The organism is Streptomyces sp. NPDC052052 (genome assembly GCF_040680455.1).
Taxonomy (GTDB): domain Bacteria; phylum Actinomycetota; class Actinomycetes; order Streptomycetales; family Streptomycetaceae; genus Streptomyces.
Window position 1 is genome coordinate 115844 of record NZ_JBFAWU010000003.1, and the last position, 56491, is coordinate 172334.

Below are 56491 nucleotides of genomic sequence, written 5' to 3' on the forward strand. Positions count from 1 at the left end.
CGGTGCGTGTTCTCTGATTCACAAGCGCGCGTGAGCGTGTGCCGGAACATGTGAAGACGGCGAAGGGCCGTCGCTCCCCCGCTCGCCCGGGAGCGACGGCCCTTCGCCGTGCCCGGCGCCGCCCGGCTCCCGGCCCGGACCCGCTGAAACACGACATCGGCGCGGGGGACGTCGGTGCCGTGCGGGCCGGCCCGTTCCGCGAAGGGGTGCTGCGACGGCGCCCGATCACCACGGCGTGACCGCCGGCGCCCACGGGGCAACGGCTGCTCCTCCGTGGGTGCACGTACAGCAAAAGGGCCGGTCACGGCCGCGCTCATCGACTGAGCACGGCCGTGGCCGGGTCCGGGGGTCGGCTCAGGCCTTCGGGGCCACCTTCGACAGGCCGTTGATGATGCGGTCCATCGCGTCGCCGCCCGTCGGGTCGGTCAGGTTGGCGAGCATCTTCAGGGTGAACTTCATCAGCAGCGGGTGCGTCAGACCGCGCTGGGTGGCGATCTTCATGACCTTCGGGTTGCCGATCAGCTTCACGAAGGCGCGGCCCAGCGTGTAGTAGCCGCCGTAGGTCTCCTTGAGCACCTTCGGGTAGTTGTTCAGCGCCAGTTCGCGCTGGGCCGGGGTCGTACGGGCGTGGGCCTGCACGATGACGTCCGCGGCGATCTGGCCCGACTCCATGGCGTACGCGATGCCTTCGCCGTTGAACGGGTTGACCATGCCGCCCGCGTCACCGACGAGCAGCAGCCCCTTGGTGTAGTGCGGCTGACGGTTGAAGGCCATCGGGAGGGCGGCGCCGCGGATCGGCATCGTCATGTTCTCCGGCGTGTAGCCCCAGTCCTCCGGCATGGAGGCGCACCACGCCTTGAGGACCTCGCGCCAGTCCAGCTCCCGGAAGGCGGAGGAGGAGTCGAGGATGCCCAGGCCGACGTTGGACGTGCCGTCGCCCATGCCGAAGATCCAGCCGTAGCCGGGCAGGAGCCGGTCCTGCGGACCGCGGCGGTCCCACAGCTCCAGCCAGGACTCCAGGTAGTCGTCGTCGTGGCGCGGCGAGGTGAAGTACGTCCGCACGGCCACACCCATCGGGCGGTCCTCACGGCGGTGCAGGCCCATGGCGAGCGACAGCCGGGTGGAGTTGCCGTCGGCGGCAACGACGAGCGGGGCGTGGAAGGTGGCCGGGGTCTTCTCCTCGCCGAGCTTGGCGTGCACCCCGGTGATGCGGCCGGTGCGGTCGTCGACGATCGGGGCGCCGACGTTGCAGCGCTCGTACAGCCGGGCGCCCGCCTTCTGTGCCTGGCGGGCCAGCTGCTCGTCGAAGTCGTCGCGCTTGCGGACCAGTCCGTAGTCCGGGTACGAGGCGAGATCGGGCCAGTCCAGCTGGAGGCGGACGCCGCCGCCGATGATGCGCAGGCCCTTGTTGCGCAGCCAGCCGGCCTCTTCGGAGATGTCGATGCCCATGGAGACGAGCTGCTTGGTGGCGCGCGGGGTGAGTCCGTCGCCGCAGACCTTCTCCCGGGGGAAGGCCGTCTTCTCCAGGAGCAGCACGTCCAGCCCCGCCTTGGCCAGGTAGTACGCGGTCGTGGAGCCCGCCGGGCCTGCCCCGACGACGATCACATCAGCGCTGTGTTCGGTGAGGGGCTGGGGTTCGGTCACGGCGGGTACTCCCCAAGGTTCGGAAATGGTGTGCCGTCCGGCACGGACATGGGCAGTCTATTCAGCGGTACCGATCAGCCAGCCGAAGGGCCAGCCCATGAGCCGAGATCTGCCCGTCGTCGATCTGCGTGTTCCGACGCACGAGGACGCCTTCGCGTGGCACCGGGTGTTCGACCACCCGGACGTCATGGAGTTCCACGGGGGCAGGTCGGCCGAGCTGTCGGTGTACGAGGAGCTGACCGCCCGCCAGCGCCGGCACGACGCCGAGCGGGGCTTCTGCCTGTGGACGATGACGGACGGCGCGGGCGAGGTGGCCGGCTTCACCGGGGCCCAGCCCTGGGAGCAGCCGTGGGGTCCGACGGGCGCGATCGAGATCGGATGGCGGCTGGGCCGGGCGTACTGGGGCCGGGGCTATGCCACGACCGCCGCGATGCTGACCCTGGACCGGCTGCGGGAGACCGGGGTGCCCCGTGTGGTGGCGATGGTGGACGCCCGCAACGAGCGTTCGATCGCGGTGACCCACCGCCTCGGCATGACCCTGGCGGAGACGTTCGAGACGCCGACGGGGCGCACGGGCCACCGGTTCGAACTGGCACTCTGAGGGGCGGCCGGTCCCGGGCCCGGGTCCGGGTCCGGCGGACCGTGTCGGGCGGGACTGTGAAACGTCGGTGCAACTCCCGTTCAGGGCCGCATGACCCGCACAGGGCCGATGCGTCGCTGCACTAGTGTCGGGGCCGGTATGCAGGCCCATGGTGGCAGAGGTGCACGGGGAACGGGAGGGCAGGAAGAGTGTCGCTGCGCGGAGGTGATCCGGTCGAGATCGGCGGTTATCCGCTCGAGGCGCGGCTCGGCTCGGGTGGCATGGGCACGGTCTTTCTGGCCCGTACGAGTTCGGGACGACCTGTCGCGATCAAACTGATCCACCAGCAGTTCGCGGCGGACGACGAGTTCCGCATCCGCTTCCGTCAGGAGGTGGCGGCGGCGAGGCGGGTGAGCGGCGCGTTCACCGCCGCCGTGGTCGATGCCGACCCCGAGGCCGAGCAGCCGTGGATGGCGACGGCCTATATCGAGGGACACACGCTCTCCGAACGCATCGCCGCGAAGGGCCCGCTGAACGGAGCGGAGCTGAGGAAGCTTGCCATCGGGCTGGCGGAGGCGCTGCGCGACATCCACCGGGTGGGTGTCGTCCACCGTGACCTGAAACCCTCGAACGTCGTGCTCTCGTCCGACGGCCCGCGCGTCATCGACTTCGGCATCTCACGAGCCGCGGACCAGCAGACGCTGACGATGACGGGGCGGGTCATCGGTACGCCGCCCTTCATGTCGCCGGAGCAGTTGCAGGCACCGCGTGGCGTGGGTCCGCGGTCCGACGTCTTCTCGCTGGGGACGCTGTTGGCGTACTCGGCGACGGGACACGGCCCCTTCGACGCGGACAGCCCCTACATCGCCGCTTATCAGGTGGTGCACGAGGAGCCGTCGCTGGGTGCCGTGCCGGGGAAATTGCGTGCGGTCGTCGAACGGTGCCTGGACAAGGATCCCGAGGGGCGTCCCTCGGCGGACGAACTCCTCGTACTGCTGCGGGACCTGCCGGCCGACCTCGGGGAGGCCGGTGTGAACGGGGTCGGCGTGAACGGGGTCGGCGCGGACCGCACCCGCGACGTGATCACCCAGCATCACCTCGCGTCACCGGCCACAGCGGCGCCGACTGCCCCGACCAGCAACCCGGCCGGTCCCGATACGGGGAGCACCGGCACCCACATCAGCCACCGCCCACGTCGCCGATGGCGTCCGGTGCTGGCGGCCGCGGTCGCGGTGACAGCGATCGCCGGAGGAGCCGCCGCAGTGAAGACGGGCAGCTTCGGGGGGAACAGCGGCGACGGCAAGGGCACCAGCGTCGCGGCGCCGGGCGCCGCGCTTCCGGACGGCTTCGAGCCGTGGCACAGGACCGTGCAGGGAGGTCGTGAGGACATCCCCGACGAGCTTCGCTGCGTCGCGCACGGAGACGCGCTGTTCTGCGGGGGCGGCAGTGTCGTCGCGACACGTATCAAGGTCCAGGACGGCTCGTCGGTGTGGACGGTGAAGAGCCCGGGCGTCCCCGTCCAGGGCATGCACCTGGTGGGCGCCACCGACGACACGGTGCTCGGATACCGCTTCGCCGCCCAGGACGCCCCGCAGGACCCGCCCAGCGAGGTGGTGGCCATCGACGCGGACACCGGCCAGGAGTTGTGGTCCGTGCCGTCCGGCGCCCAGTCGACGGCCGTCACGGGACGGACCCAGGACGCCGTGGTGCTCGGCTCCACCGTCATCACGGTCGACGCCTCCAACTCCCGCTTCGAGGCCCGGGACGCGCACAGCGGTGAGGTCGCCTGGACGACGTCGTTCCCCGCGGGCAGCCAGTGCGCTCCCGTCCCGGCGGGCACACAGCTCTTCGCGATGTGCGCGACCAACGCGGAGGTGGACTCCTTCGAGGTGCGCCACCCCACCCTGTACACGGTCGACCGGTCCTCGGGGAAACTGGGCAGGCCCCTCGCGGTCGACGGCCCCGCCGTGCCGACGGGCGTCGCCGACGGCAGGCTCGTACTCCTTCAGGTGCGCATGGAGGGAACGGCGCTGGCCGGCTACGACGGGGTGGTGCGGGTCGACCCGGCCTCGCGGAAGGTCACGTACGCGCGGCTGGCCAAGGCATACGCGGGGACGCCCGGCCTGGTGGACGGCACCGTCTACGTGAGCGGGCAGACCGGTCTCGTCACCGCGCTCGACCCCGCGACCGGCCGGGAGAAGTGGTCGCGGCAGACCGGCGTGGAGGGTGCGTCGGGTCCCGCTGCGGGAGCCGACGCGCTGTACTTCAGCTCGGCCACCGGCCGGGTGGTCGCGCTGTCCCCGGACGAGGGCACACCCCTGTGGACAACGGATCCGCAGGCCGATGGTCTGACGGGCGAGCAGGGTGCGAGCCCGCGCGTCACCGTTGCGGGGGGTGCGGTGATCGTGGCCGCGGCCCAGAACACTCTCTTCGCCTTCGACGCGCAGAAGCCGCCGAAGGCGGGCTGACCCGGGCGGTACCGGCGGCGCCGGTCGTCGGTCGCACGGCGGACAGCGGTGGGCTCGAGTAAGTAGCTGCCGGGTCCGAGCCGCCCCGCTGTCTCCGGGGTGTCAGACAGCCTTGGTGCCCCGGTGCAGCGCGACGATGCCGCCGGTGAGGTTCCGCCACGCCACCTGCGACCAGCCGGCCTTCGACGCCGGGTGGGGCGGATGAGTCGCCGTCTGGTGATATCCCGCCTGTTCCCCTCGTGGACGGCGCTGGCACGATCATCGTCCGTGACAGTCAACAAGATCACCGCCTTGCGCGGCTCCCTGATCGCCGCCGTCCTCGCTCTGCTCTGCTCCGCGTTCCTGGTCCTGCCCGCGAGCGCCGAGAGCTTCGGCGACTGCCCGGCCGGGCAGCTCTGCCTGTACAGCGCGTCGGGCGGCGCCGGCGAGAAACGGACCTTCACGCTGCAGGACGACGGGCAGCGCTACGACGCCTCCTGGGACAACATGGCGCTCTCCGCGAAGAACAACACCGCCTACTGGGCCTGCGTGTACGTCGACACCGAGTACGGCGGGCTGCTCCAGACGATCAAGCCAGGCAACTCCGACGAGTACGCCAACGACCCGCGTTTCACCGGAACGATCAGTTCCCACAAGCTCGTTCCGTCCCGGGCGCACTGCTTCACCGGATACGAGCGCTGTCCCGACAACCGCATCTGCACCTTCACCAAGCCGGCCGGCCGCGGCGCCATGACCGTACACGTCCCTGCGACCGACCCGGCCACGAAGAACTACGGCAACGCGTACGGCGCCGAGGTCGCGCCCGCGTCCGTCTGGAACCGCACGAAACGGCACGTCTGCTTCTACCCGACCGAGACGTTCACCGGCACCTGGACCGACCCGGCCGCCCCCGCCACGAAGTACGGCGCCTATGTCGTGCTGCGCGGCGACAGCACCACCATCCCGGCCCCCTTCGCCGGAACCTTCCGCTCGCACGAACTCGTCAACGGAACCTCGGAGTGCCAGTAACCATGACCAGAGCTCTCACTCGCACTTGGGTGGCCGTGACCACGGCGCTGAGCATCCTCGCCCTCACCGCCCCCACCGCTCCCGCCGCAGACCAGGAGCCGAGCCCACTGGCCGCCAACTGGGCGCAGGAGGTCTCCAGGACGCTCGCTCCCGGTGTCACCCACATCCGCTATACCGAGCGTGTCCTCGACAACCGGAACGAGGGCCGGGTCCTCAACATCGTGGAAATCGACCCGGCCGCCGCTGCGATCACCCTGGAAAGCCTCGTCGGTCAGGGTGACGGGCTGACCGAGACGGTCGCCGACCAGCTTGCCGGTGTCTCCTCGGTCGCCGCCCGCCATCCGTACGCGGGCGTCAACGGCGGCCTGTTCAAGTTCAGGCAGAAGCACCCCGACCATGTCCTGCCCGACGGCGCCGAGGGCACGACCCTGATGCACATGGGCGTATCGGCCACCGACGGCGTCCTGCACAGCTCCAGCTGCTGGATGAACGGAAACGGCAGCAAGGGGGCGGTCCTGCAGTACGGCATCCCGTACATCACCACACTCCGTACGGACCTGGAACTGACCGCCGCCTCCGGCGTGAGCGTACGGATCGATGACATCAACCGGGATCCGGGCGTCGCCCGGGGCTGCGCACGCGACGCCGAGGACGTGGCCGTGACCGGCCAGTCGGGGCTGTACACCGACCCCGACGAGATCGTTCTGTTCACCGACGACTACACGTTCCCCGTCCCCAAGCCGGGCATCGAATCGGCCATCACCGCGGACGACGACCCGGGCTACGAGGTCGTCCTCGACGCAAACGGTGTCGTCACCGACGCCCGGGAGCGCCGGGGCGGCCAGACTGCGGCCGAGCAGGTCCACGTCCCGGCCGGGGGCCGCATCCTGCAGGGCATCGGCACCGGAGCGGAGTGGCTGCGCCGCAACCTCACCCGCGACGACCGCCCGGTGATCGACCAGAAGCTCCACGACGTGACGCTCGACCGGGACATACCGCTGGACGGTTCGGTCGACGTCGTGAGCTCCTTTCACCAGCTGCTGCGGGTCGGCACGATCCCCGACGAACTGCCCAACTCGTGCAACGGCCAGGAGACCGGGGCCGACGGCACGACCCTCATCTGCACGGACTCCCGCACCGCGCTCGGCACCAACACCAAGGGCCACTCGGTACTCATCACCCTCACCGGGAAGACGCAGACCGACCCCTCGGTCACCCACGAGGACGGCGACTACCTCCAGGCGTTCGCGCGGCTGCTCGACTCGTCGGAGCTGGCACTGGTCGATGTGCTCAACCTCGACGGCGGCGGCTCCACGACGCTCTTGACGGGTACGGAGGTGCAGACGCCGCCGACGGACGCCGGCAAAGCCGCCGACGGGTCGAAGTACGTCCACCGGCGGGTCGCCGACGCGGTGTACACGGGTGTCGGCGGTTACGGCATGTACGCGAAGTAGGATCCCTCGGCGTCAGACGGCCTTGGTGCCCCGGTGCAGCGCGACGATGCCGCCGGTGAGGTTCCGCCACGCCACCTGCGACCAGCCGGCCTTCTGCAGCAACTGCGCGAGGCCGGCCTGGTCGGGCCAGGCGCGGATGGACTCGGCGAGATAGACGTACGCGTCGGGGTTGGACGACACCGCGCGCGCGACCGGCGGCAGGGCCCGCATCAGGTACTCGGTGTAGACCGTGCGGAACGGCCCCCAGGTCGGCTGCGAGAACTCGCAGATCACCACTCGGCCGCCCGGCTTCGTCACCCGGTACAGCTCGGCGAGCGCCGCGTCCGTGTCCTGGACGTTGCGCAGCCCGAAGGAGATCGTCACCGCGTCGAAGGTCTCGTCGCGGAACGGCAGTCGGGTGGCGTCGCCCGCGGTGAAGGGGAGCCAGGAGTGGCGCTTCTTGCCCTCCCGCAGCATGCCGAGGGAGAAGTCGCAGGGGACGACGTACGCGCCCGTCGCGGCAAAGGGGAGCGAGGACGTCGCCGTGCCGGCGGCCAGGTCGAGGATCTTCTCCGCGGGGCGGGCATGCACCGCCTTCGCGACCTCCTTGCGCCACAGCCGGGCCTGGCCGAGCGACAGCACATCGTTGGTGAGGTCGTAGTTCGCCGCCACGCCGTCGAACATCGTGGCGACTTCGTGCGGCTGCTTGTCCAGAGATGCTCGGGTCACCCACCCATTCAAGCAGCCCGGTCCGCGGTGCTTCGCGCCGGTCGCGACGAGAGGCCCTCGCGTACCGGAGGGGATGAACCCATGTGGTCTTTCGGAGGTCATAGAGGAAGGGATCATTCATTCACCGGGAACCGGGAGGGGCCGGATGTCCGTACAGGGAGCGCGTCGGCGGTGGCCGGAGCGCGGACGCGCCCGGCTGCTCGTCGTCGCAGCCGTTCCGGCGGCGCTGATCTGTGCCCTCGTGGTGGCGGCACCCTGGCGGGACGCAGGAGCCTGGGGAGCCGGGTCGTCCGGCCCCCCGCCGAACAGCGGCTCCTTCACCGTCGCCCGCGCCGACGCCTCGGACTCCGGCACGAGCAAGGACAAGGGCGCCGGCAAGGGAAAGGCCTACCGGGTCGAGGTGGAGAACGGTTCCGGCGTGGACCCCGACCTGGCCGCCGCCGAGATCGCCCGGATCCTGGCCTCACCCCGGGGCTGGTCGCACCACGGCGAGCACACCTTCCGCCAGGTCTCCGACGGCCCGGCAGGGCTGGTCATCCGTATCGCCACCCCGGGGACGACCGACGCCATCTGCGGGCGGAGCGGCCTCGACACCCACGGCGAGGTCAACTGCCGGGTGGGCGCTTACGTGATCGTCAACCTCAAGCGTTGGCAACAGGGTTCACCCGAGTTCCACGGGCCGCTCGCCGACTACCGGGCTCTCATCATCAACCACGAGGTCGGGCACTGGCTGGGCCACGGCCACGAGACCTGTCCGGGCAAGGGACGCCCCGCCCCCGCGATGATGCAACAGATCTACGGGCTGAAGGGGTGCGTCTCCAATCCCTGGCCCTACGACGCCAAGGGCCACTACCTGGGCGGCCCGTCGGCCCCGTGAGGTCCGGCCACGGCCTGTGGGGAGCACCGAAGAGGCCCCGCGCCCGTCAGCTGCGGCGGAAGACCAGCCGGCCGCCGAGCACCGTCGCGGTGCAGCTCGCGGCGCCCGCGGTGCGCAGCTCCGCCAGGTCCCGTACACCGAACACCGCCAGATCCGCGGGCCCGCCGACGGTCAGCGCCGCCGCGAACGCGTCGGCCGGCTCCGCCACGGACGCCAGCGGGTCGAGGGAGACGGCATCCGGCACCGGGCCCGCGGCGTGCACCCGCAGCCCCGAGCGGGCGACCGCGGTGCGCACGGCGGGGCGGGTGAAGGGGCCGCGGACGGCGGTGGTGCCGTGCCGCAGCATCCGTTGCAGTCCGCGCCGGGCACTCGCGCCCCAGCGGGCGTCGTCCATGCCGAGTGCGGTGAGCGCGTCTCCGGTGAGCGGGTCACCCCCCAGCTCGTCCGCCTCGCGCGGATCGGGGTGGTAGGCGGCCTCCAGCAGCGCCGGTGCTCCCGCGTTCAGCAGGCCGGGGGTGATCAGACCGGACCACCGCCGGATCCGGGCCTGCGGACGTGCGGCGGTCAGCTCCCCGTACGGACCGATGGCGACGACCACACCGCCGTCCACGGCCACGCAGTCGGCCCCGTGCGGCACCCCGTGCACCGCGTCGGCGGCGTGCACCGTCAGCACGGCGGCCTCAGTTGGCGTCGAGGAGCTTCAGCTCCGGGTGCGCGGTGCCGCCCTCGATCGCCGTGGACGAGATGTGCGAGACCACGCGCTCGTCGACCGGGTCGTTCGCCGGGTCGTCGTGGACGACGAGGTGCTCGTACGTGGTGGAGCGCTGCGCCGGTACGCGGCCGGCCTTGCGGATCAGGTCGATGATCTCCAGCCGGTTGGAGCGGTGCTTGGCACCGGCCGAGGAGACGACGTTCTCCTCCAGCATGATCGAGCCCAGGTCGTCGGCGCCGTAGTGCAGCGACAGCTGTCCGACCTCCTTGCCGGTGGTCAGCCAGGAGCCCTGGATGTGCGCGACGTTGTCGAGGAAGATCCGGGCGATGGCGATCATCCGCAGGTACTCGAAGAGCGTCGCCTGCGTCTGCCCCTTCAGGTGGTTGTTCTCCGGCTGGTACGTGTACGGGATGAACGCGCGGAAGCCGCCCGTACGGTCCTGCACGTCGCGGATCATCCGCAGGTGCTCGATGCGCTCGGCGTTGGTCTCGCCGGTGCCCATGAGCATGGTCGTGGTCGACTCGACGCCCAGCCGGTGCGCGATCTCCATGATCTCCAGCCAGCGCTCGCCGGACTCCTTCAGCGGGGCGATCGCCTTGCGGGGACGCTCCGGCAGCAGTTCGGCGCCGGCCCCCGCGAAGGAGTCGAGCCCGGCCGCGTGGATGCGCTGGATCGCCTCCTCGACCGACACCTTGGAGATCCGCGCCATGTGCTCGACCTCGGAGGCCCCCAGGCTGTGGATGACCAGCTCCGGAAACTCCTTCTTGATCGCCGCGAAGTGCTTCTCGTAGTACTCGACGCCGTAGTCCGGGTGATGCCCGCCCTGGAACATGATCTGGGTGCCGCCCAGCTCGACGGTCTCCGCGCAGCGGCGCAGGATGTCGTCGAGGTCGCGGGTCCAGCCCTTGGCGGTGTCCTTGGGCGCGGCGTAGAAGGCGCAGAACCGGCAGGCCGTGACGCACACGTTCGTGTAGTTGATGTTGCGCTCGATGATGTACGTCGCGATGTGCTCCGTACCGGCGTAACGGCGTCGGCGTACGGCGTCGGCGGCTGCTCCGAGCGCGTGCAGCGGCGCCGACCGGTACAGGTCGAGGGCCTCTGCCGGAGTGATCCGACCGCCCGCGGCGGCTCGGTCGAGGACGGGCTGGAGGTCGGCCATCTCGGTCACCGGGCTGTCACCTTTCGGCGGATTCGTCAACGGGTCCATGAACCGGCTCAGCCTACGCCAGCCCTGGTGCTCGTCAGCTGCCGGTCCGGCTGAGCGTGCCGTAGGGGCGGCCCGCGCCGCTCTCCTCGGACCAGAAACGGAGGGTGTCGTCGTCGACGCGCGAGAAGTGGACGTCGGTGGTGGTGGAGGTGCAGAGGGTCCGGTCGCCGGGGCGGTCCGGATCGGCGCGCTCCCGCAGTGTCAGTTCCTTCTGGGTGCCGGACGAGAGGGCGGCGATGCTGTGGCAGCGCACGGTCAGTCCGAGAGCGTCGACCCGCGTGGTCATCCGGACCACGTCCGTGCCCTTCTTCCCGGCGGTGAACACGGCGGTGAGCGTGCCGTGCGACTGTCCGGTGGTCTTCTCGGTGAGCGGGCCCTGCCAGGTGCCGATGAACGCCTCCGGGAGTTCGCTGATCCGCCCCGCGTCCTCTGTCCCTCCCGCGTCGCCCGCGCCCGGGTCCGACGGCTCCGACGGTTTTGTGGAGGGTGCGGTGGATGACGGGGCCTGGCCGGCATCGCCGTGCCCGGCGGTGTCCCGGCCACCGCCGCCCGGCATGAGGTCGAAGAGGTACGCGCTGCCCACGGTCACGGCGGCGAGCGCGCCCGCGACGGCGACGGCGACGGTGCAGCTGAGCCTCCGGCCGCGCTGCGTACCGGGCCGGGTCGGGCCGGCGTCGGCGGTGGCGGTGACGGAGAAGCGGGGGCCGGGCGTGGCCGGTCCGGGCAGCCCGGACGAGCCGGTCAGCGGCGACGGACCGGCCGCCCCGTCCGTGGCGGCGGCCGCGGGCCAGCCGGGCGGACCGCCGGCCGTCCCCTGCGCGGGGGGCGGCTCGACCGGCGGGCCGAACCCCGGGCCGGCGCCGTGCGGGCCGTCCGCGGCGTTCGCGCCCCACGACGAACCGCTGAACGGCACCGGCCCCGACTGCACCGGCGCGTCCTGCGGCTCCAGGTCCAGCAGCGCGACCGCCGTCCGGCTGACTTCGCGCACCAGCGGACCCGGCAGCCAGCCCGTCGCCACCAGGGCCGCCGCCCCCTGCGGAGCCAGTCGGCGGGCCAGCTCCGTGGGTGTCGGCCGGTCCTCCGGATCCTTCGCCAGGCACCCGGCGACGATGTCCCGCAGGTCCCCTTCCAGCTCCCCCAGCTCGGGCTCCTCATGCACCACCTTGTAGAGCAGTACGGCGGAGGAGTCGCCGAGGAAGGGTGCGGTGCCGTTCGCCGCGTACGCGAGCACCGCGCCGAGCGAGAAGACGTCGGCCGCGCCGGAGATGTCCACGCCGCGGATCTGCTCCGGGGCCATGTAGCCGGGCGATCCGACGGAGACTCCGGTGGAGGTGAGCGAGGCGGTGGCACCGAGCGCGTGGGCGATCCCGAAGTCGATCAGCCGGGGGCCGTCGAGGGCGAGCAGCACGTTGGACGGCTTCACGTCACGGTGGACGAGGTCCTGCGCGTGCACCGCGGCCAGCGCCTCACCGAGTCCGGCGCCCAGGGTGCGCACCGCGTGCTCGGGCAGCGGGCCGTGCTCGGCGACCGCGGCGGACAACGGGGGGCCGGCCACGTAGCCGGTGGCGACCCACGGGATGGGGGCGTCCGGGTCGGCGTCCAGGACGGGTGCCGTCCACTGCGCACCGATCCGTCGGGCCGCGTCCACCTCCCGGCGGAAACGGGCCCGGAACTGCTCGTCGAGGGCGAAGTGGGGATGCACGACCTTGACCGCGACGGTGCGGCCGCCCGCGCTGCGTCCGAGATAGACCCGTCCCATGCCGCCCGCACCGAGCCTGCCGAGCAGCCGGTAGGCGCCGATGGTCAGCGGTTCCCCGGCTTCCAGCGGCTGCATATGGACTCCCCCTGTGGACCGGCCGGACCTCCGACGACCCGAAGCCTAAGGGCTGTCCCGTCAGGACGGCGCTGAGGGGCTTCAAGGTCATCCGGTCGCAGGGAAACCATCCGCCGATTTCCTCCGCAAGGGAATGAGGAAATCGTTTCGGCACAATAAAAGGCGTGAATGCGTCGTTCGTCTGAGCGATTCTTCTGCACGGCCGGGACTCTCCACGACATCATCCGCGGGCCGGCTATTCGAGGTGCATTGACCCGCACCGATGACCGGACCGGGGACGGGGAGAAGCCGCCGGAAGAGATTTCCGAGCCGGCCGGACCGGATTCCCCCGGTCCCGGCACATTCCCGCGCTCGGCGCACTCGCCGCCCGTCCCCGCCCTTTTATTCCGCTTGGCCCGCTTGATCCGCTTGATCCACTTGATCTGCTTGATCCAGTGGACCCGCGCACCGCTCCGCCGCCGGGTCAGCCGCCGAGCAGCTCGACCTTCACGTCGGCCGGGAAACCGGTCGTCGGACCGACCCGGCGGGCGAACTCCCGCACGCCCGCCAGCTGGTCCGGGCCGAAGCGGAAGTCCAGGGTGGTGAAGTAGCGCTCCAGCACCTCCGCGTCGAAGGCCTCCCAGCGCGCCGCCTGCTCGGCGACCTTGGTGACCTCCTCCAGGGAGAGGTCGCGCGAGGACAGGAAGGCCTCGTGCACCTTGCTCACGTGATGGGGTTCGGCCGCCAGGTAGTCCTTGCGGGCCGCCCAGACCGCGAAGACGAACGGCAGCCCGGTCCATTCCTTCCACATCTGGCCCAGGTCATGGACCTGGAGCCCGAGCCGGGGCGCGTCGTGCAGGTTGGCGCGCAGCGCGGCGTCGCCGATCAGCACGGCGGCCTCCGCCTCCTGCATCATCAGGCCGAGGTCCGGCGGGCAGGTGTAGTAGTCGGGGCTGACCCCGTAGCGCTCGGCGAGCAGCAGCTGGGCCAGGCGCACGGAGGTGCGCGAGGTCGAACCGAGCGCCACCCGGGCCCGGTCCAGCTGTTCGAGCGGCACCTGCGACACGATCACGCACGACATGACGGGCCCGTCGCAGCCCACCGCGATGTCGGGGAAGGCGACCAGATCGTCGGCGTTGCGGAGGAACTCCACCAGCGTGATGGGGCCCATGTCCAGATCGCCCTTGACCAGCTGCTCGCTGAGCTTCTCCGGGGTGTCCTTCGAGAGCTCCAGGTCGAGCAGGGTTCCGGTTCTCGCCAGTCCCCAGTACAGGGGGAGGCAGTTCAGGAACTGGATGTGGCCGACGCGCGGCCTGCTGCGACGGTCGTCGCCTGCGACGGTTGAGACGGTTGAATTGTCCACATCGCGAGGCTAGACCCGCGGTACCGATCGGACGGCACCGGGTGCGCGGGTGTTCCCGACGCCACTCGCAGGGCCGCGTCGGCACCGCTTCGGGAACCACTCCGGGGCGGCCACCGAAGCCCGCTCCGGCACCGTCGGAAGCACGGTCCGACGCACCCCGGGGAGACGCCCTTCGTCAGCCCACCGGCAAGGCAATCAAACGTCCGGGTGAAGTGATCTCTCCCTCTACCCTTCTGTACACCCTGCATGCTAGGCTCGACGCAAGTTGCAGTTTGGTTTCCCTTGCAGTACGAAGCCTGCGGAGCATGTAACCCGCAGGCTTTTGTAGTTTTCAGACTTCTTTGCAGGTTCTGGAGCAGGGCAACCCTTTGGCCCAAGGAGGGCTTATGGCTACCGGAACCGTCAAGTGGTTCAACGCTGAAAAGGGCTTCGGCTTCATCGCCCAGGACGGCGGCGGCCCGGATGTCTTCGTCCACTACTCCGCGATCAACGCGTCCGGGTTCCGCTCCCTCGAGGAGAACCAGGTCGTGAACTTCGACGTCACTCAGGGCCCCAAGGGTCCGCAGGCTGAGAACGTCACCCCGGCCTAGTTGCCCGGGTCGGCCGGTCGCGGTCGGCTAGCAGTACCCAAGGAGCCCCGCTCCTCCGCCTCGGCGGGGACGGGGCTCCTGCCTTTGTTCCCTGGCCTTTCCCTCCCCGCGGACCCACGGACCCGGGAACCCGGGAACCCGCGGACCCGCGGACCCGCGGACTATCGCCCTCCCGGACCCGCCCACAGCCCGTCGTCCGTGAGCCCCAGCAGGTCGATCGCGTTGCGGCGCACGATGCGGTCCACGACCTCGGCGTCCAGATGCCCCATCTGCGCCTCGCCGACCTCGCGCGACTTGGGCCAGGTGGAGTCGGAGTGCGGGTAGTCCGTCTCGTACAGGACGTTCCCGACGCCGATCGAGTCCAGGTTCCGCAGTCCGAAGGCGTCGTCGAAGAAGCAGCCGTACACATGCTCGGCGAACAGCTCCGACGGCGGGCGGCTGACCTTGTCGGCGACGCCGCCCCAGGCCCGGTTCTCCTCCCAGACCACGTCGGCGCGTTCCAGGATGTACGGGATCCAGCCGATCTGCCCCTCCGCGTACATGATCCGGAGGTTCGGGAACCGTTCGAACTTGCCGCTCATCAGCCAGTCGACCATGGAGAAGCAGCAGTTGGCGAAGGTGATGGTGGACCCGACGGCAGGCGGGGCGTCGGCCGAGGTGGACGGCATCTTCGAGGACGAGCCGATGTGCATCGCGATCACCGTCCCCGTCTCGTCACAGGCCCGCAGGAACGGATCCCACTCGTCCGTGTGGATGGACGGCAGCCCGAGATGCGGGGGTATCTCGGAGAAGGCGACCGCGGGCACACCGCGCGCCGCGTTCCGCCGGACCTCGTCCGCCGCCAGCTGCGCGTCCCAGAGCGGGATCAGGGTGAGCGGGATGAGCCGGCCGTGCGCCTCGGGGCCGCACCACTCGTCCACCATCCAGTCGTTGTACGCCCGCACCCCGAGCAGACCGAGCTCGCGGTCCTTCGCCTCGGTGAAGGTCTGGCCGCAGAAGCGGGGGAAGGTGGGGAAGCAGAGAGCGGACTGGACGTGGTTGACGTCCATGTCGGCGAGCCGGTCGGGCACCGAGTACGACCCCGGACGCATCTGTTCGTAGGTGATCACTTCGAGTCTGATCTCGTCGCGGTCGTAGCCGACCGCGGTGTCGAGCCGGGTGAGCGGGCGGTGCAGGTCCTCGTAGACCCACCAGTCGCCGATCGGACCGTCGTCACCCTTCGCACCCATCACGGGCGCGAACTTGCCGCCCATGAAGGTCATTTCCTTGAGCGGCGCCCGGACGATCCGCGGGCCGCGGTCGAGGTACCTGGACGGGAGCCGGTCCCGCCAGACATGAGCGGGCTCCACCGTGTGGTCGTCCACCGAGATGATCTTCGGGAAGGTCTCCATACCTCCACGGTAGCGCCGATCTGACGACCCGTCAGCTCCCTGCGTCGGCACCTTTTCGGTAATCGTTCTCGCATGCTTGCGCAGAGAGTCACCCCCTGCTGACGTGTCCACCCAAAACAAGGCAGACTGTTGAGCACAATTCCAGCGGTACTGAGCAGTCCGGATCCACCCGCGCCGGACCCGCGCTCGACAGGCATTCCGGGACGGACAGCACCAGCACGATCGGCGGGAACGGCGGGGCGACCAGGACAGGGGGCAGCAATGGACCGTGACGACGGGCCGCGCGCACATGTTCCGGAGCAACGCGCTCCGCAACGGCGGGCGGCCGAAGGCACCGATCTGCGCTTCGCCGTGCTCGGCCCGGTACGGGCATGGCGGGGCAGCGAGGCACTGCCGTCCGGTTCACCGCAGCAGCGCGCCCTGCTGACCGCGCTGCTGCTGCGCGGCGGTCGCACGGCCACGGCCTCCGAACTCATCGACGCCATCTGGGGCCAGGAACCGCCCTCGCAGGCGCTCGCCGCCATACGCACGTACGCGTCCCGGCTCCGCAAGGTCCTCGACCCGCAGACGCTGGTCAGCGACGCCGGGGGGTATGCGATCCGGACCCGGAACGACTCCCTCGACCTGACCAAGGCTCAGGAGCTGGCAGCCGAGGCGGACAAGGCGCGAGCCCGTGGCGACCGCGCGCAGGCCCGCGACCTCCTCGGCCGGGCGCTCGGCCTGTGGGACGGCGAGACCCTGGCCTCCGTGCCCGGACCGTACGCCGAGAATCAGCGCGCCCGCCTGGAGGAGTGGCGGCTCCAGCTCATCGAGACCCGCCTCGACCTCGACCTGGAGGTCGGCAGCCACGCGGAGGCGGTCTCCGAGCTGACCGCACTCACCGCCGCGCACCCCCTGCGCGAGCGGCTGCGGGAGCTCCTGATGGTCGCCCTGTACCGCAGCGGCCGCCAGGCGGAGGCGCTCGCCGTGTACGCCGACACGCGCCGGCTGCTCGCCGACGAACTGGGCGTCGACCCCCGGCCGGAACTCTCCCAGCTCCAGCAGCGCATCCTGCAGGCCGACGAGGACCTGGCCCGCCCGGTCGACGAACCCGCCCCGGCCCCCGCGCCCGTCCGCCCCGCCCAGCTCCCGGCCACCGTCCCCGACTTCACCGGCCGCGCCTCCTTCGTCCGCGAACTCGGCGACCGGCTGGCGACCGCCGAGGGCTCGGTCATGGCCGTGTCGGCCCTGGCCGGTATCGGCGGCGTCGGCAAGACGACCCTCGCCGTGCATGTCGCCCACCAGGCGCGGCAGCACTTCCCGGACGGTCAGCTGTACGTGGACCTCCAGGGCGCCGGCGCCCGCGCCGCCGAACCGGAGACGGTCCTCGGCGCCTTCCTGCGCGCCCTGGGCATGGCGGACTCGGCGATTCCCGAATCCCTGGACGAACGCGCGGCGCTCTATCGCTCCACACTCGACGGCCGCCGCGTCCTGGTGCTCCTCGACAACGCCCACGACGCGGCCCAGATCCGTCCCCTCCTCCCCGGCACGGCGGGCTGCGCGGCCCTGATCACCAGCCGCGTCCGGATGGTCGACCTGGCCGGCGCCCACCTGGTCGACCTGGACGTGATGTCACCGGAGGAGGCGCTCCAGCTCTTCACCCGCATCGTGGGCGAGGAGCGCATCGCCGCCGAACGCAAGGCCGCCCTCGACGTGGTCGCCGCCTGCGGCTTCCTCCCCCTGGCCATCCGTATCGCCGCCTCCCGCCTGGCCGCCCGCCGCACCTGGACGGTCTCCGTCCTGGCCGCCAAGCTCGCCGACGAGCGCCGCCGGCTGGACGAGCTCCAGGCCGGCGACCTCGCGGTGAAGGCCACCTTCGAACTCGGCTACGGCCAGCTGGAGCCCGCCCAGGCCCGCGCCTTCCGCCTCCTCGGCCTGGCCGACGGCCCGGACATCTCCCTGGCGGCAGCAGCGGCGCTGCTGGACCTGGAGGTGCACACGGCGGAGGACGTCCTGGAGTCCCTGGTCGACACCAGCCTCCTGGAGTCGGCGGCCCCGGGCCGCTACCGCTATCACGACCTGGTGCGCCTCTACGCGCGTTCTTGCGCGGAGCGGGACGAACAGCCGCCCGAGGAGCGCGAGCTGGCGCTGTCGCGGCTGCTGGACTTCTACCTGGCGACGGCGGCGGGGGTGTACGCGCTGGAGCGGCCGGGAGACCGGCTGGTGGACCACCTGGAGCCGACGCAGCACGAGGGCCTGTCGTTCGCGGACCGGCACGCCGCACTGGACTGGCTCTACGCGGAGGCCGGCACGCTTCTCGCCTGCGTGCGCCAGTCGTCCGGCCCCGGCACCCTGCGCAGGGCCGTGGACCTTCTCTGGGCCGCGCTGGATCTGGGCGAGTCCGGTGCCAACTCGAAACAGTACGAGACCACCGCTTTTGCCGTACGGGACGCTGCCCGCGCCTGCCACGACCGACGCACCGAGGTGCGGGCTCTGGTCACCCTGGCCGATGTGCACCACACGTCGGGGCGGTTCGACCAGGCCGAGCAGGAGGCGGAGGGGATCATGCGACTCGTCGAAGCCGATCTCGATCCCTTGCCCGGCTGCTGGGCTTCGAATGCGCGCGGCATCATGGCGCTTTACCAGAGTCGGCACGATGACGGCGAGACATATCTGAGCCAGGCCATCGACAGCTTCCGCCGGATTCAGGACAGGCCGGGCGAGGCGAGCGCTCTGTGCAACTTGTCGCGCATTCACCTGGCCACGGGTCGCACCGACAGTGCCGTGTCCCTGGCTCAGCAGGGCATAGACATTTACGACAGCATGGGGCACGCCCTCCGGGGTGCCAACGGCCGCTATGCGCTCGGGATGGCCCTCACTCAGAGCGGCCAGTTCACCGACGCGACGGGGAGCCTTCTGGAAGCACTGGACGTCTTCCGGGACAGCCGCCAGCGCCTGTGGGAGGGAATGACTCTCTTCAGGCTCGCCGAGGTCGACCTCGCTGCCGGATGCTCGGCCGATGCCGCGACCAAGGCCGAGCAGGCCCTGACTGCGCTGCGAGGCATCGGTGGCGAATGGCGGAGAGGCAATGTGCTCACCGTGCTCGGGCGCGCCCTCAGTGAGATCGGGCAGTTCGGGCGTGCTCAGGTCTGCTGGCACGAGGCCCTGGCCATCTACGAGGAACTGGGTTCACACGAAGCGGCCGATGTGCGCACCCTGTTGTCCGCCGCTGCCTCCGTGACGGCCTCGTAGGACGTCTGCCGGAGGCGTTCATCATTCGTTTATCAGGACCCGTCAGTCTTCTGCTAATCGATCCGCCGCGTCGGGGGGCAGGCGGGGCGAGAGGCGGCCGTGGCAGTAGTGTGAGCGGCCCTCGAAAGGCCCGTCCGGCAGTCCACGGGGGAACAGCCGGACGGGCCTTGCCCACCCATCACGAAGAAATGCCAAGGGGAGCAGACCACCATGGTTGATGCGACGAAGAAGGACCCTGAGCTCACGACGCAGGACATGCACGCCACCGGTGGTGACGTCGACGAGCTCACGACGCAGGACATGCACGCCACGGGCGGCACGGCGACGACCGACGACATGCACGCGACGTCGGAGCCCGCGAACTAGCTCTTCATTCCAGCGGGGGTACGGGGGAACGGCCGCGGCGGTGCGGAGGGGGAGCCGTCGCGGCCGCCGCGTGTCCGGGTACTGGTAGAGGTGATCGCGTCACCTCCCCTCGCTCAGCGGCCGAGCCGGCTCAGCGCGTGGTTGAGCTCGACGACATTGACGCGGGGCCGGCCCAGGAAGCCCAGGTCCCGTCCCTGGACGTGCCGGGTGACCAGGTCCCGGACCCGGGCGGGGGCGAGGTGGCGTGTCCGCGCGACGCGCTGGACCTGTTCGTACGCGTAGGCCGGGGAGATCGCCGGGTCGAGACCCGAGCCGCTCGCCGTGACGGCGTCCGCGGGGACGGATGCCGGGGAGACTCCGTCGAAGGCGGCGATGGCGGCCCGGCGGGCCCGGATCTCCGCGATCAGTTCCGGGTTGTTCGGACCGAGGTTGGAGGCGCCGGAGTTCGTCGGCCGGTAGCCGCCGGCGGAGGGGCGGGGCTGGAACCAGGCGGGATCGGGGCGCGGCGCCTCGTGGGGGTCGTGCGGGTTCTTCTTCGGCAGGGTGAAGTTCTGGCCGATCAGGCGGGAGGCCACCGCTCTGCCGTCGGTGGTCAGCAGGGAGCCGTCGGCCTCGTGGGAGAAGCCGGTCCGGGCGACCGCCGTGACCAGCAGCGGGTACACCACGCCCGTGACCACGGTGAACACCAGCAGCATCCGCAGGGCCGGGAGGTGGTGGCGCAGGACGGTCGGCACCATGGCGGGCTTCTCCTGTCGTTGGCCGGCTGTCAGCGCAGGCCGGGGACGAACTGGATGACGAGGTCGAGCAGTTTGATGCCGACGAAGGGCAGAACGAGCCCGCCGAGCCCGTACACCAGGATGTTCCGGCTGAGCAGTTCGGCCGCGGCGGACGGGCGGTAGCGCACACCACGCAGCGCGAGCGGGATCAGCCCGATGATGATCAGCGCGTTGAAGACGATCGCGGAGGCGATCGCCGACGTCGGGCTGTGCAGGCGCATGAGGTTGAGCCGGTCCAGGCCCGGATAGACGCCGGCGAACATCGCGGGGATGATCGCGAAGTACTTCGCGACGTCGTTGGCGATCGAGAACGTCGTGAGCGCCCCGCGGGTGATCAGCAGCTGCTTGCCGATCTTCACGATCTCGATGAGCTTGGTGGGGTTGGAGTCCAGGTCCACCATGTTCCCGGCCTCCTTGGCGGCGGAGGTACCGGTGTTCATGGCGACGCCCACGTCCGCCTGGGCGAGGGCCGGTGCGTCGTTGGTGCCGTCCCCGGTCATCGCGACCAGCTTGCCGCCCTCCTGTTCGCGTCTGATCAGGGCCATCTTGTCCTCGGGCGCGGCCTCGGCGAGGAAGTCGTCCACGCCGGCCTCCTGGGCGATCGCCTTCGCGGTGAGCGGGTTGTCGCCCGTGATCATGACGGTTCTGATGCCCATGCGGCGCAGTTCGTCGAAGCGTTCCCGCATGCCCTCCTTGAGGATGTCCTTCAGGTGGATGACGCCCAGCACCCGGGCGGTCCGTACCGTGCCGTGCCGGGTCACCTGGCCCACGACCAGCGGGGTTCCTCCGCTCGCGGAGATGCCGTCGACGAGGTGTCCCACGTCGGCGGTGGGGTGCCCGCCGCTCTCCCGGACCCAGCGCATCACGGCGGTCGCCGCTCCCTTGCGCAGCGAGCGGCTCTCCCCCGCGTCGACGAGGTCGACGCCGCTCATCCGGCTCTGGGCGGTGAACGGGACGAACTCGGCCCCCTCCAGTTCGCCCGGGCCACGGCCGCGCAGCGCGTAGCGCTCCTTGGCGAGGACGACGATCGACCGGCCCTCGGGTGTCTCGTCCGCGATCGAGGACAGCTGGGCGGCGTCGGCGAGTTCCTCGACGCTCACCCCCTGCACCGGCAGGAACTCCGCCGCCTGGCGGTTGCCCAGGGTGATGGTGCCGGTCTTGTCGAGCAGCAGCGTATTGACGTCACCGGCGGCCTCCACGGCGCGTCCGGACATCGCCAGGACATTGCGTTGGACGAGCCGGTCCATGCCGGCGATGCCGATGGCCGAGAGCAGCGCGCCGATCGTCGTCGGGATGAGGGCCACGACCAGGGCCACCAGGATGACGAGGGGCTGCTCGGCGCCTGCGAAGACGGCGAAGGGCTGCAGGGTCACCACGGCGATCAGGAAGACGATCGTGAGCGAGGCGAGCAGGATGTTGAGCGCGATCTCGTTCGGGGTCCGCTGCCGGGCCGCCCCCTCCACCAGGGCGATCATCCGGTCGATGAAGGTCTCCCCCGGCTTCGAGGTGATCCTCACGACGATCCGGTCCGAGAGCACCTTCGTGCCGCCGGTGACCGCCGACCGGTCGCCGCCGGACTCGCGGATCACCGGGGCGGACTCACCGGTGACGGCCGATTCGTCGACGCTCGCGATGCCCTCGACCACGTCACCGTCGCCCGGGATGATCTGGCCGGCCTCCACGACCACCAGGTCCCCGGGCCGGAGTTCGACCCCTGGAACCACTTCTTCCACATGGTCGGCCGCACCGGGCCGCCAACCGGTCAGCCGACGCGCGGTCACGGTGGTCCGGGTCCGGCGCAGGGTGTCCGCCTGCGCCTTGCCGCGGCCCTCCGCCACGGCTTCCGCCAGATTGGCGAAGACGACCGTCAGCCACAGCCAGACGGTGATCACCCAGGCGAAGACACTGGGTGATCTGATGGCCGAGAACGTGGTCAGCACCGCGCCGGCCTCCGCCACGAACATCACGGGGTTGCGGACCATGTGGCGCGGATCGATTTTGCGGAACGCGTCGGGGAGGGACCGCAGCAGTTGCTTCGGGTCGAGCAGTCCGCCCGCGACCTGCTGGGGCCGGCGGCCCGCCCCCTGCGGGGCGGGTGTGGAGACGGTGGTGGGCATCAGTGCAAACCCTCCGCGAGGGGTCCCAGGGCGAGCGCCGGGAAGTACGTCAGGCCGACGACGATGAGGATCACGCCGGTCAGCAACCCGACGAACTGCGGCCGATGGGTGGGCAGGGTGCCCGCGGTGACCGGAACGGGCCGCTGTCCGGCGAGCGAGCCCGCCAGCGCCAGGACGAACACCATCGGCAGGAACCGGCCGAGGATCATGACCGCTCCGAGGACGGTGTTGTACCAGACCGTGTCGGCGCCCAGGCCGGCGAAGGCCGAGCCGTTGTTGTTCGCCACCGACGTGAGCGCGTACAGGACCTCCGAGAAGCCGTGGGGACCGGAGTTGAGCATGGCCGCCCGCTCGCCGGGGAACGACATGGCCAGTGCCGCCCCCGTGAGCACCAGGGCGGGCGTGGTCAGGATGTAGAGCGAGGCGAACTTCATCTCCCGGCCGCGCAGCTTCTTGCCCAGGTACTCGGGTGTACGGCCGACCATCAGTCCGGCGACGAAGACGGCGACGACGGCCAGGATCAGGATCCCGTAGAGCCCGGAACCCGTGCCACCGGGGGCGATCTCGCCCAGCATCATGTTGAAGATGGTCATTCCGCCGCCGCCCGGCGTGTACGAGTCGTGGGCGGAGTCGACCGCCCCGCAGGACGTGAGGGTGGTGGACACCGCGAACAGCGCCGAGGACCAGATCCCGAACCGGGTCTCCTTGCCCTCCGTCATCGCTCCCGCCGTGTGGCCCGCGGTGCTGCTGACACTGTGCAGTTCGTTGGCGGTCACCAGGGCGACGGATACGGCCCAGATCACCGCCATCACGGTGACGGTCGCGTACCCCTGACGGTGGTCGCCGACCATCGCGCCGAAAGTCCGCGGCAGCGAGAACGAGATCACCAGCAGCAGATAGATCTCGATCAGGTTCGTCCATGCGCTGGGGTTCTCGAAGGGGTGCGCGGAGTTCGCGTTGTAGAAGCCGCCGCCGTTGGTGCCCAGCTCCTTGATGGCCTCCTGCGAGGCGACCGGGCCGCCGGTCAGGGTCTGGTGGCCGCCCGCGATGGTGGCGATGTCGTGGGCGCCGTGGAAGTTCTGGATGACCCCGGAGGCCACCAGGACGATCGCGAAGACGAAGGAGAGGGGGAGCAGCACGCGCAGCACGATCCGGGTCACGTCCACCCAGAAGTTCCCGACCCGGTCCGTCTGTTGTCCGGTGAAGCCGCGGATCAGCGCGGCCACGACGGCGATGCCCACGGCGGCGGAGACGAAGTTCTGCACCGTCAGGCCTGCCATCTGCACCAGATGCCCCAGCGTCGACTCACCCGAGTACGCCTGCCAGTTGGTGTTCGTGACGAAGGAGGCGGCGGTGTTGAACGCCAGGTCCGCGGGGACCGGCTTCATGCCGAGGGAGAGCAGGAGATGGCTCTGCAGTCGCAGGAACCCGTACAGGAACAGCACCGACACCGCGGCGAAGGCCAGCACACTGCGCAGATGGACGGGCCATCGCTGGTCGGTGTCGCCGTCCACGCCACCCACCCGGTAGATCAGGCGTTCCACCCGCCAGTGGCGCTCGGTGGTCAGCACGCGGGCCATGTGGTCGCCCAGGGGGCGGTACGACAGGGCGAGCGCGGCCACCAGGGCGATCACCTGGAGCCATCCGGCGAGCGTGTCGTCCATGTGGCTCTCCCCCTAGAACTTCTCGGGAAAGATCAGGCAGAGGACCAGATAGACCACCAGGCACACGGCGACCACCAGGCCGACGATGTTGTCCGCGCTCACAGGCGTCCGGCTCCCTTGGCGACCAGGCCGATGAGGGCGAACAGCACCACGGTCAGGCCGATGTAGGCGACGTCCGGCATGCGTGACACCCCGCAGAGCGGTCAGGGGCGTGGACGCCGGCCCAGCCCGATCGAGGCAGACTCATGAGCGTTTCTGACGCTATATCAGGCGTGATGGAAACGGCTCTGCCGCCCTGCGGTCCGACGGAGTGAAGGCCGCGTCCGGGCGCTGTCGGTCTCAGCGGCCGGCCGGGGCGGCGCCTCCCGGCGCGGAGCTCGGCAGGGTGAGCGTCGCCGAGAAGGCGGACTCGTCGGTGGCCGTCTCCAGGGTCCCGTCCATGGCCTCGACCATGTCGCGCGACAGACGCAGCGCCAGACTGTCGGCCCGGCCGGCCGGCGGCCCCCCGGACGGGCCCGTGGTCACCGGCTCCGCGGCGGCGCCGGGCGCCCCGTCGGCCACCCGGATCCTCACGCAGGTGTCCCGGACCTCCGCGGTGACGGCCGGGGGCCGGTCCGGTGGGCTGTGGCGCAGTGCGTCGGCTCCCAGGGCGGTCAGGGTCCGGGTGAGGAGGGCTGCGTCCGCGATCACATCGGGCATGTACTCCGGCAGCCGCAGCACGATCGAGTGGCCGCCGGGCCCCAGGTCGTCCAGCGCCGCACCCAGCACCTCGTCGAGGTCGACGGGGCGCAGATAGAGGTCGAGCGCCCCGGCGTGCAGACGGCTCAGGTCGTCGAGATCGGTGACGAGCTGCGCGGCACGGTGAACCGCCGCGCGGGCGGTGTCCAGCAGATGTGCCTGGTCCTGCCCGTGCCCGCCCGGACGACGGCTCCGCAGCCGTGCGAGCGACTCCTCGCCGGTGCGCAGCACGGCGCCCAGATCACGGCAGGCCGCGAGCAGCAGGGACGCCCGGGTGCGCTCGGCGTCGGCGAACGTGTCCGCGCCACGGTCGCCTCCTCCGGTGATCCGGCCCCGGGCGTGCGCCAGCCCCAGCTCGGCGGCGCAGGCGGCGAAGACCCGCCGGTCCTGCGGACTGAGCCCGGAGCCTCGCGCGGCCAGGGTGAGATCGTCGCCCACCGGGCTCTCCACGTCGGACTCGTACGGTCGCTCCGGCGGCAGCTCGCCCGCGCTGGCCACCACGTACCAGGCGGGGGCGGGCGTCGCCTCGGAGTCCCGTTCGAGCAGGCTCACGGCGCTGAGCGCGAAGTTCTCCCGGATCAGCTCCACCAGTGCGGGCAGGTCCTGACCGCGCATCATGGCCGCGGAGAGTCTGCTCAGCACACGGGCCTCCGCTGTCGCACGCGCGGCCTGGTGCGCCCGCCGGGCCGCCGCGGCCGCCACCGTGCCGACCAGGGCCGCCGTGGCGAGGAAGACGACGAGCGCGGTGATCTCGTCAGGACGCGCCATGTCGAACGAGTGGACGGGCGCGGTGAAGTAGTAGTCCGCTGTCAGTGCCGCCGCCAAGGCCGCGAACAGTGCGGGCCCGACACCGCCGACCAGGGCCACCACCACGACCGCCAGCAGATAGATCACCAGGTTGCTGGAGAGACCGAGACGGCCGCGCAGTGCGGTGAGTACGAGCGTGAGCACGGGGAGCAGGACCACGGCCCCGGCCAGCGCGCCCCAGTACCGGCGTGCGCCCATGCCGTGGCTCGCGCGCGGAAACCTCAGCCCTGCCGGCCCCGCGGCCTCCTCGTGGGTGACGATGTGCACGTCGACGGGGCCCGACCCCCTGATCGTCCGCTCGCCCACGCCCGCTCTCAGCAGCGAGGCCAGCCGGCCGTGCCGGCTGGCGCCCAGCACGATCTGGGTGACGTTCTCCGCCTCGGCGAACTGGAGCAGCGACTCGACCACGTCCTCGCCGCTGACCTGGTGATAGCTGCCGCCGAGCGTCTCCACCAGGGTGCGCTGGGCGGCGAGCACCGCCGGGTCGACCCGGGTGAACCCGTCCTCCGGCACCACGTGCAGGGTCAGCAGCTCCGTCCCGGGGGTACGGGCGCTGATCCGTGCGGCGCGGCGGATCAGGGTCTCGCCCTCGGGGCCGCCGCTCAGGGCCACCAGGATGCGCTCCCGGGTCTCCCAGGGGGCGACGATTCCGTGTGCGGCGCGGTAGCGCCGCAGCCCCTCCTCCACACGGTCGGCGAGCCACAGCAGGGCGATCTCGCGCAGGGCGGTGAGGTTGCCGACCCGGAAGTAGTGGGTGAGGGCGGACTCGATGCGGTCCGGAGGATAGATGTCGCCGTGCACCATCCGCCGGCGGAGCACCTCCGGCGGCAGGTCGACCAGTTCGATCTGGTCGGCCCGGCGGGCCACCTCGTCGGGCAGGGTCTCGCGCTGCCGTACGCCCGTGATCTGCCGGACCACGTCGTTCAGGGACTCCAGGTGCTGGACGTTGAGCGTGGTGACGACATCGATGCCGGCGGCCAGGAGTTCCTCCACGTCCTGCCACCGCTTGGCGTTGCGGGCCCCGGGAACATTGGAGTGGGCCAGCTCGTCGACGAGCGCGACCTGGGGGCGGCGGGCCAGTACCGCGTCCAGGTCCATCTCGGTGAACAGCGCCCCGCGATGGCTCAGGGCGCACCGCGGGATGATCTCCAGGCCCTCCGCCATGGCGGCGGTCGGCCGCCTGTCGTGCGGCTCGACGAGGCCCACGACCACGTCCGTTCCCAGCGAGCGCAGCCGCTGCCCCTCCGCGAGCATGGCGTAGGTCTTGCCGACCCCGGGGGCGGCCCCGAGGTAGATCCGCAACCGTCCACGTGGCACCGGCGGGCTCCTGCCGACTCGTCTCCCCCGCTGTTCTCCTCGCCTGTTCTCCGACCCTGTTCTCCTGCGCTGTCGGGCTCGCGCCTCCCATGGTGCACCCCGGGCCGCCGGGCGTCCCGCCACCGCCGGGGGCGAGGCAGCGGCTCAGACCCGGAGCCGGTAGGGCAGCATGCACACCACCACGTCGGTGTGGGTCCACAGGGCTGTGGCGAGGAGGAGGCCGCGCTGGTTCTGGAGGAACGCGTAACGGCGGTGCCGGGGTTCGACCTCGGGAATGAGAACGGAGATCTGACGCCCGTCCTCGGCGGCGCGCTCCACGTAGTGCACGATCGGCTTCACCAGGGAGCGGTGCGGGCTGTCGATGATGTCGAGCCGGATCCCCGGGTTCCAGCGGTCCCAGGAGTCCTGCAGGGCCCGCGCCCTGTCCGGGTCGGAGTGCACGGCGACGGCGACCACCTCGTCGCCCAGGGCGAAGGCGGTGCCGACGGCGTGCCGGGCGAGTTCGCTGACCTCGCCGAGCGGGATGATGACCAGGTTCGCGTGGCGCCGGTCCGGGGGCCGCGGGATCCGGCCCAGCTCCAGTTCCTCATGGACGTCGGTGTAGTAGCGCTGGATGCGGGCGAACAGCAGCATCATCAGCGGTACGGCGATCACGACCACCCAGGCGCCCTCCAGGAACTTGGTCGTGAGGAGGATGATCCCGGCCAGGGTGGTCAGCAGCGCCCCGAAGCCGTTGATCAGCGCGCGGTGCCGCCAGCCGTCGGGCTTCCCGCTCGCCCAGTGCCGGACCAGGCCGAGCTGGCTGATGGTGAAGCCGGTGAACACGCCGATGGCGAAGAGGGGGATCAGCCGGTGGGTGTCGGCGTCGGTCGCGATCAGCAGCAGGGCGGCCAGCACGGCCAGCGCCACGACTCCGTAGCGGTACACCGGCCGTTCGGCGCGCAGCCCGAACACATGGGGCAGGCGGTTGTCGCGGGCGAGCAGGCTCATGAGCACCGGGAGGCCGCCGAAGCTGGTGTTCGCGGCGAGGATCAGGGCGAGGGTGACGATGAGGTTGGTCGCGGTGTAGGCCCACCCGTCGCCGTAGGCGCCGGCAGCGAGCTGGGCGAGGACGGTGACGCCGCCGCGCGGGGCCAGGTGGTCGCGGCGGATCAGTACGGCGATCCCGATGAGCATCACACCGAGCAGTGCGCCGAGCATGAGTTCGGTGCGCTGGGCGCGTCTGACGCGGGGCGTGCGGAAGGTCGGCACGGCGTTGGCGATGGCCTCCACCCCGGTCAGCGCGGAGCATCCGGCCGAGAACGCCTTGAGCACCAGCAGGAGACCGAGCGTCTCGTGGGCCGGGAAGGACTCCGTCGTGCCGACCACGGCCACCGGGTGGGAGCGGAACAGGCCGAACACGATGACGCCCAGAACGGTCACGATGAACAGCACGGTCGGCACCATCAGCACCCGGGCGCTGTCGGCGACGCCGCGCAGGTTCACCGCCGTCAGCAGGGCCAGGCCGACCAGGCAGACCAGCAGCTTGTCGTGGCCGAGGGCGGGAAAGGCGGATACGAGCGCGTCGACACCCGCGGTCAGGCTGACGGCGACGGTCAGTACGTAGTCGACGACCAGGCTGGCCGCGGCGAGCAGGCTCGGCCGGGTGCCCAGGTCCTTCTTGGCCACGGCGTAGGCGCCTCCGCCGTCCGGGTGCGCGGCGATCACCTGGCCGTACGACACCACCAGGACGACGAGGAGGAGGACGATCACGAGAGTGATGGGCAGCGTGGTCGTGAGCGCCGTGGTCCCGGCGGCGACGAGAACCAGCACGATGGCCTCGGGGCCATAGGCGACCGAAGTCAGTGCGTCCAGCGACAGCGCCGCCAGTCCTTCCAGGCTCGTGAGGCGTTGCTTCTCGCCCTCGCCCGGGCGTAACGGAACACGCGGTTCCAGCTCGCGACGTGCCAGGCCAAACGCCATCGGAACCTCTCACCACGGCCGGTCGGACGGTCGGGACCAGTCTCCTGCGGGCCGCCCCTTCCCGCGTCGTGGTGATGGCCCGGTCGGGTCAGCCGGGGCGGGGAGAGCGTCCTGTCCGGTGGCGGCCGGTGAGCCAGGGAATGCTCCCCCGGAGCCCGGCCGGCGTACGGCTCAGCGTGCGAGTTCAGCCAGACCCCGGAGCCCTTCGAGAACCTCCCCGGCCGTGGGCGCGGCCCCCGGGTCACCGAGGTGCTGGATCAACAGGCCTGACATCAGGGCCATGTGAACGCTGCCGATGGTCCGCGCGGCATGCTCGGTGACCTGATCCTCGGCCACGCCGCCGAGGATCGCCGCCATGCCGCGGCGCCCCTGGCAGAGGCCGTCCGCCAGCGCGGCCCGCAGTTCGGGCTGCCGCCGAGCCTGCATGAACAGCTCCACCGAGGCCACCCACAGATCGGGATGGGCCCCGAAATCCGCGATCAGGCCCTCCCACATCCGCTCGAAGTGACGCCGGGTCGATCCGTCGGCATCGGGGACCAGGGCGCGACCCATCGCGTCCCCCCATTCGTCGAGGATCTCGAACAGGGCCTGGTTGAGGAGCGCCTCCCTGGAGCCGTAGTGGTAGCCGATGGCCGCCATGCTCACACCGGCCGCGGTGGCGATGTCCCGGACGCTGCTGCGGTCGTACCCCTTCTCCCGCAGACACGCCTTCGCGCCGATGAGCAAGGCTTCACGGTTTCCCATGCCAGGAAATTAGCACACCTCACGCGAACGCCTGAGGCGGTCGATTCATGCGAACGCATTGCGCGATCGATCTAATCCTTCTACGGTCCTTGCCATGACTCACACCAAGAGCGTTTCCGCAGGGTCCGTCGCCGCCCTGGCGTTAGGACTGGTGCTGGGGTCGGGGCTCGCCCCGACCGCCGCTGCCGCGACCCGGCCCGCCCAGTCCGGCAGCACGGTCGTCAGCACGACGCACGGCACGGTGCGTGGCAGCACCGACGGGCAGGTACGCAGCTTCCAGGGCATTCCGTATGCCGCCCCGCCCGTCGGCGAACGGCGCTGGCGGGCACCCGGGCCCGCGGCGGACTGGACGGGGGTGCGCGCGGCGACCGCCCCGGGCCCGGCCTGCGCGCAGCCGCAAGGGCTTCCGATCGGGGTCCCCAGCGAGAGCGAGGACTGCCTCTATCTGAACGTCACGACTCCGGCCGGGGCAGACGGAGAACGCCCGGTGATCGTATGGATCCACGGCGGCAGCCTGATGTACGGCACCGGCGACCTGTACGGACCCGAGCGGCTGGCCGCCGAGGGCGCGGTCGTCGTCTCGATGAACTACCGGCTCGGCGTCATGGGCTTCCTGAGCGACCCGTCCCTGCCCGGCGCGGACGGCCTCGGGCTCCAGGACCAGCAGGCCGCCCTGCGCTGGGTGCGCGAGAACGCCGCGGCCTTCGGCGGCGACCCTCGGAACGTCACGGTCATGGGCCAGTCGGGCGGTGGCTACAGCGTCTGCGACCACCTCGCCTCCCCCCTGTCGGCAGGGCTCTTCGACAGGGCCGTCGTGCAGAGCGCGCCGTGCGCCACCGGTGGCAGCCGCACCAGGGCGGAGGCGGAGGCCGACGCCGAGCGCGTCGTCGCGGCGGTGGGCTGCGAGAAGAACACGGCGCCCTGCATGCGCAAGGTGCCGGTGGCGACACTGCTGGAGGCGTACGGCGCGTTCAACGAGCCCCGCCCGGTGGCCGGGACGAAACTGCTTCCCCTTGCGCCCGCCCAGGCCCTGCGCACCGGGAAGTTCAACCGGGTGCCCGTGCTCGTCGGGGTCAACCACGACGAGGAACGCGGCAGGGTCCTCGGTGAGGAACTGGCCCCGGGTGCGGAACCGATGAAGTCCGAGGAGTACGGACCCGCCGTCCGGGAGCGGTTCGGCGACCGGGCCGACGCCGTGCTGAAGCGCTACCCCCTGAGCGCGTTCCCCTCCGCGGGCGAAGCCCTGGCCACGGTCCTCACCGACGCGATGTGGTCGGTCCCGGCACTCGACACCGCGCGCCTGCTGTCGCAGTGGACACCGACCCGGATGTACGAGTTCAGCGAGCGCGACACCCCGTGGTTCCGGGGGTACCCGGCCCCCAGCTTCGACCAGCGCGCCCAGCACATGGCCGAACTCCCGTACCTGTTCGACCTGTCCCTCTTTACGGACATCAAGGATGAGCAGGAACCCTTCCGCGAGCGGATGCTCCGCACCTGGGTGGGTTTCGCCGCCTCGGGCCGGACGGACTGGCCGGCCTTCCGCGGCGAGCGGGGATACGTGCAGTCGCTGTCCTCCCAAACCTGGACGCGCACGGACTTCACGGCCGACCACCGCTACGCCTTCTGGAAGAACCTCGGTTAGCGCCTCGTCCGGCTCGGGGTTCGAGCCGGACTCGCGCACCCCGGCTCGAACCCCGAGCCGTCAGACCCCCGCCCGCCCCCGCAGCTCCCCCTTCAGCACCTTGCCGCTCGCATTGCGCGGCAGCTCCGTCACGAACTCCACCGACCTCGGGACCTTGTAGTTCGCCATCTCGCGCCTCGACCAGGCGATCAGGTCGTCGGCCGTCACCGTCGCGCCCGGTCTGCGCACCGCGTACGCCTTGCCCACCTCGCCGAGCCGGGGGTCCGGAACGCCGATCACCGCCACATCGGCCACGTCCGGGTGCAGGCCGAGGAGTTGTTCGATCTCGGCGGGGTAGGCGTTGAAGCCGCCGACGATGAACATGTCCTTGATCCGGTCGGTGATCCGCAGGTTGCCGTCCGCGTCGAGGACGCCCACATCGCCGGTGTGCAGCCAGCCGTCGGGGGTGATCGTGGCCGCCGTGGTCTTCGGGTCCTCGAAGTAGCCCTGCATCACGTTGAAGCCGCGGACCAGGATCTCACCGGGGGCACCCGGTGCGGCCTCGACGCGGACCTCGGTGCCGGGGATCGCCCGGCCGGAGGTCGAGGCGATCGTCTCGGCCGGGTCGCCACGGCGGCACATCGTGACGATGCCGCTCGCCTCGGACAGGCCGTACGCGGTGAGGACGGTGGCGATGCCCAGCTCCCCGCGCAGGCGTTCGACCAGGCGCAGAGGGACCACCGCGGCGCCCGTCACCACCAGGCGGAGGGCGGAGAGGTCGTGCGCGTCCCGGGCCGGATGGTCCAGGAGGGACTGGTGGAGGGTGGGCGGGCCCGGCAGGACCGAGATGCGTTCGGCGGCGATGTTGGCCAGCACCGTGTCCACGTCGAAGACCGGCTGCGGGACCATCGTCGCGCCCCGCATCAGGCACGCGATGATGCCCGCCTTGTAGCCGAAGGTGTGGAAGAAGGGGTTCACGATCAGATAGCGGTCGCCCTCGCGCAGGTCCGCCAGTTCGCTCCAGATCGCGTAGCCGCGCAGGGTCTGGGCGTGGGTGATGACGGCCCCCTTGGGCCGGCCCGTGGTGCCCGAGGTGTAGATGATGTCGGAGGGGTCCGAGGGGGCGATGGCGGCGGCCCGGGTGCGCACCGACTCCGGGGACACCCGCTCCCCCGCCGCCAGGAAGTCCTTCCAGGTGACGTAGTCGTCGGGGGCGCCGTCCGCCAGCACCACCACCCGTTCCAGGTGCGGGAGCGGTAGGTCGGACCGGCGCAGGGACGCCACGTACGACGTGCCGAGGAAGGTGCCCGTGACGAAGAGCAGTTTCGCCCGGCTGCGTTCCAGGATGTACGCCGCCTCCGTGCCCTTGAAGCGGGTGTTGAGGGGGACGAGGACCGCCCCGGCCGTGACGGCGCCCAGGGCGCAGACGATCCAGTCCAGGGTGTTCGGGGCCCACACCGCGACCCGATCCCCCGGCTCGACCCCCGAGGCCATGCAGGCGGCGGCCGCCCGTTCGACGCGGTCGCCGAGTTCGGTGTACGAGATCCGGGTCCGGCCCTCGACGACCGCCTCCCGGTCGCCGTACCGCCGCGCCGCCGCGCGCATCAGCTCCGCAATGCTGCCCCACTCCTCGTCACCGCGCATCGATGCCCTCCCTGACGCAGTAGCTGACTATCCGTCAGATTAGCTGTACCCTCTGCCGCTGTCAGCAGTCGTGGCGGTCTCGGAGGTGGCGGGTGGCGGCGCTCAAGGACGTGACAGCGATAGCGGGCATAGGGCAGACCGCCTTCGCCAGGCAACTGCCCGAATCCGAGAGGACCTTGGCCTGCCGGGCCATCGTCGCGGCGCTCGACGACGCCGGGATCGAGGCGTCGGAGGTGGACGCCTTCGCCTCATACACGATGGAGGAGACCGACGAGGTCGAGGTCGCGAAGGCGATCGGCGCGGGCGATGTGACCTTCTTCAGCAAGGTGGGCTACGGGGGTGGCGGTTCGTGCGCCACGGTCGCGCACCTGGCCGCCGCGGTGGCGACCGGGCAGGCGAGCGTCGGGGTGGCCTGGCGTTCCCGGAAGCGGGGGTCGGGGCCCCGGCCCTGGAAGAACACCTCCGTGCAACTGCCCACCCCCGCCCAGTGGACCCGGCCCTACGGGCTGCTGCGGCCGGCCGACGAGATCGGGATGCTGGCGCGGCGGTACATGCACGAGTACGGGGCGACCCGTGACCATCTCTTCAACGTCGCCCTCGCCTGCCGCAACCGCGCCAACCAGAACCCGGACGCGGTGATGTACGAACGGCCGCTGACCCGCGACATGTATATGTCCTCGCGCTGGATCAGCGAGCCGCTCTGCCTCTTCGACAACTGTCTGGAGACGGACGGGGCACTGGCCTGCGTCATCGTCTCCGCCGAGCGGGCCCGCGACTGCCGGCAGAAGCCCGTCTACATCCACTCCGTCGCCCAGGGGCTGCCCGCCCAGCACCACGGCATGGTCAACTACTGGAACGACGACCCGCTCTCCGGCCCGGCATGGACGGCCGCCCGGCAGCTGTGGAAGCAGGCCGACTTCGGCCCGGACGATGTGGATGTCGCGCAGATCTACGACGCGTTCACCCCGCTCATCCCGCTCTCCCTGGAGGGCTACGGCTTCTGCGCCCGCGGCGAGGGCGCCGCGTTCACCGAGGGCGGGGCCCTGGAGAGCGGCGGGCGGCTGCCCATCAACACCGGGGGCGGCGGCCTCAGCGAGGCGTATGTGCACGGCTTCAACCTCATCAACGAGGGCGTGAAGCAACTGCGCGGCGTCTCCACCGCGCAGGTCCCGGATGCCGGGACCTGTCTGGTCACCGCCGGTGAAGGCGTTCCCACGTCCGCCGTACTGCTGAGGAACTGAGGAGTTGACCGGGATGGATGCCCTGCTGACGCCCGTCGTGGACGAGGACGGCGCCCCCTTCTGGGAGTACGCGGGCCGCGGCGAACTCCGCGTCCAGGCCTGCGCCGGCCCGGAGTGCGGAGAACTGCGCTTCCCGCCCCGGCCGTGCTGCCCGCACTGCCAGTCCTTCGCGCACGAGTGGCGCCCGGTGAGCGGCCGCGGACGCATCTGGTCCTACGTGCTGCCGCACCCACCGCTGCTGCCCGCGTACGCCGCACAGGCCCCGTACAACGCCGTCCTGGTCGAGCTGGCCGAGGCCCCGCAGATCCGGCTGGTCGGGAACGTGGTGAGCGGTCCGGACGCCCCGCTGGACTCGGTCGATCCGGGGCGGCTGCGGATCGGGGCGCCGGTGCGGGCGGTGTTCTGCCCTGATCCGTCCGGGATGACCCTGGTGCGCTGGCAGTTGGAGAGGTGAGCGTCGATGGCACTGCGGACGGAGACGGACAAGGAGACCGGGGTCGCGCTCGTCACCCTCGACCGGCCCGGGAAGCTCAACGCGATCGACCTGGCGACCGCCGCCGAACTCTCCGCCGCCTGGCGGGCGTTCCGGTACGACGACGAGGTGCGGGCGGTCGTCCTCACCGGGGCGGGCGGCCGGGCCTTCTGCACCGGGATCGACCGGTCGGTTCAGGTGCCGCAGCCCTCGTCCCCGTACACGATCGACGATCCCCTGCTCACGATCGGACCGAAGGCGAACGACCTGTGGAAGCCGGTGATCGCGGCCGTGGAGGGGATGGCCTGCGGCGGGGCGTTCTACCTGCTGGGCGAGGCCGAGTTCGTGATCGCGTCCGAGGAGGCGACGTTCTTCGACCCCCACACGACGTACGGCATGGTCAGCGCGTACGAGGCGATCTCCATGGCCCAGCGGATGCCGTTCGGCGAAGTGGCCCGGATGTCGCTGATGGGCACCGCCGAACGGATCACGGCCCGCAGGGCGTACGAGATCGGGCTGGTCAGTGAGGTGACGGAGCCGGGCGGTGCGGTGGCAGCAGCGCTGCGGGCGGCGGCCGTGGTCGCCTCGTACCCGACCCTGGCCGTGCAGGGGACGGTACGGGCGGTGTGGTCCGCGAAGGAGGCGGCCAGGGCGCAGGCCATGGCCCATGCCCCGCACCTGATCACGCTCGGGAACCTGCCGCTGGAGCGGCAGGCGGAGGCGTTCGAGGGGCGGGGCGGCAACGGGTTCAGGTTGCGTTAGTCGCGGTCACGACACTCACTCAGTAGCTCAGCTCGGCGTCGACCTTGCACTTCGCCACCTGGGAGATGTTGCGCGTGCTGTCCATCCGCACGGTCACGGTCGTGGTCTCGCCGCCCTCGGCGTCCACCTCCGCATCACCCGTGGTGACGAGGTTGCCCAGCTTGTCGAGGAACTGCACATCGACTTCGTAGGTGTGCGGGCCGACGGCGTTCGCCGTGAGCCGGACGGTGGAGAAGGTGACGGCCTTGCGCTTGCCCTTGCGGGGCTGGGCGCAGCGGATGACGTACGCGCTGGGCGCTTCGGACGCGGTGGCGGTCGGGGTCGGTGTCCCGCCGCCCCCGGAGGACGAGTCGCTCGACGAGCCGTAGTCGTCGTTGTCGTCGTCGTTCTCGTCGGCGTAGTCGTGGTAACCACCGTTGCTCTTCTTGGAGTTCGAGCAGCCTCCACCGCTGCTACTGCTGCCGCCGCTGCTGCTGCTCGATCCCCTGCTCTTGCCACTCCGGCCTTTTTTCTGGCTGGAGCTGGAGAAGCCGGTGAGTGCGAGTACCACGACGAGCAGTACCGCAGAGAGTTTTATGTGCTGCCGCATCATCGATGTCCCCCGATGTCGATGTCCACGCCGACGCTGTTGGATTCGTCGAACGAACGCGCGACACCGTAGCGGACGGTGGCGAAGGCCGGGGACCGGGCGTAGCGTCGAGGCCGAAGTGGTGCCGATTCGTGACGCCGGCCGGGCACAGGCAGGAGGCCGATGATGGTCCGCAACGTCCTCGGCTCGGTTCTCGCTCTCGCAGGAGCGGCGGCCGCCGTGCTGAGCCCCTTCCGTGACTGGTACGACGGCCGTCTCGGCCGCCAGTACCGGATCGAGGAGTTGTTCACCGGCGTCACCGCCGCCCGGCCCGGACCGCTGGGCTCGGTCTTCCTGGCCTTTCTCTTCGCCGCCGTGCTGACGGTGGTCGGTGTGGTGCTGCGCTCGCGGCTGCTGGTGGCGGCGGCGGGTGTGGTGGTGCTCGGGTTCACCGTGCTGTGGATGGTGCGCCAGGGGCAGGCGCTGGGCAGGCTGACGGTCGCGAGCGACGGCTCCGGGCTGGGCTGGGGCGTGGCGGGCGCGGTGGGTGGCGGGGTACTGCTGCTGGTGGGCGCGGCGGTCATGTCGGGACGGCGCGACAGGTGGCGCGGCAGGCGCCGTGCGGACCTCGACCGGCCGTACCCGGCGCCCGGCTCGGCGCACCCGGACACCTGGCCGCCCACGCAGGAGCCGGGGCCGTCCGTGCAGACGAGCACCTTCCCGGAGCCCGAACCGGACCCGTACACGGGTCCCGACCCGGCGGCCCGCCCGGACCCCGGCACGGACCGGCCCCCGCACGGCTGAACGCGGCCGGGCGGTATGGGCAGCCCCTCGCCCCCAGGGCCTTTCGTTTGGATCAGGCTGGACCAGGAAGCGGGGTCCGGTGCCGTGCATCGCAAGGCGGAGGAAGGAGTCGGATGAGGTCTCCCCTGCTCGAGCGGAGCCGAGAGCTTGGGGAAGGAGCCATGCCGACCGACGACAACGCGGCGAGGTGCGGTGCCGGGGCACGCGAGACCGGCATGATCCAAACGAAAGGCCCTAGGTCCGGGGCCGGTTGCCCGTGCCCGTCCCCTTCACGGCGTCCAGCGCGTACACGCACCGGTCCTTGCTGCACGCGTACACGACACCGCCCCGCACCACCGGCGAACCCGTGATCTCCCCGCCGGTCGCCAGCTTCCAGCGCAGTTGGCCGCCGACCGCGTCCAGGGTGTACAGGACGTGGTCGGCGGAGCCGAAGTGGACCCGGCCGTCGGCGACCACCGGGGCCCCCACCACCTCACCGCCCGCCGCGAACCGCCACTTCGGGGTGCCGGTGACCGCGTCGAGCGTGTACAGCGCACTGCCGCTGCCGACATGGACGTTCCCGGCCGCCACCAGGACCGCTTCGATCGACTGCCGGGGCTCCGTGGCGATGCGCCAGCGGTCCTTGCCGGTCGAGGCGTCGATCGCGTACACCGTGCCGAGGTAGTCGGCGAGGTACACGCCACCGCCGGCGACGGCAGGCCCGGGTGCGAAGGCGGGCGGCGAGAGGAAGACCGCGGGCGATTCGAAGTGCCAGCGGACGTGACCGGACACCGCGTCGACGGCCAGGACCCGCGCACCCGCGCTGACGTACACGAAACCGTCCGGCGCCGCGGTCACCCGGACCGGTACACCGCCGCAGGAGGCCGCGTCGCCGATGGGGTACGACCAGCGCTCGATGCCGGTGCGGGCGTCGACGGCCCGCAACCGGGCGTCCTGCCACAGGTAGACCGTGCCGTCGTGGACTGCGGGCCCGGCCTCCGGTGTCTCGAAGTCGGTCTGCAGGCCACCGCTCTCCCACAGCTTCTCGCCGGTGGACGCCTCCCACGCCTGGACGCCCCCGCCCCGGGTGCCGGTGACGACGGTGCCACGGTCGGCCTTGAGGGAGTACACCCAGGCATCCGTCTGCAGCCGCCACCGCTCGGCGCCGGTCGTCGCGTCCAGGGCGTACAGCGAGGGCCCGTCGGAGGCATGGATACGGCCGCCCTCGACGGCCATCACCCAGGCCACGTCCCGCGTCTTGAACTGGCGGCGTCCGTTGCCGACGTCCAGGGCGTGCACCTCGAACGAGGTGACGTAGAGGAGGTCCCCCGCGACGACGGGCGTCCCCCAGACGTCGTTGGACATCCGGAACCGCCAGGGCCGCCAGCGTTCGGCGTCCGGAGGAGCGCTCTCGGGGGTGTGCGCGGGCGCCGGAAGAGGACCGGGCGGGGCGGTGGGGGCGATGCCGTTCACACCGGCGGGCGGGCGCAGCCAGCCGGTGGCGGGGCCGGCGTCCGCGACGGCCGTGGCGGCGGCCCGTACGTCCTGGGCGCGCGGGCCGGGACCGATCGGCACCTTCGCGCCGGCCAGCCGTACCGGGCCACCCCCGTCGGGCCGATGCGGCGCCACCGGGACCGGGTCGACGGCGGGCGGCTGCTGGGGCGGCGGCGGCACCGGGGCGGCCGTCCTGCGCCCACCGCCGCGGCGCTGCTCGATCATCGCGGTGGCGGAGACCGGCAGCCATGCCGAGGCGGTGCCGCTGTCGTCGCTGCCGGAGGCGAAGAGGTGCGGGGCGAGCCGGGCCTGCAGGTCCGCGGGGCTGGGGCGCAGCCCGGCGTCCATCTGCATACAGGAATCGATCAGCGGCCGCAGTTCGTCGGGCAGTCCCTCCAGGTTCGGTCCCTCGCGCAGCAGCATGAAGACCGTTTCGACGGGGTTGGCTCCGTGGAACGGCGCATGGCCCGTGGCGGCGAAGGCCAGCGTCGAGCCGAGCGAGAAGATGTCGCTGGCGCCGGTGACGCCGCGCGAGTCCCGCGCCTGCTCGGGCGACATGTAGGCGGGGGTGCCGACGGCGACGTTGGTCATGGTCAGCCGGGTGTTGGAGACCCCGGACGCGATCCCGAAGTCGATCACCCGCGGGCCGTCCTCGACGACGAGCACGTTCGACGGCTTCATGTCCCGGTGGACGAGTCCCGCTCCGTGGATCGACTGGAGCGCCTCGGCGATGCCCGCGGCGAGCCAGCGCACCGCCTGGACCGGCATGGGCCCGCACTCGTTCACTATCTCCTCGAGCGACGGGGCGGGCACGTAGGCGGTGGCCAGCCACGGCACGGCGGCGCGCGGGTCGGCGTCCACCACCGCGGCCGTGTAGAAGCCGCTGACGGCCCGCGCGGCCTCCACCTCACGCGTGAAGCGGACGCGGAACAGCTGGTCCTCGGCGAGCTCCGTACGCACCGTCTTGATCGCCACCCGCCGGCCCGAAGCCGAGCGGGCGAGATAGACCAGCCCCATGCCGCCGGCTCCGAGCCGTCCCAGCACCTCGAACGGGCCGATCCGCCTCGGGTCGTGCTGCGTCAGCTGCTCCACCACTTGCCCTGCCACCTCCCCGTACGGGCCTCACAAAGAGGAGACCCGCGAAACCCGCCCTGTCCGGCGTCTCACCACTGGGCACCACCCGGCGGTGCGCACCCCGATTGTTCCTGGCTGAGGCTCCGGTTGCGAACCCGGGGGCGGGCCGGGGTGTCACAGCCCACTCTGCCCTCTTCCCGCCGCCGAGGGCTGGAGTACGGCGAACACGGCACCCTGATCGTCCTGGAGGACCGCCATCCTGCCGTACGGAATCTCGAAGGGTGGCGTGGTGATGCGTCCGCCGAGGCGCACGGTGTGTCCGGCGGTGGTGTTGCAGTCCTCGACGGCGAAGCAGATGAGGAAGTAGCTGGGCATCTCGGCCGGGAAGGCGTCGGTGAGGACGCGGCGCCCACCGATCGCCGTGTCCGGCCCGGGTTCCGTGCCCGCGGGGGACCACACGCGGAAGTCGGCCGCGGACCTGGCCGTGCCGGACCCGGTCGTGCGTGATTCGTCGGCCCGGGACTCGTCGGCTCCGGACTGGTCCGCGTCCGGTCGGTCCTCCTCGGGGGTGCCTTCCTCGGGTCCGCCCTGCTCCGGTCCGCCCTCCTCGGGGGTGCCTTCCGTCCGTGCACCTTCCTCGCGTTCGCGCTCCCCGGGCGCACCTTGCTCCGGCCCGTCCTCCTCGGGTGCACCTTCCTCGGGCCCGCCCAGGTCGGTGCCCTGGAAGCCGAAGACCTCCTCGTAGAAGGCGTCCACGCGGTCCTTCTGCCGGGTGTACACCTCGGTCCAGCAGAAGGAACCGGGTTCGTTCCACTTCTGGAAGCCTTTGCGCTCCCCGGCCTGCCAGAGACCGAAGACGGCCCCGCCGGGGTCGGCCGCCTGCGCGAGCACTCCGGCCCCACCGGCCGGGAGCGGCTCGATGATCACCTGCCCGCCCGCCTCCCTGATACGGGCGACGGTCGCGGCGATGTCGTCAGTGGCGAAGTAGACGCCCCAGGCGGTCGGCATCCGGCCGTCCTGTTTGGCGGCGAGCGCGGCGACCAGCTTCCCGCCGCCGAGGGCTTCCGCGTACGGGCCGTCGCCGGGGCGGAAGGTCCAGCCGAACAGCTCACCGTAGAAGCGCTTGCCCGCTTCCAGATCGGGAAGCTGCGCGTCCACCCAGCACGGCTCGAAGTGCGCGAATGCGGCCATGGGCCCGGATCCTTCCGTCGCGAGGGGTCGCGGTCGTTCGCAGTCTGTTCAGGTTGGTCAGCACTTGTCCGCGGTCGCTCGCGGGCACCCGCCGTCCACCACGGGTGACGCTCCTCACGGCAAACCTAACCGCGAGTGGCCTGTGCCGCGCCTCGACACCTTTAAATCGAACAGATTTCCGACAGGGGAGGTGGGTCACCCGCAGTGCCACGGAAACTTATCCACGGAAGTTATCCACAGGCTGTTGATAAGACTTGTCTCTGTGGGGGGTCGCCTCCGTCGACATCCGGCCACTCCCCCTACCCCGTCTGCGGCGCTCCCCATTTGCACTCGGCCGAATAGCGCTCCGATCACCCGTCGGTAAGCTGACGGCATGACAGGACAAGTACGCACCGTCGACGGCCGCGTAGCCGGTCGGCGCGGACAGGCCACGCGGCAGAAGCTGCTCGACTGCCTCGGCGAGATGCTCAGTTCCGAGCCGTACCGGGACGTCAAGGTCATCGACGTCGCCCGGAAGGCGGGCACTTCCCCCGCGACCTTCTACCAATACTTCCCCGACGTCGAGGGCGCCGTCCTTGAAATCGCCGAAGAAATGGCCAAGGAGGGAGCCGAGTTGACCGAACTGGTCGCAGGCCGCTCCTGGGTCGGCAAGGCCGGCCGGCAGACCGCCGAGGACCTCGTCGACGGGTTCCTCGACTTCTGGCGGCACCATGACGCGATCCTGCGCGTGGTCGACCTCGGAGCGGCCGAGGGCGACAAACGGTTCTACAAGATCCGCATGAAGATCCTGAACTCGGTCACCAACTCCCTCACGGAATCGGTGAAGGAACTCCAGGCCAAGGGCAAGGTCGACAAGGACGTCAGCGCGGCCGCGATGGCCGGTTCCCTGGTCGCGATGCTCGCCGCAGTGGCCTCGCACCAGAAGGGCTTCACGACCTGGGGTGTGAAGCAAGCCGAACTCAAGCCGAATCTCGCCCTGTTGGTACATCTGGGCATCACTGGCAAGAAGCCGACCAAATAGCACCGCATTCAGGCCACTTCCCGCACTGGGCACCGCGCGGCACGTTCCGGGCGCCCCAGGTCCTGTCTCACCGACGGCGGACCACCTGCGTGGTCCGCCGTCGGTGCACCCGGACCGTTTCCACACCCCCCGCACACGGCCCCCGTGCGGCCCCGCGCACAGCCCCGCACAGCGGAACCGTGCACCGCTTCCGCGTCCGGGCCCTCTCAGGCCGCCTCGTCGCTCCGCCGCTCCAGTCTGAAGAGCCGGATCTCCCGCTCGATCCGTGCCTGGTACGCCGCATAGGGCGGCCAGAACGTGAGCGCCGTCCGCCACACCGCGTCCCGTTCCGCCCCCTTCAGCAGCGTGGCACGCACCGGGATGTCCCGGCCCTTCCAGTTGACGACGGCCTCCTCCGGCCGGGCCAGCAGATTCGCGGTCCAGGCCGGGTGCCCCGTACGGCCGAAATTGCTGCCGACCAGGATCCAGCTCTGTTCCGGACCGTTCTCCGGCATGCAGGCCAGCGGAGTGGTCCTGGGCAGACCGCTCCTCGCCCCCGGCACCGTCAGGATCAGGCCGGGCAGCATCCTGGAGCTGAGCAGTACCTTGCCGCGCGTGAGCCGGTGCACCGCACGGTCCATGGCGGGGATGACATGCGGGGCGATCCGCGCGAACGTGCGTGTCGAGGAGACCTTCTGGACCAGCCGGACGCCGACATTCATCGGGCCACCACCTGTTCGGCCGAGCCCGGGGCGACGCGCTCCGCGGACGTGGAAGGCAGGCCGTCCCGTGGCCCGCCCGATGGCCCGGACAGCTCCGCCTGCTGCCAGGCGTGGTCGCGGAGCCGGTGGGTGGGGCCGAAGAGCAGTTCGTCGGCCGCGGCCCGCTTGAAGTACCGATGCGCGTCGTGTTCCCAGGTGCAGCCGATGCCGCTGTGCGGCTGGACGGCCTCGGCGGTGGTGATGCGCAGCACCTCCAGGCACTGGGCGAGGGCGAGGCCCCCGGCGGCCGGGTCCCGGGCCGCGTAGTACGCGGCGGAGCGGGCCGCCTGCACCCGTACGTACAGGTCGGCGAGGCGAAGGCGCACGACCGGGGAGGAGTCGCCTGCCCGGCCGGACCGTTCGCACGTCTCGAGATGGGCGGCGGTCCGCTCCAGTGCGCTCGCCGCCGCCCCCGCCGCCTCCGCGGCGAGCAGTGCGGCGGCCCCCTGTCCGGTCGCGGCGAGCGCCTCGGCGACATCCGCGGCGCCGTCCTCGCCGAGCAGTTCCGCGCCGGTGTCGCGCAGTTCGACCCGGGCCGCCGCGCGGGTCTCGTCGAGCACGGTCCTGCGGGTGCGGACGAGTCCGGCCGCCTCGTCCGGGTGGACCAGGAAGAGCAGCGTGCGGCTGCGCGGGAAGCCGCCGGTGTGGGCGGCGACCAGGAGAAGTCCCGCACTGTGCCCGTCGAGGACCTGCGCGGCCTCCCCGTACAGCCGCCAGCCCTGCGCGCCGCCGACAAAGGTGGCCTGGATGCCGCCCGCCCGGCCACCTCCCGCCCAGGCGCCCCGGGTGGGGTCACCGGTGAGGCCGAGTGCGGTGGCGAGCGAGGCACCGGGGACGGCCAGGGTCGCGGTCAGCCCGCCGGCGGCGATGCGCGGCAGCAGGGCGGCGCGCTGGGCCTCGGTGCCGAGGGCGGCGATCAGGGGTGCGGCGAGTGCGGCGGTGGCGATCAGCGGCGACGGCAGCAGCGCACGGCCGGTCTCCTCGCAGGCGACGGCAAGCCCGGCGAGCCCGCCGCCGGCGCCCCCGTACTCCTCCGGAAGGGCGAGACCGGGCAGCCCGAGCTCCTGGGCGAGCTGGCGCCACAGGCCGTCGTCGTACCCGGCGGCCGTCCGTACGGCGCTCCCGATGTCGTCGGACCGGCCGCGCTCGACCAGCAGGGCGCGCAGGGTGCGGCGGATCTCGTCCTGTTCCGCGGTGAAGGCGGCATCCATCATCGGACTCCTTCCCCTCAGGGGCACCGATCCCCTGATCTGACGGTCCGTCATGCTAGGGGTGATCCCGGCAGATGCCCAGAGTCGCGCGCGGGAGGGGCCGAGAAGATCCCCGCACCGCCGGGGCGGTCCGTTCGGCCATTATCTGATGTACCGTCAGATCCATGCCTTCTTCCCACCGCAAGGTCGCTGTCGTCGGCATATCCCTCGCCGACTGCGGACGTGTCGACGAGGCCACGCCGTACGCCCTGCACGCCCAGGCCGCCCGCCGGGCACTGGCGGACTCGGGCCTGGACCGGTCCGTCGTGGACGGCTTCGCCTCCGCCGGACTCGGCACGCTCGCCCCGGTCGAGGTCGCCGAATACCTGGGACTGAAACCCCACTGGGTGGAGTCCACCGCGGTCGGCGGAGCGACCTGGGAGGTGATGGCGGCCCACGCGGCGGACGCCATCGCCGCCGGTCACGCCCGTGCCGTCCTGCTGGTCTACGGGTCGACGGCGCGTGCGGACATCAAGGCGGGGCGCCGGACGTCCAATCTCTCCTTCGGGGCCCGCGGCCCGCTCCAGTTCGAGGTGCCGTACGGACACTCGCTGATCGCCAAGTACGCGATGGCCGCCCGTCGTCACATGCACGAGTACGGAACGACCCTGGAGCAGCTCGCCGAAGTGGCCGTCCGGGCCCGGGCGAACGCGGCGGCCAACCCGGACGCCATGTTCCGTGACCCGATCACCGTGGACGACGTCCTGTCGGGGCCGATGATCGCCGACCCGTTCACCAAACTGCACTGCTGCATCCGCAGCGACGGAGGCTGCGCGGTGCTGCTGGCCGCCGAGGACTGCGTCCCGGACACCGCGAAGGAACCGGTGTGGATCCTCGGTACGGGCGAGCACGTCTCGCACTCCACCCTGTCCGAGTGGGACGACTTCACGGTCTCCCCCGCGGCGGTCTCGGGCCGTCTGGCGTTCGAGCGGGCGGGGGTGCGGCCCGGCGACATCGACCTCGCCGAGATCTACGACGCCTTCACCTACATGACCCTGGTGACCCTGGAGGACCTGGGCTTCTGCGCGAAGGGCGAGGGCGGTCCGTTCGTGGAGAAGGGCCGGATCGGGCTGTCCGGCGAACTCCCGGTGAACACCGACGGAGGTGGACTTTCGGCCTGCCATCCCGGGATGCGTGGACTGTTCCTCCTGGTGGAAGCCGTCCGTCAACTCCGCGGCGAGGCGGGCGAACGACAGGTCAGAAGGCCGGATGGAAGCCTTCCGGAACTCGCGGTGGCCTCGGGAACGGGTGGCTGGTTCTGCTCCTCGGGAACCGTCGTACTGGGACGGAACTGAGAACCCGAACCAGGACAAGCACGGCAGAGCAGCCCACGTTCCATAACGTTTTGACTCGACCACTTCAAGCACCTGGGTTCTGGCGTCTAAGTTCTGCCGTTCAGGCTCGGTCCGCTCAGGACGGGCTTCCATCGCCCTTGGGGGGACAACATGCAGTGGTACCTCGATGTCCTGAAGCAGTACGCGGTGTTCAACGGCCGTGCGCGCCGCCAGGAATTCTGGATGTACGTGCTCTTCAACGTCATCGCCATCATCATCGTGTCGGTGATCGACTCGCTGATCGACACGGCGCCGGCCCTGACCGGGCTCTACTACCTCGCCGTGCTGCTGCCCAGCCTCGGCGTCAGCGTCCGCCGCCTGCATGACACCGGCCGCTCCGGCTGGTGGCTGCTGATCGGCTTCGTCCCGCTGGTGGGTGCGATCACCCTGCTCGTCTTCACCTGCATCGAGGGCGACCGCAGCGCGAACGCGTACGGCCCGGACCCGAAGGCCACGCAGCCGCAGACCTACTAGGGTCCTTCGTTCGATCGGGCCGCATCGGCGCCGGTCCACCGTCGACCGCATGCACGTCCACGACCACATGACCGTGCGCTCACCGCTCTGGGCGCACACCGCACAGGGCGTCGCCCGGCAGGACACTGCCGGCCGGCGCCCTGTCGGCGTTCCGTCGTACGGCCGCGCCCGGCGGGTGTGCGGCCTGCGGGCATGATGGGGCCGCATGACCGACATGGCGTCCGATCCGCACTCCGCCCAGCAGGCCTTCCGGGAACTCCTCCACACCCAACGCGTCTGGGACGTGGACCTTCCCGCCTTCGACCCGGCCACCGCACCCTCCGCTCCACTCCCCCTCTTCCACGCCTGGTTCGCCCAGGCCGTCGCCGCCGGACAGACCGAACCCCACACCATGACGCTGGCCACGGTCGACGCCGAGGGCCACCCCGACCTGCGGACGCTGATGCTGCACGACGCGGACGAGCGCGGCTGGCACTTCGCCACGCACCGCACCAGCGCCAAAGGCCGCCAGCTCGCCGCCCGCCCGTACGCCGCGCTCGGTTTCTACTGGCCGGTCCAAGGACGGCAGGTACGGGTACGGGGCCCGGTCACCGCCTGCACCCCCGCCGAGAGCCGGGCCGATCTGCACGCCCGCTCGACCGGGGCGCTGGCATCGGCGCTGGTCGGGCGGCAGAGCGAGGTGCTCGACACCCCCCAGGAGCTGAACCGTGCCTCGGACGCGGCCTGGGAACGCGCCCAGGCGGAACCGGACGCGGACGTGGCGAGCTGGACACGGTACGTGGCCGAACCGCGGGAGGTGGAGTTCTTCCAGGGCGACGCGAAGCGCCGGCACGTACGGCTGCGCTACCGCCGGGACGGTGCGGGCTGGACGCGGGAACTCCTCTGGCCGTAGGGCCTTTCGTCCGGATCGGGCCGGGCCCACGGCGCCCGGCACCCCACCCCGTCCGTGGCCGGCGCCCACCGGCCACGGCCCTTGTACAGATTTATTCGGAATCGACCACGAAGGGGCACTATGGGAGAGATGAGGAGTGGAGGCACCGATGAGCCGAACCCGTTCCCGTTACGCGCCCGACCGCGGTCTGACCACCCGCATGCTGACCACCATGTTCCTGATCGGCCTGCTGTACGTGGTGCTGGTCGGTGTGCTGCTCGCGGTCCTACGCGGCGCCTGGCCGATCATCCTGATCTTCACCGGGGTCCTCTTCATCGCCCAGTTCTGGTTCAGCGACCGCATCGCCGCCTTCGGGATGGGCGCCCGGGAGGTCACCCCGCAACAGGCGCCGGAACTGCACGGCACCGTCGACCGGATCTGCGCCCTGGCCAATATGCCCAAACCCCGGGTGGCGATCGCCCAGAGCGACGTACCGAACGCCTTCGCCACCGGCCGTAACGAGAAGACCGCCCTGGTCTGCGCCACCACCGGACTCCTCCGCAGACTGGAACCGGAAGAGCTGGAGGGCGTACTCGCCCACGAGATGTCGCACGTCGCGCACCGCGACGTCGCCGTCATGACGATCGCCTCGTTCCTCGGGGTGCTCGCCGGCATCATGACCCGCATGGCCCTCTGGGGCGGCCTGGCCCGCGGCAGCCGGAGCAACGACCCCAGCGGCCTCATCATCATGCTGATCCCGCTCGTCAGCGCCGTCGTCTACGTGCTGAGCTTCCTGCTCACCCGGCTGCTGTCGCGCTACCGCGAGCTCTCCGCCGACCGCGCCGCCGCCCTGCTCACCGGCCGCCCCTCGGCCCTCGCCTCCGCCCTCACGAAGGTGAGCGGCCAGATGGCACGCATCCCGACCGAGGACCTGCGGAAGGCGGAGCCGTACAACGCCTTCTACTTCGTTCCCGCGTTCTCCTCCAGGGAGAGCCTGAGCCGGCTGCTCTCCTCCCACCCGACCCTCGAACAGCGGCTGGAGCAACTGGCCCGTATCTCCGCCGACCTCGCCCGCCCGTAAGGACGCTTTCATGGGTCTTCTCGACGCCATCCTGGGACGCAGCAAACCGGTCCGCCCCGACCTCGACCAGCTCTTCGGCGTGCCCTCCGCGGCCCTCACCCTCCAGGCCGGCGTCGGATTCACCCCCACCGGGCTCGGCTCGGTCTGCTTCGCGGGGGTCGAGGGCGGCACCTTCGCCCGGATCCAGCAGGACGTACGCGACCTGCTCGACGCCGACACCGACCGGGGCGGCATCCCGGTGGAGTTCAGCCAGGACCCCTACGGCTACACCTGGCTGCTCGCCCGCCAGTCCCCCGACGACGTGGCGTCCCTGGTCAACGACCTGCACGCGGTCAACACCCTGCTCCAGGAAGGCGGCTTCGGGCCGCAGCTGCTGTGCTCCCTGATCGGGTTCCGGGACGCACGGGACCGTCCGCTGGCCCTGGTCTATCTCTACAAGCGCGGCACGTTCTATCCCTTCGCACCGGTTCCGGGCGGCGAGGAGAGGCGCGACAACCCGCTGGAACTGCAGGTCCGGGCGGCGCTGGAGGACGACCTCAGGATGGAGAAGGACCTGTCCCGGTGGTTCCCGGTATGGGGAGCGCCGGGGCTGTGACCGCGCCGACCGCCGGCGATGTTCCGCGGCCATGGCCGGGCCTGACTCGGCCGTTGCCTGTCACGGCACTACCTGGGCCACGGCACTACCGGGGCCGGAAGACCACCACCGCCTCCTCGCCCTCCTCCTGCCGGAAGGCGGCCCGCAGGGGCATGCCGATCCTCAGGTCCGCCTCCGCGCAGTCCACGATCTGCGTCATCATCCGCGGCCCTTCGGCGAGGTCGACGACGGCCGCGGTGTACGGGACGCGGGCGCCGAACGGGGGCAGGTCGTTGCGGTGGACGACCGACCAGGTGTAGAGCGTGGCGTCTCCGCCCGCCCGTTCCCAGACGACGTCCTCGCTCCAGCAGTGCGGGCAGAACTCGCGGGGGTAGTGGTGGGCGCGTCCGCAGGCGCGGCAGCGACGCAGCAGCAGCTGCCCCCGGGCGGCGGCGTCCCAGTAGGGACGGGTGAAGGCATCGGGCTCGGGGCGGTCGAAGCGTACGGCGGACGAGGTCACAGGAAGAGTCCGATCGCGTCGTCGAGGGACCAGGTCTGCCAGGACATCGCGAACAGCGCCACGAGCGAGATGAGCGCCATCATCGCGTTCTGCCCCTGCTCGGCCCAGTCGTGGATCATCAGCACCAGGTAGAGGAGGTTGAGGAGAAGCCCGGCGACGAGCGCGACGGGGGTGAGGAAACCGGCGATCAGCCCGAGGCCCAGGGCGAGTTCGGCATACACGACGACGTGGGCCATCAGGATCGGATGCGGGGCGACGATCCGCCGGAATCCGGCGCCCACGGCCGGCCACCGGTGTTTTTCCGCCACATCCGCAGCCCAGGCGATACCCGTGCCGCGTTCGAACCAGCCCTTCTTGTCCTTGTGCCGCCAGCTCTCCAGCCACCACAGGCCGAGGCCTATCCGGAGGACGGCGAGCCACTCGGCGCCACCGAGCCAGATCGTCTGCATGGGCCCTCCTGCTCAATGGATCTGACGGTACGTCAGTTGACCTGATGGCGGCGACATGCGCAAGAGGTGCGCGAGAAGCGCCCGGGAAACCTCGGGGCGTCGCACCCCGTGATCAATTCGCAACCGATTCCGGCCTTGACCGAGACCCATCAACCAGGGGGGCGATTACGCTCCGAACCATGTCCGACAGCCCTCTTGCCGCCGGCAGTACCGGCCCGGCCCGCATCGACCTCACCGAGGACCGGCCCGTATACGTCATCGGCGGCGGACCGGGTGGTCTCGCCGCCGCGGCGGCCCTGCGCGAGCAGGGGGTGCGGGCGGTGATCCTGGAGAAGTCCGGGCAGGTGGGGGCCTCCTGGCGGCGCCACTACGACCGGCTCCACCTCCACACCACCCGGCGCTGGTCCGCACTGCCGGGACTGGCGATGCCGCGCCGGTTCGGACGCTGGGTGGCCCGGGACGACGTGGTCCGCTACCTGGAGCGGTACGCCGAGCATCACGAACTGGAAGTGGTGACGGGTGTCGAGGTGTCCCGGATCGACCGGACCGCCGACGGCACCGGCTGGCAGCTGACCGCGACCGGCGGCCGGGTGCTGACCGGCCGCGCCGTCGTCGTCGCCACCGGCTTCAATCACACCCCGCACGTCCCCGACTGGCCCGGCCGCGACACCTTCACCGGGGAGCTGGTGCACGCCTCCGAGTACCGCAACCCGGCCCCGTACACAGGCAGGGACGTCCTCGTCGTCGGCATCGGCAACACGGGTGCGGAGATCGCCGCCGACCTGGTGGAGGGCGGGGCGTCCCGGGTGCGGATCGCCGTGCGCACCGTGCCGCACATCGTGCGCCGCTCGACGGCGGGCTGGCCCGCCCAGGCGACCGGCATCCTGGTGCGCAGGCTGCCGGTCCGGCTCGTCGACCGCGCCGGGCGCCTGATGGCCCGGGCGGCCGTGCCCGACCTGGCCGCCCAGGGGCTTCCGCGTCCGGACACCGGGCTGTACTCGCGAGTGAAGGACGGTGCCATTCCGGTGCAGGACGTGGGGCTGATCGACGCGGTGAGGAGCGGCCGGGTGGTGCCGGTGGCCGCCGTCGAGTCGTTCGACGAAAACGCGGTGGTGCTGGCCGACGGGGACCGGATCACCCCGGACGCGGTGATCGTGGCGACCGGCTACCGACGGGCCCTGGAGGGGCTGGTCGGCCACCTCGGCGTCCTGGACGCGCGGGGCCGGCCGACGGCGCACGGGGGCCGCACGCCCGCGCAGGCGCCCGGCCTGTACTTCACCGGGTTCACCAACCCGATCAGCGGGATGCTCCGCGAAATGGCCCTGGACGCACAGAAGATCGCCAAGCGACTGTCACGCACCGGCTGAGCCGCCCGGCCCCGCACGCACGGGGAACCGCCGCACTTCCGCCCCGGGCGTATGGCGCACCGCCGCACACCCAACCCCGGGCACGTGGGGAACCGCCGCACATCCGGCCCCGCACACGTGGGGCGCTGCGGCCCGCGCGGCCCCACACGCGCAGGACCCGGACCGGACATCCGTCCGCTCAGCCTTTGCCTGCACACCCATTCCTGACGGGCCGTCAGTTCAGTAACCTGACAGTGCGTCAGCTTCCAGCTGGCCGGGTACGGACACCCGACGGACTTCGAGCAGGAGTGGGCGGAACGATGCTTGGATCGACTCACGGCACTCTCACCACCGACTTCCGCGCCAGGGTGGTGGCCTGCGGCGAAGAGCCGCACGCCATCGTCCGCAGCATGGCAGCCGCCGCCACGGAGGGCGACCTCGATGTCAGCGGACGCCCGCTGCACGCGCCCGTACCGGATCTGGACCGGTTCTTCCGGCCGCAGTCCGTGGCCGTCATCGGCGCGTCCGACAGCGAGGGGCGGCCCAACACCGGGATCACCCGGCAGCTGATCGCCTGGGCCGAACGGGTCGGGGCCCGGCTGCATCCCGTGCACCCCACCAGGAAGTCCGTCTTCGGGCTGCCCTGTGCTCCTTCCGTCGCGGACCTGCCGGAACAGGTCGATCTGGCCGTGTTACTGGTCGGCGACCCGCTCCCGGTGATCGAGGAACTCGCGCAGGCCAAGGTGAGGTTCGCCGTCGCCTTCGCCTCCGGTTTCGCCGAGACCGGCGAGGAGGGCGCCGCCGCCCAGGCCCGGCTGGCCGCGGCAGTGGAGCGGTCCGGGCTGCGGCTGCTCGGACCGAACACCAACCTCAACGCCTTCGAGAAGTTCCGGGACGACCTGGACGGGCCGGCCATCGCCCTCATCACCCAGTCGGGTCACCAGGGACGCCCCGTCTACACCCTTCAGGAGCTGGGCATACGGCTCTCGCACTGGGCCCCCACGGGCAACGAGGCCGATCTGGAGACCGCCGACTTCATCTCGTACTTCTCACAGTGCCCGGAGGTCGGGGCCATCGCCTGTTACGTGGAGGGGCTCAAGAACGGGCGCTCCTTTCTCCTCGCCGCCGACCGGGCGGCGCGGGCCGGGGTACCGGTCGTGGCGGTCAAGGTCGGGCGTACCGAGACGGGGGCCAGGATGGCGGCCTCCCACACCGGCAAGCTGACCGGCGCCGACCAGGTGGTGGACGCGGCGATGCGGCAGTTCGGCGTGATCCGGGTGGACGGGCTCGACGAACTCCAGGACACCGCGGCCCTGCTGGCCCGGGCACGGAAGCCGCAGGCGGACGGGGTCGTGGTGTATTCGATCTCGGGCGGCACGGGCGCGCACTTCTCGGACCTGGCCACCGGAGCCGGGCTGACGCTGCCCACCCTGTCCGAGGAGAAGCAGCGTGAACTGCACCAGTGGATCCCCGACTACCTCAACGTGGCGAACCCGGTCGACAACGGCGGCCACCCCGTCGGCGACTGGCGCGGCCGGAAGATCATCGACGCGATCCTCGCCGACCCCGAGGTCGGCGTGCTGATCTGCCCGATCACCGGGCCCTTCCCCCCGATGAGCGACCGACTGGCGCAGGACCTGGTGGACGCGGCCGAGACCACGGACAAGCTGGTCTGCGTGGTGTGGGGCTCTCCCGTAGGGACGGAGGAGGCGTACCGTACGACGCTGCTCGGCTCGTCCCGGGTGGCCACGTTCCGGACCTTCGGCAACTGCATCACCGCCGTGAAGGCCTATCTGGACCACCACCGGTTCGCCGCTTCCTACCGCTCTCCCTTCGACGAGGCGCCGCGCACACCGTCGCCCTCGTTCCGCAAGGCGCAGGCACTGATGCGCCCGGGTCAGCAGCTGAGCGAGCACGCGGCGAAGCAACTGCTGCGGGCCTACGGCATCCGTGTCCCGCGCGAGCAGTTGGTGACGAGCGCCGCGGCGGCCGTCCGGGCCGCGGGGCTGGTCGGCTACCCCGTCGTCATGAAGGCATCGGGAGCCCGGCTCGCCCACAAGACCGAACTGGGCCTGGTCAAGGTCGGGCTCACCTCCGCCAGCCAGGTGCGGGACGCGTACCGCGAGCTGACCGACATCGCACGCTACGAGGGCGTCGAGCTGGACGGCATCCTGGTCTGCCAGATGGTCGAGCGCGGCGTCGAGATGATGGTCGGTGTCACCCAGGACGCCCTGTTCGGGCCGACGGTGACGGTCGGGCTCGGCGGCGTACTGGTCGAGGTGCTGCACGACGCGGCGGTGCGCGTGCCGCCGTTCGGTGAGGACCAGGCCCGGTCGATGCTGACCGAACTGCGCGGCCGGGCCCTCCTGGAGGGCGTACGCGGCGGATCGCCGGTGGATGTCGACGCGCTCGTCGAGGTCGTGCTGCGCGTCCAGCGGATGGCGCTGGAACTGGGCGACGACCTCGCCGAACTGGACATCAACCCGTTGATGGTGCTCGGGCGGGGGCAGGGCGCGGTGGCCCTGGACGCGCTGGCCGTCTGCCGCTGACCGGCCAGAGCGCCGACCGCACCGGCCGGCACGCCACCAGGCCTGCCGGACGTCCCGCCACCACCTGCCAAGGAGCTGCCTCATGCCGTCCTCCCCCGAAGACACCGCCGAGCACACCGAACACACTGAACACACCGAACACACCGGATCCGCCGTGTCGGCCGACCCGCTCCATTCATGGGTACTCCACGCCACTGACAACGGCGTCTCCTGGATCACCCTGAACCGCCCCGAGGCGATGAACGCCGTCACCTGGGACCAGCGGGAACGCGTCATCGCGCTCCTCGCCGACGCCTCCGCCGACCCCGCGGTCCGGGCCGTCGTCCTCACCGCCACCGGCCGCGGCTTCTGCGCGGGCGCCGACCTGCGCGGCGCCCCGGCGACGGGCGACCGGGTGCCCGGGGATGTCGCCCGCACCATCCGGCTCGGCGCTCAGCGTCTGATCTCCGCGGTCCTGGACTGCGAGAAGCCGGTGATCGCGGCCGTCAACGGCACGGCGGCCGGCCTGGGCGCCCATCTGGCGCTCGCCTGCGATCTGGTGCTGGCCTCGGAGTCGGCGAAGTTCATCGAGGTGTTCGTACGCCGTGGCCTCGTACCGGACGGCGGCGGCGCTTATCTGCTGCCGCGCCTGATCGGTCCGCAGCGCACCAAGGAGCTGATGTTCTTCGGCGACTCGCTCCCGGCGACCGAGGCGGAACGTCTGGGGCTGGTCAACCGGGTGGTCCCGGACCCGGACTTGACGGCCACGGCCCGCGCGTGGGCCCAGCGGCTGGCCGACGGGCCCACGCGGGCGATCGCCCTCACCAAGCAGCTGGTGAACGCCTCCCTGGACTCCGACCGGGCGACGGCCTTCGCGGCCGAGGCCATGGCCCAGGAGATCAACATGACGACACAGGACGCCGGCGAGGGAGTGGCGAGCTTCGTGGAGCGGCGCACCCCGAAGTACCGGGGTCTGTGACCGGCGGCAGCGGCGTCACGGGGTGTTCCTCTGCTGTGGCGCGGCCGGGCCCCGCCGGGTCGCGCGAGAGACCGCAGGGCCCGGCGGGGCCGGGGCTACTCCTCGACGAAGATGTCAGCAGCGGCTACAGCGGTGAGTGCGCGGCTGAGCCACAGGTACATGATCAGAGCGTCGCCACAGCGAGCAATCCGCTCACGGACCTCGTCGGGGACATCAATACCGCGCAGTTCGAAAGCCGCAAGGATGGCGTAGAGGAAGCCGTCCACACGGCCCTCCGCACGGCCCTCTTCTCGGATCCTCTCCGAGAAGGGCGACTTGTAGAAAGAAAGTTCCCTGCCCACCAGATTCCTCCACTGTTGTGCGGCCGGGCCCCACTGGTTCATGCAGCAGACCGCAGGGCCCGGCACAAGCCGGGGTTACCCCTCAGTGAAGATGTCTGCAGCAGCTACGGCGGTGAAGGCGCGACTGAACCACGGGTACATGGGCTGAGGGTCATCACAGCGGATAATCCGCTCGCGGACCTCGTCGGGGATATCGATCCCGCGCCGTTCGAAAACCTCAAGAATGGCGTACGCAAGGGATTCCGCACGACCCTCCGCACGACCCTCGTCTCGGATCTCCTCCGACAGGGGCGACTTGTAGAAAGAAAGGTCCACGGCCACCAGATTCCTCCACTGTTGTGCGGCCGGGCGGTTGCCCAGGCCCTGTGCGGTGAGTTCGACGATGGGGTTGGCAATGGTTTCCGGTACGTCCCGCAGTGCGGCGGACAGGGTTTTCAGTATGGCATCGACGTCCGGATTGTCGGCGTGTGTGATCGTCGCCAGCGTGGCCAGTGCCAGGTCCTTGCGGGCCTCGGCCACATCCTTGATCACCGGCATGTTGTGCGGGCCCGCGACGAGAGGGTGCAGGGTCAGCACGGGTGACTGCGGGTGTCCGGCGGTGAAGGGACGCGCGGCCCATTCGGCGGTGGCCCGGTCCTGGCAGACCACCAGCAGCATGGGCGGCAGTTTGTACTTCGCCTGAAGGTACGACAAGTAGTACATCCAGCTCACCGGCTTGTCCGGATCCTTCTTGCCCTGGGCCTCGATCGCCAGGAGGTAGGACTGGCCGTCCTCCATATCGATGCGCAGAAGGGTGTCGACGCGGCGTTCGAGTGGCCGGTTCTCGGTGAGGTCCGTGGGCATGACGGTGGCCGAGGCAGGTGGGCCGATCGTCACCCCCAGCACCTCGGAGACGCGGGAGAAGAGTCCCGGATACTCCTGGAAGATGCGGTGCATCGCCTCGTGGGACGAGCTGACCATGTGGTTCCTCAGAGTTCTTGAACAGTCGGATGAGAGATGCAGGTCGGACCATCGGGGCGCTCACCCGGTCCTGCCGCACGAAAGGCCCGATCGCGGCGCCTGTTGCCGGGAGCATATGCCCACCAACCAGCTTGAAAGATAACCAAGTTGGCAAACCTCACCCGTGCGAGTGAAGAGAGGCCGACGGGGCCCGGAGAGCGTGATAACGCACGCTCCTCAAGCCTGTTGATGCAACGGCACGAGGTCGAGTTCAGCCCAGACGGTTTTACGGGGGAACGGCCCGGCACTTGCACCCCAGCGATCGGCCAGCGCCTCGACGATCAGAAGACCGCGCCCGGACTCGCTGTCGTCGTGCGGAATCACAACATCGGCGGGTCCGGGCGGAAGGCACTCCCCTCGGGCGTCACTCACCTCGATCCGCAGAACACCGCCCCCTTCACAGACCGTGAGATCCAGCCGGAAGTCCCTGCCCGGCACACAGCCGTGGACCATCGCATTGGCCGCCAGTTCGGCAACGATCTGCGCGGCCGACTCCGACGGAATCCCCCACTCGCCCAGATGCGCGGTGGCGAGCAGTCGGGCCAGCCTGGCCCCTCGCCTGGTGGGCGAGAGCAGCACGCTGAACGCGCGCCTGGGGGCGAGGAGTTGAAGGGGTGCAATTTCTTGGTTCACGTCACTCAGCGTGGCCGCACCCGCTTACGCTGACCAGTGATCACGCGGATACGTACGGTTACTGTCCGGCGTTTGTCCGGGGCTGTCCGGGCTGTCCGGGGGAGGCGCGCGGGTAGGCGTGCCGCGAGGGTGACGGCACATGGGAGGTGCGGGAATGCGGGTGGATACGGACGGTACGGAACGGTCCGACGGCGAGAAGGACGAGCCCGGTTGGGACCTGGACCCCGACGACGAGTCGGGCGCGGCCGTCGTGGCCACGGTGGGGCGGCAGTTGAGGCTGCGCCGGGAGACCGTCGGGATGCGGGCGGCCGAGTTCGGGGTGGCGATCGGCTACGGGGAGGACCAGGTCTACAAGGTTGAGGCCGGCAAGCGGATTCCACGCCCGGAGTACCTGGACAGGGCGGACAAGGTGCTGGGAGCCGGCGGGCTGATCGCCGCGATGAAGAAGGACGTGGCAGAGGTCCGGTACCCGAAGAAGATTCGGGATCTGGCGCGGATGGAGGCGAAGGCGGTCGAGTTGCTGTCGTACGGGAGCCACAACCTCCACGGTCTGCTCCAGACCGAAGAGCATGCCCGGGCCCTGCTGAGGACGAGGCGTCCTGCGCTGTCGGACGATGAAGTGGAGCGTGGCGTGGCAGCCCGCATGGCCAGGCGTTCCATCTTCGACCGCTCACCGGCACCTGAACTGAGCTTCGTCCAGGAAGAGACGACGCTCAGCCGTCCCATCGGAGGCAAGATGGTCCTGCGAAGGCAGTTGGAACACCTCCTGGAGGTGGGGCAGTTGCGCAACGTCGAAATTCAGGTGATGCCGACTGCCCATTGGGACCACCCTGGGACAGGCGGCCGGATCCAGATGCTGAAGTTCGAAGACGGCACGGCAGTGGGGCGCTCCGATGACGAATTCGGCGGCCGTCCCGTCTCCAGCCCGCGACAGCTGAGGATCCTTGAACTCCGCTATGGCATC

50 protein-coding genes and 1 pseudogene (2 of these 51 cut by a window edge) are annotated in these 56491 nt (G+C 71.0%); 25 read left to right on the forward strand and 26 right to left on the reverse strand.

Annotated features, from left to right (window positions below; all coding sequences use genetic code 11):
* Positions 1–17: the 3' end of a C40 family peptidase gene (locus AB0L71_RS04490; protein ID WP_365237698.1), read on the forward strand. 811 nt of this gene lie to the left of the window's left edge; 17 of the gene's 828 nt are visible here — the last part of the coding sequence; its start codon lies off the left edge, out of view; the stop codon is at positions 15–17.
* 337 nt (positions 18–354) lie between these two features.
* Here the strand turns inward: AB0L71_RS04490 and AB0L71_RS04495 are convergent, their stop codons facing one another.
* A complete protein-coding gene (locus tag AB0L71_RS04495; protein ID WP_365237700.1) occupies positions 355–1644 on the reverse strand; it encodes a geranylgeranyl reductase family protein in 1290 nt (429 codons plus the stop codon).
* 97 nt (positions 1645–1741) lie between these two features.
* Between AB0L71_RS04495 and AB0L71_RS04500 the strand changes: the two genes are divergently transcribed.
* Positions 1742–2245, forward strand: a complete 504-nt coding sequence (locus tag AB0L71_RS04500) for a GNAT family N-acetyltransferase (RefSeq protein ID WP_365237703.1) — start codon at positions 1742–1744, stop codon at positions 2243–2245.
* A gap of 188 nt (positions 2246–2433) precedes the next feature.
* On the forward strand, positions 2434–4692 hold the full coding sequence (locus tag AB0L71_RS04505) for a serine/threonine-protein kinase (RefSeq protein ID WP_365237705.1): 2259 nt from the start codon (positions 2434–2436) through the stop codon (positions 4690–4692).
* A gap of 102 nt (positions 4693–4794) precedes the next feature.
* Here the strand turns inward: AB0L71_RS04505 and AB0L71_RS04510 are convergent.
* Positions 4795–4875: pseudogene (locus AB0L71_RS04510) on the reverse strand (bifunctional demethylmenaquinone methyltransferase/2-methoxy-6-polyprenyl-1,4-benzoquinol methylase); the annotation flags it as partial.
* An 84-nt stretch (positions 4876–4959) separates the two neighbouring features.
* On the opposite strand from AB0L71_RS04510, the gene AB0L71_RS04515 reads away from it, so the two are divergent.
* Both AB0L71_RS04515 and AB0L71_RS04520 read left to right on the forward strand, forming a co-directional pair.
* Complete coding sequence (locus AB0L71_RS04515; protein ID WP_365237707.1) at positions 4960–5700, forward strand: peptidase inhibitor family I36 protein; 741 nt, start codon at positions 4960–4962, stop codon at positions 5698–5700.
* Positions 5701–5702: 2 nt separating this feature from the next.
* The gene (locus AB0L71_RS04520; RefSeq protein ID WP_365237710.1) at positions 5703–7154 is read left to right on the forward strand and encodes a phosphodiester glycosidase family protein; all 1452 of its coding nucleotides are present in this window, start codon (positions 5703–5705) and stop codon (positions 7152–7154) included.
* Positions 7155–7166: 12 nt separating this feature from the next.
* Here AB0L71_RS04520 and AB0L71_RS04525 read toward each other — a convergent pair whose 3' ends face one another.
* Positions 7167–7862: a demethylmenaquinone methyltransferase gene (locus AB0L71_RS04525; RefSeq protein WP_365237712.1), complete on the reverse strand. Its 696-nt coding sequence runs from the start codon at positions 7860–7862 to the stop codon at positions 7167–7169.
* Positions 7863–8007: 145 nt separating this feature from the next.
* On the opposite strand from AB0L71_RS04525, the gene AB0L71_RS04530 reads away from it, so the two are divergent.
* A complete protein-coding gene (locus AB0L71_RS04530) occupies positions 8008–8739 on the forward strand; it encodes a DUF3152 domain-containing protein (protein WP_365237714.1) in 732 nt (243 codons plus the stop codon).
* A gap of 46 nt (positions 8740–8785) precedes the next feature.
* Here AB0L71_RS04530 and AB0L71_RS04535 read toward each other — a convergent pair whose 3' ends face one another.
* The 4 genes from AB0L71_RS04535 to AB0L71_RS04550 all read right to left on the reverse strand — a co-directional run bounded on the left by AB0L71_RS04535 (position 8786) and on the right by AB0L71_RS04550 (position 13834).
* On the reverse strand, positions 8786–9412 hold the full coding sequence (locus tag AB0L71_RS04535; RefSeq protein ID WP_365237716.1) for a hypothetical protein: 627 nt from the start codon (positions 9410–9412) through the stop codon (positions 8786–8788).
* Between the two features lie 7 nt (positions 9413–9419).
* On the reverse strand, positions 9420–10619 hold the full coding sequence (gene mqnC / locus AB0L71_RS04540; RefSeq protein WP_365237719.1) for a cyclic dehypoxanthinyl futalosine synthase: 1200 nt from the start codon (positions 10617–10619) through the stop codon (positions 9420–9422).
* 73 nt (positions 10620–10692) lie between these two features.
* Positions 10693–12492: a protein kinase gene (locus AB0L71_RS04545; protein ID WP_365237721.1), complete on the reverse strand. Its 1800-nt coding sequence runs from the start codon at positions 12490–12492 to the stop codon at positions 10693–10695.
* Between the two features lie 463 nt (positions 12493–12955).
* Positions 12956–13834: a menaquinone biosynthesis protein gene (locus AB0L71_RS04550; RefSeq protein ID WP_365237724.1), complete on the reverse strand. Its 879-nt coding sequence runs from the start codon at positions 13832–13834 to the stop codon at positions 12956–12958.
* A gap of 386 nt (positions 13835–14220) precedes the next feature.
* Between AB0L71_RS04550 and AB0L71_RS04555 the strand changes: the two genes are divergently transcribed.
* Positions 14221–14424, forward strand: a complete 204-nt coding sequence (locus AB0L71_RS04555; RefSeq protein ID WP_003967102.1) for a cold-shock protein — start codon at positions 14221–14223, stop codon at positions 14422–14424.
* Between the two features lie 161 nt (positions 14425–14585).
* Here AB0L71_RS04555 and AB0L71_RS04560 read toward each other — a convergent pair whose 3' ends face one another.
* On the reverse strand, positions 14586–15815 hold the full coding sequence (locus AB0L71_RS04560; protein ID WP_365237727.1) for an amidohydrolase family protein: 1230 nt from the start codon (positions 15813–15815) through the stop codon (positions 14586–14588).
* Between the two features lie 261 nt (positions 15816–16076).
* On the opposite strand from AB0L71_RS04560, the gene AB0L71_RS04565 reads away from it, so the two are divergent.
* Positions 16077–19046, forward strand: a complete 2970-nt coding sequence (locus AB0L71_RS04565) for a BTAD domain-containing putative transcriptional regulator (protein ID WP_365237729.1) — start codon at positions 16077–16079, stop codon at positions 19044–19046.
* A gap of 210 nt (positions 19047–19256) precedes the next feature.
* A complete protein-coding gene (locus AB0L71_RS04570; RefSeq protein ID WP_365237731.1) occupies positions 19257–19412 on the forward strand; it encodes a hypothetical protein in 156 nt (51 codons plus the stop codon).
* A 113-nt stretch (positions 19413–19525) separates the two neighbouring features.
* Here AB0L71_RS04570 and kdpC read toward each other — a convergent pair whose 3' ends face one another.
* The 7 genes from kdpC to AB0L71_RS04605 form a co-directional block, all read right to left on the reverse strand.
* A complete protein-coding gene (gene kdpC, locus AB0L71_RS04575; RefSeq protein WP_365237733.1) occupies positions 19526–20149 on the reverse strand; it encodes a potassium-transporting ATPase subunit KdpC in 624 nt (207 codons plus the stop codon).
* 29 nt (positions 20150–20178) lie between these two features.
* On the reverse strand, positions 20179–22305 hold the full coding sequence (gene kdpB, locus AB0L71_RS04580; protein WP_365237736.1) for a potassium-transporting ATPase subunit KdpB: 2127 nt from the start codon (positions 22303–22305) through the stop codon (positions 20179–20181).
* The gene (gene kdpA, locus AB0L71_RS04585; RefSeq protein ID WP_365237739.1) at positions 22305–23969 is read right to left on the reverse strand and encodes a potassium-transporting ATPase subunit KdpA; all 1665 of its coding nucleotides are present in this window, start codon (positions 23967–23969) and stop codon (positions 22305–22307) included. Before kdpA ends, kdpB begins: the two co-directional genes overlap by 1 nt.
* Before the next feature lie 12 nt (positions 23970–23981).
* Complete coding sequence (kdpF, locus tag AB0L71_RS04590; RefSeq protein ID WP_365237741.1) at positions 23982–24071, reverse strand: K(+)-transporting ATPase subunit F; 90 nt, start codon at positions 24069–24071, stop codon at positions 23982–23984.
* 237 nt (positions 24072–24308) lie between these two features.
* The gene (locus tag AB0L71_RS04595; RefSeq protein WP_365237744.1) at positions 24309–26831 is read right to left on the reverse strand and encodes a DUF4118 domain-containing protein; all 2523 of its coding nucleotides are present in this window, start codon (positions 26829–26831) and stop codon (positions 24309–24311) included.
* A gap of 144 nt (positions 26832–26975) precedes the next feature.
* Positions 26976–28793 carry an APC family permease gene (locus AB0L71_RS04600; RefSeq protein ID WP_365237746.1) on the reverse strand — a complete coding sequence of 606 codons (1818 nt, stop codon included), beginning with the start codon at positions 28791–28793 and terminating at the stop codon, positions 26976–26978.
* A 171-nt stretch (positions 28794–28964) separates the two neighbouring features.
* Positions 28965–29537, reverse strand: coding sequence for a TetR/AcrR family transcriptional regulator (locus tag AB0L71_RS04605; protein WP_365237748.1), 573 nt, complete (start codon positions 29535–29537; stop codon positions 28965–28967).
* A 94-nt stretch (positions 29538–29631) separates the two neighbouring features.
* On the opposite strand from AB0L71_RS04605, the gene AB0L71_RS04610 reads away from it, so the two are divergent.
* Positions 29632–31179, forward strand: a complete 1548-nt coding sequence (locus AB0L71_RS04610) for a carboxylesterase family protein (RefSeq protein ID WP_365237751.1) — start codon at positions 29632–29634, stop codon at positions 31177–31179.
* A gap of 60 nt (positions 31180–31239) precedes the next feature.
* Here the strand turns inward: AB0L71_RS04610 and AB0L71_RS04615 are convergent, their stop codons facing one another.
* The gene (locus AB0L71_RS04615) at positions 31240–32802 is read right to left on the reverse strand and encodes a FadD3 family acyl-CoA ligase (RefSeq protein ID WP_365237753.1); all 1563 of its coding nucleotides are present in this window, start codon (positions 32800–32802) and stop codon (positions 31240–31242) included.
* Positions 32803–32894: 92 nt separating this feature from the next.
* Here AB0L71_RS04615 and AB0L71_RS04620 point away from each other — a divergent pair, with 92 nt between their 5' ends.
* Genes AB0L71_RS04620 through AB0L71_RS04630 form a run of 3 tightly spaced genes read left to right on the forward strand, consistent with a single transcriptional unit; the run spans position 32895 to position 35277 of the window.
* A complete protein-coding gene (locus AB0L71_RS04620; protein WP_365237755.1) occupies positions 32895–34043 on the forward strand; it encodes a lipid-transfer protein in 1149 nt (382 codons plus the stop codon).
* A gap of 13 nt (positions 34044–34056) precedes the next feature.
* Positions 34057–34497 (forward strand): OB-fold domain-containing protein, encoded by a 441-nt coding sequence (locus AB0L71_RS04625; protein ID WP_365237757.1) that lies wholly within the window; start codon positions 34057–34059, stop codon positions 34495–34497.
* Between the two features lie 6 nt (positions 34498–34503).
* Positions 34504–35277 carry an enoyl-CoA hydratase/isomerase family protein gene (locus AB0L71_RS04630; RefSeq protein WP_365237760.1) on the forward strand — a complete coding sequence of 258 codons (774 nt, stop codon included), beginning with the start codon at positions 34504–34506 and terminating at the stop codon, positions 35275–35277.
* A gap of 19 nt (positions 35278–35296) precedes the next feature.
* Here the strand turns inward: AB0L71_RS04630 and AB0L71_RS04635 are convergent, their stop codons facing one another.
* Positions 35297–35869 carry a hypothetical protein gene (locus AB0L71_RS04635; RefSeq protein WP_365237763.1) on the reverse strand — a complete coding sequence of 191 codons (573 nt, stop codon included), beginning with the start codon at positions 35867–35869 and terminating at the stop codon, positions 35297–35299.
* Between the two features lie 162 nt (positions 35870–36031).
* On the opposite strand from AB0L71_RS04635, the gene AB0L71_RS04640 reads away from it, so the two are divergent.
* Complete coding sequence (locus AB0L71_RS04640; RefSeq protein ID WP_365237766.1) at positions 36032–36649, forward strand: hypothetical protein; 618 nt, start codon at positions 36032–36034, stop codon at positions 36647–36649.
* A gap of 234 nt (positions 36650–36883) precedes the next feature.
* On the opposite strand, the gene AB0L71_RS04645 is transcribed toward AB0L71_RS04640, so the two are convergent.
* Positions 36884–39214 carry a serine/threonine-protein kinase gene (locus tag AB0L71_RS04645; protein WP_365238352.1) on the reverse strand — a complete coding sequence of 777 codons (2331 nt, stop codon included), beginning with the start codon at positions 39212–39214 and terminating at the stop codon, positions 36884–36886.
* 156 nt (positions 39215–39370) lie between these two features.
* On the reverse strand, positions 39371–40387 hold the full coding sequence (locus AB0L71_RS04650; RefSeq protein WP_365237769.1) for a VOC family protein: 1017 nt from the start codon (positions 40385–40387) through the stop codon (positions 39371–39373).
* Positions 40388–40760: 373 nt separating this feature from the next.
* Between AB0L71_RS04650 and AB0L71_RS04655 the strand changes: the two genes are divergently transcribed.
* Positions 40761–41408: a TetR family transcriptional regulator gene (locus AB0L71_RS04655; RefSeq protein ID WP_365237772.1), complete on the forward strand. Its 648-nt coding sequence runs from the start codon at positions 40761–40763 to the stop codon at positions 41406–41408.
* 206 nt (positions 41409–41614) lie between these two features.
* Here the strand turns inward: AB0L71_RS04655 and AB0L71_RS04660 are convergent, their stop codons facing one another.
* Together AB0L71_RS04660 and AB0L71_RS04665 are read right to left on the reverse strand one after the other, a co-directional pair.
* Positions 41615–42109: a nitroreductase family deazaflavin-dependent oxidoreductase gene (locus tag AB0L71_RS04660; protein WP_365237775.1), complete on the reverse strand. Its 495-nt coding sequence runs from the start codon at positions 42107–42109 to the stop codon at positions 41615–41617.
* Positions 42106–43359, reverse strand: a complete 1254-nt coding sequence (locus AB0L71_RS04665; RefSeq protein WP_365237777.1) for an acyl-CoA dehydrogenase family protein — start codon at positions 43357–43359, stop codon at positions 42106–42108. The genes AB0L71_RS04660 and AB0L71_RS04665 overlap by 4 nt, the downstream gene beginning before the upstream one ends.
* Before the next feature lie 164 nt (positions 43360–43523).
* Between AB0L71_RS04665 and AB0L71_RS04670 the strand changes: the two genes are divergently transcribed.
* The 6 genes from AB0L71_RS04670 (at position 43524) to AB0L71_RS04695 (ending at position 47753) form a co-directional block, all read left to right on the forward strand.
* Positions 43524–44693, forward strand: a complete 1170-nt coding sequence (locus AB0L71_RS04670) for an acetyl-CoA acetyltransferase (RefSeq protein ID WP_365237778.1) — start codon at positions 43524–43526, stop codon at positions 44691–44693.
* Between the two features lie 150 nt (positions 44694–44843).
* The gene (locus AB0L71_RS04675) at positions 44844–45206 is read left to right on the forward strand and encodes a DUF805 domain-containing protein (protein ID WP_365237779.1); all 363 of its coding nucleotides are present in this window, start codon (positions 44844–44846) and stop codon (positions 45204–45206) included.
* 49 nt (positions 45207–45255) lie between these two features.
* On the forward strand, positions 45256–45402 hold the full coding sequence (locus AB0L71_RS04680; protein ID WP_365237782.1) for a hypothetical protein: 147 nt from the start codon (positions 45256–45258) through the stop codon (positions 45400–45402).
* 9 nt (positions 45403–45411) lie between these two features.
* Positions 45412–46098, forward strand: a complete 687-nt coding sequence (locus AB0L71_RS04685; protein WP_365237785.1) for a pyridoxal 5'-phosphate synthase — start codon at positions 45412–45414, stop codon at positions 46096–46098.
* 148 nt (positions 46099–46246) lie between these two features.
* Positions 46247–47158, forward strand: a complete 912-nt coding sequence (htpX, locus tag AB0L71_RS04690; protein WP_365237788.1) for a zinc metalloprotease HtpX — start codon at positions 46247–46249, stop codon at positions 47156–47158.
* 10 nt (positions 47159–47168) lie between these two features.
* Positions 47169–47753, forward strand: a complete 585-nt coding sequence (locus AB0L71_RS04695; RefSeq protein ID WP_365237791.1) for a hypothetical protein — start codon at positions 47169–47171, stop codon at positions 47751–47753.
* A gap of 85 nt (positions 47754–47838) precedes the next feature.
* On the opposite strand, the gene AB0L71_RS04700 is transcribed toward AB0L71_RS04695, so the two are convergent.
* Positions 47839–48252, reverse strand: coding sequence for a Zn-ribbon domain-containing OB-fold protein (locus AB0L71_RS04700; RefSeq protein WP_365237794.1), 414 nt, complete (start codon positions 48250–48252; stop codon positions 47839–47841).
* Positions 48249–48701 (reverse strand): DoxX family protein, encoded by a 453-nt coding sequence (locus tag AB0L71_RS04705; RefSeq protein ID WP_365237797.1) that lies wholly within the window; start codon positions 48699–48701, stop codon positions 48249–48251. Before AB0L71_RS04705 ends, AB0L71_RS04700 begins: the two co-directional genes overlap by 4 nt.
* A 179-nt stretch (positions 48702–48880) precedes the next feature.
* Here AB0L71_RS04705 and AB0L71_RS04710 point away from each other — a divergent pair, with 179 nt between their 5' ends.
* From AB0L71_RS04710 to AB0L71_RS04720, 3 genes are all read left to right on the forward strand, one after another.
* The gene (locus tag AB0L71_RS04710; protein ID WP_365237800.1) at positions 48881–50068 is read left to right on the forward strand and encodes an NAD(P)/FAD-dependent oxidoreductase; all 1188 of its coding nucleotides are present in this window, start codon (positions 48881–48883) and stop codon (positions 50066–50068) included.
* 299 nt (positions 50069–50367) lie between these two features.
* Positions 50368–52596 carry an acetate--CoA ligase family protein gene (locus AB0L71_RS04715; protein ID WP_365237801.1) on the forward strand — a complete coding sequence of 743 codons (2229 nt, stop codon included), beginning with the start codon at positions 50368–50370 and terminating at the stop codon, positions 52594–52596.
* An 82-nt stretch (positions 52597–52678) separates the two neighbouring features.
* A complete protein-coding gene (locus AB0L71_RS04720) occupies positions 52679–53554 on the forward strand; it encodes an enoyl-CoA hydratase-related protein (protein WP_365237804.1) in 876 nt (291 codons plus the stop codon).
* 95 nt (positions 53555–53649) lie between these two features.
* Here the strand turns inward: AB0L71_RS04720 and AB0L71_RS04725 are convergent, their stop codons facing one another.
* The 3 genes from AB0L71_RS04725 to AB0L71_RS04735 all read right to left on the reverse strand — a co-directional run bounded on the left by AB0L71_RS04725 (position 53650) and on the right by AB0L71_RS04735 (position 55527).
* Positions 53650–53937, reverse strand: coding sequence for a hypothetical protein (locus tag AB0L71_RS04725; RefSeq protein ID WP_365237807.1), 288 nt, complete (start codon positions 53935–53937; stop codon positions 53650–53652).
* A 33-nt stretch (positions 53938–53970) separates the two neighbouring features.
* Entirely contained in the window at positions 53971–54855 is an 885-nt protein-coding gene (locus tag AB0L71_RS04730) for a hypothetical protein (protein WP_365237809.1), read from the reverse strand.
* A 216-nt stretch (positions 54856–55071) separates the two neighbouring features.
* Positions 55072–55527 (reverse strand): ATP-binding protein, encoded by a 456-nt coding sequence (locus tag AB0L71_RS04735; protein WP_365237812.1) that lies wholly within the window; start codon positions 55525–55527, stop codon positions 55072–55074.
* 154 nt (positions 55528–55681) lie between these two features.
* Here AB0L71_RS04735 and AB0L71_RS04740 point away from each other — a divergent pair, with 154 nt between their 5' ends.
* Positions 55682–56491: the 5' portion of a helix-turn-helix transcriptional regulator gene (locus tag AB0L71_RS04740; RefSeq protein WP_365237815.1), read on the forward strand. 69 nt of this gene lie beyond the right edge of the window; 810 of the gene's 879 nt are visible here — the first part of the coding sequence; the start codon lies at positions 55682–55684; its stop codon lies off the right edge, out of view.

Bases quoted from the DNA above. Each gene is read 5' to 3' on its own strand.
- AB0L71_RS04655 (WP_365237772.1), top strand. From the start codon at position 40,761: ATGACAGGACAAGTACGCACCGTCGACGGCCGCGTAGCCGGTCGGCGC.
- AB0L71_RS04630 (WP_365237760.1), top strand. From the start codon at position 34,504: ATGGCACTGCGGACGGAGACGGACAAGGAGACCGGGGTCGCGCTCGTC.
- AB0L71_RS04530 (WP_365237714.1), top strand. From the start codon at position 8,008: ATGTCCGTACAGGGAGCGCGTCGGCGGTGGCCGGAGCGCGGACGCGCC.
- AB0L71_RS04665 (WP_365237777.1), bottom strand. From the start codon at position 43,359: ATGGATGCCGCCTTCACCGCGGAACAGGACGAGATCCGCCGCACCCTG.
- AB0L71_RS04640 (WP_365237766.1), top strand. From the start codon at position 36,032: ATGGTCCGCAACGTCCTCGGCTCGGTTCTCGCTCTCGCAGGAGCGGCG.
- AB0L71_RS04675 (WP_365237779.1), top strand. From the start codon at position 44,844: ATGCAGTGGTACCTCGATGTCCTGAAGCAGTACGCGGTGTTCAACGGC.
- AB0L71_RS04600 (WP_365237746.1), bottom strand. From the start codon at position 28,793: ATGGCGTTTGGCCTGGCACGTCGCGAGCTGGAACCGCGTGTTCCGTTA.
- AB0L71_RS04615 (WP_365237753.1), bottom strand. From the start codon at position 32,802: ATGCGCGGTGACGAGGAGTGGGGCAGCATTGCGGAGCTGATGCGCGCG.
- AB0L71_RS04605 (WP_365237748.1), bottom strand. From the start codon at position 29,537: ATGGGAAACCGTGAAGCCTTGCTCATCGGCGCGAAGGCGTGTCTGCGG.
- AB0L71_RS04725 (WP_365237807.1), bottom strand. From the start codon at position 53,937: ATGAACCAGTGGGGCCCGGCCGCACAACAGTGGAGGAATCTGGTGGGC.
- AB0L71_RS04685 (WP_365237785.1), top strand. From the start codon at position 45,412: ATGACCGACATGGCGTCCGATCCGCACTCCGCCCAGCAGGCCTTCCGG.
- AB0L71_RS04715 (WP_365237801.1), top strand. From the start codon at position 50,368: ATGCTTGGATCGACTCACGGCACTCTCACCACCGACTTCCGCGCCAGG.
- AB0L71_RS04635 (WP_365237763.1), bottom strand. From the start codon at position 35,869: ATGATGCGGCAGCACATAAAACTCTCTGCGGTACTGCTCGTCGTGGTA.
- AB0L71_RS04660 (WP_365237775.1), bottom strand. From the start codon at position 42,109: ATGAATGTCGGCGTCCGGCTGGTCCAGAAGGTCTCCTCGACACGCACG.
- AB0L71_RS04730 (WP_365237809.1), bottom strand. From the start codon at position 54,855: ATGGTCAGCTCGTCCCACGAGGCGATGCACCGCATCTTCCAGGAGTAT.
- AB0L71_RS04565 (WP_365237729.1), top strand. From the start codon at position 16,077: ATGGACCGTGACGACGGGCCGCGCGCACATGTTCCGGAGCAACGCGCT.
- AB0L71_RS04720 (WP_365237804.1), top strand. From the start codon at position 52,679: ATGCCGTCCTCCCCCGAAGACACCGCCGAGCACACCGAACACACTGAA.
- AB0L71_RS04570 (WP_365237731.1), top strand. From the start codon at position 19,257: ATGGTTGATGCGACGAAGAAGGACCCTGAGCTCACGACGCAGGACATG.
- AB0L71_RS04520 (WP_365237710.1), top strand. From the start codon at position 5,703: ATGACCAGAGCTCTCACTCGCACTTGGGTGGCCGTGACCACGGCGCTG.
- AB0L71_RS04560 (WP_365237727.1), bottom strand. From the start codon at position 15,815: ATGGAGACCTTCCCGAAGATCATCTCGGTGGACGACCACACGGTGGAG.
- AB0L71_RS04695 (WP_365237791.1), top strand. From the start codon at position 47,169: ATGGGTCTTCTCGACGCCATCCTGGGACGCAGCAAACCGGTCCGCCCC.
- AB0L71_RS04710 (WP_365237800.1), top strand. From the start codon at position 48,881: ATGTCCGACAGCCCTCTTGCCGCCGGCAGTACCGGCCCGGCCCGCATC.
- kdpC (WP_365237733.1), bottom strand. From the start codon at position 20,149: ATGGTGCCGACCGTCCTGCGCCACCACCTCCCGGCCCTGCGGATGCTG.
- AB0L71_RS04610 (WP_365237751.1), top strand. From the start codon at position 29,632: ATGACTCACACCAAGAGCGTTTCCGCAGGGTCCGTCGCCGCCCTGGCG.
- AB0L71_RS04670 (WP_365237778.1), top strand. From the start codon at position 43,524: ATGCCTTCTTCCCACCGCAAGGTCGCTGTCGTCGGCATATCCCTCGCC.
- htpX (WP_365237788.1), top strand. From the start codon at position 46,247: ATGAGCCGAACCCGTTCCCGTTACGCGCCCGACCGCGGTCTGACCACC.
- AB0L71_RS04705 (WP_365237797.1), bottom strand. From the start codon at position 48,701: ATGCAGACGATCTGGCTCGGTGGCGCCGAGTGGCTCGCCGTCCTCCGG.
- AB0L71_RS04650 (WP_365237769.1), bottom strand. From the start codon at position 40,387: ATGGCCGCATTCGCGCACTTCGAGCCGTGCTGGGTGGACGCGCAGCTT.
- AB0L71_RS04500 (WP_365237703.1), top strand. From the start codon at position 1,742: ATGAGCCGAGATCTGCCCGTCGTCGATCTGCGTGTTCCGACGCACGAG.
- kdpB (WP_365237736.1), bottom strand. From the start codon at position 22,305: ATGCCCACCACCGTCTCCACACCCGCCCCGCAGGGGGCGGGCCGCCGG.
- AB0L71_RS04555 (WP_003967102.1), top strand. From the start codon at position 14,221: ATGGCTACCGGAACCGTCAAGTGGTTCAACGCTGAAAAGGGCTTCGGC.
- AB0L71_RS04680 (WP_365237782.1), top strand. From the start codon at position 45,256: ATGCACGTCCACGACCACATGACCGTGCGCTCACCGCTCTGGGCGCAC.
- AB0L71_RS04545 (WP_365237721.1), bottom strand. From the start codon at position 12,492: ATGCAGCCGCTGGAAGCCGGGGAACCGCTGACCATCGGCGCCTACCGG.
- AB0L71_RS04625 (WP_365237757.1), top strand. From the start codon at position 34,057: ATGGATGCCCTGCTGACGCCCGTCGTGGACGAGGACGGCGCCCCCTTC.
- kdpA (WP_365237739.1), bottom strand. From the start codon at position 23,969: ATGGACGACACGCTCGCCGGATGGCTCCAGGTGATCGCCCTGGTGGCC.